Origin of the sequence: Caulobacter sp. SSI4214 (assembly GCF_012184455.1) — a bacterium.
Classification (GTDB): Bacteria; Pseudomonadota; Alphaproteobacteria; order Caulobacterales; family Caulobacteraceae; genus Caulobacter; species Caulobacter vibrioides_E.
Genome location: NZ_SZWJ01000013.1, coordinates 1 through 56,849 on the forward strand (window position 1 = coordinate 1; position 56,849 = coordinate 56,849).

At 66.7% G+C, this 56,849-nt stretch carries 50 protein-coding genes and 1 pseudogene (1 of these 51 running past the window's edge); 24 read left to right on the plus strand and 27 right to left on the minus strand.

The features are described 5' to 3' along the window. From FCU40_RS05815 to eno, 5 genes are all read right to left on the minus strand, one after another. A partial coding sequence (locus FCU40_RS05815) for a biotin/lipoyl-containing protein (protein WP_168073581.1) occupies positions 1-386 on the minus strand: 386 nt, incomplete at its 3' end. 148 nt (positions 387-534) lie between these two features. After that, complete coding sequence (locus tag FCU40_RS05820; RefSeq protein ID WP_168073583.1) at positions 535-1,890, minus strand: pyruvate dehydrogenase complex E1 component subunit beta; 1,356 nt, start codon at positions 1,888-1,890, stop codon at positions 535-537. After that, complete coding sequence (gene pdhA / locus FCU40_RS05825; RefSeq protein WP_168073585.1) at positions 1,887-2,918, minus strand: pyruvate dehydrogenase (acetyl-transferring) E1 component subunit alpha; 1,032 nt, start codon at positions 2,916-2,918, stop codon at positions 1,887-1,889. Before pdhA ends, FCU40_RS05820 begins: the two co-directional genes overlap by 4 nt. 164 nt (positions 2,919-3,082) lie before the next feature. Further along, positions 3,083-3,385, minus strand: a complete 303-nt coding sequence (locus tag FCU40_RS05830; protein WP_004615428.1) for a septum formation initiator family protein — start codon at positions 3,383-3,385, stop codon at positions 3,083-3,085. Positions 3,386-3,737: 352 nt separating this feature from the next. After that, a complete protein-coding gene (eno, locus tag FCU40_RS05835) occupies positions 3,738-5,018 on the minus strand; it encodes a phosphopyruvate hydratase (RefSeq protein ID WP_004615430.1) in 1,281 nt (426 codons plus the stop codon). Positions 5,019-5,132: 114 nt separating this feature from the next. On the opposite strand from eno, the gene FCU40_RS05840 reads away from it, so the two are divergent. Continuing rightward, positions 5,133-5,903 (plus strand): enoyl-CoA hydratase, encoded by a 771-nt coding sequence (locus FCU40_RS05840; RefSeq protein WP_168073587.1) that lies wholly within the window; start codon positions 5,133-5,135, stop codon positions 5,901-5,903. Between the two features lie 2 nt (positions 5,904-5,905). Here FCU40_RS05840 and FCU40_RS05845 read toward each other — a convergent pair whose 3' ends face one another. The 4 genes from FCU40_RS05845 to secG form a co-directional block, all read right to left on the minus strand. Next, entirely contained in the window at positions 5,906-6,919 is a 1,014-nt protein-coding gene (locus FCU40_RS05845) for a retropepsin-like aspartic protease (protein WP_168073589.1), read from the minus strand. A gap of 122 nt (positions 6,920-7,041) precedes the next feature. Further along, complete coding sequence (gene rpmF / locus FCU40_RS05850; protein ID WP_010919589.1) at positions 7,042-7,224, minus strand: 50S ribosomal protein L32; 183 nt, start codon at positions 7,222-7,224, stop codon at positions 7,042-7,044. Between the two features lie 125 nt (positions 7,225-7,349). Next, entirely contained in the window at positions 7,350-9,002 is a 1,653-nt protein-coding gene (locus tag FCU40_RS05855; protein WP_168073591.1) for a CTP synthase, read from the minus strand. 113 nt (positions 9,003-9,115) lie between these two features. Beyond that, positions 9,116-9,661, minus strand: coding sequence for a preprotein translocase subunit SecG (gene secG / locus FCU40_RS05860; protein WP_168073593.1), 546 nt, complete (start codon positions 9,659-9,661; stop codon positions 9,116-9,118). A gap of 141 nt (positions 9,662-9,802) precedes the next feature. Between secG and FCU40_RS05865 the strand changes: the two genes are divergently transcribed. The 7 genes from FCU40_RS05865 (at position 9,803) to recG (ending at position 17,090) form a co-directional block, all read left to right on the plus strand. After that, positions 9,803-10,315: a GNAT family N-acetyltransferase gene (locus tag FCU40_RS05865; protein ID WP_168073595.1), complete on the plus strand. Its 513-nt coding sequence runs from the start codon at positions 9,803-9,805 to the stop codon at positions 10,313-10,315. A 112-nt stretch (positions 10,316-10,427) separates the two neighbouring features. Further along, positions 10,428-12,218, plus strand: coding sequence for a glycosyltransferase family A protein (locus FCU40_RS05870; RefSeq protein WP_004615437.1), 1,791 nt, complete (start codon positions 10,428-10,430; stop codon positions 12,216-12,218). Between the two features lie 107 nt (positions 12,219-12,325). Beyond that, positions 12,326-13,108, plus strand: coding sequence for a cystine ABC transporter substrate-binding protein (tcyJ, locus tag FCU40_RS05875; protein WP_168073597.1), 783 nt, complete (start codon positions 12,326-12,328; stop codon positions 13,106-13,108). Between the two features lie 2 nt (positions 13,109-13,110). Next, positions 13,111-13,770, plus strand: coding sequence for a cystine ABC transporter permease (tcyL, locus tag FCU40_RS05880; RefSeq protein ID WP_004615439.1), 660 nt, complete (start codon positions 13,111-13,113; stop codon positions 13,768-13,770). Further along, positions 13,767-14,507 (plus strand): amino acid ABC transporter ATP-binding protein, encoded by a 741-nt coding sequence (locus FCU40_RS05885; protein ID WP_168073599.1) that lies wholly within the window; start codon positions 13,767-13,769, stop codon positions 14,505-14,507. Before tcyL ends, FCU40_RS05885 begins: the two co-directional genes overlap by 4 nt. 145 nt (positions 14,508-14,652) lie before the next feature. Beyond that, the gene (locus FCU40_RS05890; protein WP_004615441.1) at positions 14,653-14,955 is read left to right on the plus strand and encodes a hypothetical protein; all 303 of its coding nucleotides are present in this window, start codon (positions 14,653-14,655) and stop codon (positions 14,953-14,955) included. A gap of 41 nt (positions 14,956-14,996) precedes the next feature. After that, a complete protein-coding gene (recG, locus tag FCU40_RS05895; RefSeq protein WP_168073601.1) occupies positions 14,997-17,090 on the plus strand; it encodes an ATP-dependent DNA helicase RecG in 2,094 nt (697 codons plus the stop codon). 453 nt (positions 17,091-17,543) lie between these two features. Here the strand turns inward: recG and FCU40_RS05900 are convergent, their stop codons facing one another. Then, a complete protein-coding gene (locus FCU40_RS05900; protein WP_168073603.1) occupies positions 17,544-18,491 on the minus strand; it encodes a DUF808 domain-containing protein in 948 nt (315 codons plus the stop codon). A gap of 83 nt (positions 18,492-18,574) precedes the next feature. Here FCU40_RS05900 and FCU40_RS05905 point away from each other — a divergent pair. Both FCU40_RS05905 and FCU40_RS05910 read left to right on the plus strand, forming a co-directional pair. Further along, a pseudogene (locus FCU40_RS05905) lies at positions 18,575-19,569 on the plus strand (phosphotransferase family protein). Then, positions 19,566-19,937, plus strand: a complete 372-nt coding sequence (locus tag FCU40_RS05910) for a DUF6285 domain-containing protein (RefSeq protein WP_004615448.1) — start codon at positions 19,566-19,568, stop codon at positions 19,935-19,937. Before FCU40_RS05905 ends, FCU40_RS05910 begins: the two are co-directional and overlap by 4 nt. Here the strand turns inward: FCU40_RS05910 and FCU40_RS05915 are convergent. From FCU40_RS05915 to kdsA, 5 genes are all read right to left on the minus strand, one after another. Beyond that, the gene (locus tag FCU40_RS05915; RefSeq protein ID WP_168073607.1) at positions 19,911-21,056 is read right to left on the minus strand and encodes a DUF3089 domain-containing protein; all 1,146 of its coding nucleotides are present in this window, start codon (positions 21,054-21,056) and stop codon (positions 19,911-19,913) included. The two genes, FCU40_RS05910 and FCU40_RS05915, sit on opposite strands and share 27 nt — an antisense overlap. A gap of 43 nt (positions 21,057-21,099) precedes the next feature. Beyond that, positions 21,100-22,236: an acetyl-CoA acetyltransferase gene (locus tag FCU40_RS05920; protein WP_168073609.1), complete on the minus strand. Its 1,137-nt coding sequence runs from the start codon at positions 22,234-22,236 to the stop codon at positions 21,100-21,102. Positions 22,237-22,246: 10 nt separating this feature from the next. After that, entirely contained in the window at positions 22,247-23,713 is a 1,467-nt protein-coding gene (locus FCU40_RS05925; protein WP_168073611.1) for a hydroxymethylglutaryl-CoA synthase family protein, read from the minus strand. A gap of 84 nt (positions 23,714-23,797) precedes the next feature. After that, on the minus strand, positions 23,798-24,799 hold the full coding sequence (gene rfaD / locus FCU40_RS05930; RefSeq protein ID WP_168073613.1) for an ADP-glyceromanno-heptose 6-epimerase: 1,002 nt from the start codon (positions 24,797-24,799) through the stop codon (positions 23,798-23,800). 4 nt (positions 24,800-24,803) lie between these two features. Continuing rightward, positions 24,804-25,685 (minus strand): 3-deoxy-8-phosphooctulonate synthase, encoded by an 882-nt coding sequence (kdsA, locus tag FCU40_RS05935; RefSeq protein ID WP_168073615.1) that lies wholly within the window; start codon positions 25,683-25,685, stop codon positions 24,804-24,806. A 58-nt stretch (positions 25,686-25,743) separates the two neighbouring features. On the opposite strand from kdsA, the gene FCU40_RS05940 reads away from it, so the two are divergent. From FCU40_RS05940 to metC, 5 genes are all read left to right on the plus strand, one after another. Beyond that, on the plus strand, positions 25,744-27,174 hold the full coding sequence (locus tag FCU40_RS05940) for a deoxyribodipyrimidine photo-lyase (protein WP_168073617.1): 1,431 nt from the start codon (positions 25,744-25,746) through the stop codon (positions 27,172-27,174). A 36-nt stretch (positions 27,175-27,210) separates the two neighbouring features. Further along, positions 27,211-28,455, plus strand: coding sequence for a cyclopropane-fatty-acyl-phospholipid synthase family protein (locus FCU40_RS05945; RefSeq protein WP_081612847.1), 1,245 nt, complete (start codon positions 27,211-27,213; stop codon positions 28,453-28,455). A gap of 172 nt (positions 28,456-28,627) precedes the next feature. Beyond that, complete coding sequence (locus tag FCU40_RS05950) at positions 28,628-29,638, plus strand: cysteine synthase A (RefSeq protein WP_168073619.1); 1,011 nt, start codon at positions 28,628-28,630, stop codon at positions 29,636-29,638. A gap of 34 nt (positions 29,639-29,672) precedes the next feature. Then, entirely contained in the window at positions 29,673-30,530 is an 858-nt protein-coding gene (sseA, locus tag FCU40_RS05955; RefSeq protein ID WP_168073629.1) for a 3-mercaptopyruvate sulfurtransferase, read from the plus strand. Between the two features lie 5 nt (positions 30,531-30,535). Then, positions 30,536-31,690, plus strand: a complete 1,155-nt coding sequence (gene metC, locus FCU40_RS05960; protein ID WP_168073631.1) for a cystathionine beta-lyase — start codon at positions 30,536-30,538, stop codon at positions 31,688-31,690. A 42-nt stretch (positions 31,691-31,732) separates the two neighbouring features. On the opposite strand, the gene FCU40_RS05965 is transcribed toward metC, so the two are convergent. Next, a complete protein-coding gene (locus FCU40_RS05965; protein ID WP_168073633.1) occupies positions 31,733-33,064 on the minus strand; it encodes a dicarboxylate/amino acid:cation symporter in 1,332 nt (443 codons plus the stop codon). Positions 33,065-33,304: 240 nt separating this feature from the next. Here FCU40_RS05965 and FCU40_RS05970 point away from each other — a divergent pair, with 240 nt between their 5' ends. The 3 genes from FCU40_RS05970 to FCU40_RS05980 all read left to right on the plus strand — a co-directional run bounded on the left by FCU40_RS05970 (position 33,305) and on the right by FCU40_RS05980 (position 37,716). Beyond that, positions 33,305-35,143, plus strand: coding sequence for an ATP-binding protein (locus tag FCU40_RS05970; protein ID WP_168073635.1), 1,839 nt, complete (start codon positions 33,305-33,307; stop codon positions 35,141-35,143). Next, a complete protein-coding gene (locus tag FCU40_RS05975; protein ID WP_168073637.1) occupies positions 35,143-36,498 on the plus strand; it encodes a sigma-54 dependent transcriptional regulator in 1,356 nt (451 codons plus the stop codon). Before FCU40_RS05970 ends, FCU40_RS05975 begins: the two co-directional genes overlap by 1 nt. Positions 36,499-36,642: 144 nt before the next feature. Beyond that, positions 36,643-37,716 (plus strand): alkene reductase, encoded by a 1,074-nt coding sequence (locus FCU40_RS05980; protein ID WP_168073639.1) that lies wholly within the window; start codon positions 36,643-36,645, stop codon positions 37,714-37,716. 22 nt (positions 37,717-37,738) lie between these two features. Here the strand turns inward: FCU40_RS05980 and FCU40_RS05985 are convergent, their stop codons facing one another. Continuing rightward, positions 37,739-39,382, minus strand: a complete 1,644-nt coding sequence (locus tag FCU40_RS05985; protein WP_168073641.1) for an NAD(P)/FAD-dependent oxidoreductase — start codon at positions 39,380-39,382, stop codon at positions 37,739-37,741. Positions 39,383-39,500: 118 nt separating this feature from the next. Here FCU40_RS05985 and FCU40_RS05990 point away from each other — a divergent pair, with 118 nt between their 5' ends. The 5 genes from FCU40_RS05990 (at position 39,501) to FCU40_RS06010 (ending at position 44,542) form a co-directional block, all read left to right on the plus strand. Further along, the gene (locus FCU40_RS05990; protein ID WP_168073643.1) at positions 39,501-39,923 is read left to right on the plus strand and encodes a DUF2946 family protein; all 423 of its coding nucleotides are present in this window, start codon (positions 39,501-39,503) and stop codon (positions 39,921-39,923) included. Between the two features lie 102 nt (positions 39,924-40,025). Then, positions 40,026-42,071: a TonB-dependent receptor gene (locus FCU40_RS05995; protein ID WP_168073645.1), complete on the plus strand. Its 2,046-nt coding sequence runs from the start codon at positions 40,026-40,028 to the stop codon at positions 42,069-42,071. Between the two features lie 49 nt (positions 42,072-42,120). Beyond that, positions 42,121-43,512 (plus strand): PepSY domain-containing protein, encoded by a 1,392-nt coding sequence (locus FCU40_RS06000; RefSeq protein ID WP_168073647.1) that lies wholly within the window; start codon positions 42,121-42,123, stop codon positions 43,510-43,512. Between the two features lie 2 nt (positions 43,513-43,514). Beyond that, positions 43,515-43,967 (plus strand): copper chaperone PCu(A)C, encoded by a 453-nt coding sequence (locus FCU40_RS06005; protein WP_168073649.1) that lies wholly within the window; start codon positions 43,515-43,517, stop codon positions 43,965-43,967. After that, entirely contained in the window at positions 43,967-44,542 is a 576-nt protein-coding gene (locus tag FCU40_RS06010; protein ID WP_168073651.1) for an SCO family protein, read from the plus strand. The genes FCU40_RS06005 and FCU40_RS06010 overlap by 1 nt, the downstream gene beginning before the upstream one ends. 16 nt (positions 44,543-44,558) lie before the next feature. Here FCU40_RS06010 and FCU40_RS06015 read toward each other — a convergent pair whose 3' ends face one another. From FCU40_RS06015 to cyoA, 7 genes are read right to left on the minus strand one after another with little or no spacing between them, the layout of a single operon-like run. After that, on the minus strand, positions 44,559-45,098 hold the full coding sequence (locus FCU40_RS06015) for a response regulator transcription factor (protein WP_168073653.1): 540 nt from the start codon (positions 45,096-45,098) through the stop codon (positions 44,559-44,561). Then, on the minus strand, positions 45,082-46,437 hold the full coding sequence (locus tag FCU40_RS06020) for an ATP-binding protein (RefSeq protein ID WP_168073655.1): 1,356 nt from the start codon (positions 46,435-46,437) through the stop codon (positions 45,082-45,084). Before FCU40_RS06020 ends, FCU40_RS06015 begins: the two co-directional genes overlap by 17 nt. Next, positions 46,434-47,171: an SURF1 family protein gene (locus tag FCU40_RS06025; protein ID WP_206677299.1), complete on the minus strand. Its 738-nt coding sequence runs from the start codon at positions 47,169-47,171 to the stop codon at positions 46,434-46,436. Before FCU40_RS06025 ends, FCU40_RS06020 begins: the two co-directional genes overlap by 4 nt. After that, a complete protein-coding gene (gene cyoD, locus FCU40_RS06030) occupies positions 47,168-47,554 on the minus strand; it encodes a cytochrome o ubiquinol oxidase subunit IV (RefSeq protein ID WP_004615472.1) in 387 nt (128 codons plus the stop codon). The genes FCU40_RS06025 and cyoD overlap by 4 nt, the downstream gene beginning before the upstream one ends. Then, positions 47,551-48,177 carry a cytochrome o ubiquinol oxidase subunit III gene (gene cyoC, locus FCU40_RS06035; protein WP_168073657.1) on the minus strand — a complete coding sequence of 209 codons (627 nt, stop codon included), beginning with the start codon at positions 48,175-48,177 and terminating at the stop codon, positions 47,551-47,553. Before cyoC ends, cyoD begins: the two co-directional genes overlap by 4 nt. A gap of 2 nt (positions 48,178-48,179) precedes the next feature. After that, positions 48,180-50,177 carry a cytochrome o ubiquinol oxidase subunit I gene (cyoB, locus tag FCU40_RS06040; RefSeq protein WP_168073659.1) on the minus strand — a complete coding sequence of 666 codons (1,998 nt, stop codon included), beginning with the start codon at positions 50,175-50,177 and terminating at the stop codon, positions 48,180-48,182. An 18-nt stretch (positions 50,178-50,195) separates the two neighbouring features. Further along, positions 50,196-51,266, minus strand: coding sequence for a ubiquinol oxidase subunit II (gene cyoA, locus FCU40_RS06045; RefSeq protein ID WP_168073661.1), 1,071 nt, complete (start codon positions 51,264-51,266; stop codon positions 50,196-50,198). Positions 51,267-51,471: 205 nt separating this feature from the next. Between cyoA and FCU40_RS06050 the strand changes: the two genes are divergently transcribed. Next, the gene (locus tag FCU40_RS06050; RefSeq protein WP_004615476.1) at positions 51,472-52,809 is read left to right on the plus strand and encodes an MFS transporter; all 1,338 of its coding nucleotides are present in this window, start codon (positions 51,472-51,474) and stop codon (positions 52,807-52,809) included. Between the two features lie 43 nt (positions 52,810-52,852). On the opposite strand, the gene FCU40_RS06055 is transcribed toward FCU40_RS06050, so the two are convergent. The 3 genes in view from FCU40_RS06055 to FCU40_RS06065 are tightly spaced (at most 35 nt apart) and all read right to left on the minus strand, a layout consistent with a single transcriptional unit that may run on beyond the window. After that, on the minus strand, positions 52,853-54,409 hold the full coding sequence (locus tag FCU40_RS06055; protein ID WP_004615477.1) for a DHA2 family efflux MFS transporter permease subunit: 1,557 nt from the start codon (positions 54,407-54,409) through the stop codon (positions 52,853-52,855). Between the two features lie 25 nt (positions 54,410-54,434). Beyond that, complete coding sequence (locus FCU40_RS06060) at positions 54,435-55,565, minus strand: HlyD family efflux transporter periplasmic adaptor subunit (RefSeq protein ID WP_168073663.1); 1,131 nt, start codon at positions 55,563-55,565, stop codon at positions 54,435-54,437. Positions 55,566-55,600: 35 nt separating this feature from the next. Next, positions 55,601-56,849, minus strand: the 3' portion of a protein-coding gene (locus FCU40_RS06065) for an efflux transporter outer membrane subunit (protein WP_168073665.1). It continues 194 nt past the right edge of the window; the window shows 1,249 of its 1,443 coding nt (coding positions 195-1,443); its start codon lies beyond the right edge, outside the window — the gene reads right to left on this strand; its stop codon occupies positions 55,601-55,603.

Consider the following 56,849-nt stretch of genomic DNA (forward strand, 5'->3'; position numbering starts at 1 on the left):
GCGAAAACGCGCGAGCCGTCAGCGGCGACGGGGGCGGCCGGCGCGGGCGCGGCGGGCGACGGGGCGGCGGGAGCAACCGCAGTCGGAGCCGGCGCGGCGGCGGCCTTGGGCGCTTCGGCCTTCGGGGCCGGCGCGGGGCTCTCGCCCTCGCCCGCCAGCTTGGCGATCAGGGCGTTGACCTTAACGTTCTCGGTCCCGGCCTCGACCAGGATGGCCTCGACCACCCCTTCATCGACGGCCTCGACTTCCATGGTCGCCTTGTCGGTCTCGATTTCGGCGATCACGTCGCCGGCTTTGACCGTGTCGCCGACCTTGACGTGCCACTTGGCGAGGGTTCCCTCCTCCATGGTGGGCGACAGGGCGGGCATCAGGATGTCGATCGACATTGAGCTTATTCCTCAAGCGTTCGGGACGGTGGCGGCCCCTTCGGGCGAGTTCGGGCCGGCGTCCACGATACCCCGCTTCGCGGCGGGATGAATGCATTGGCCGAGAGGTCGCGGCCCTCGCTCGTCGGGAACGAGGACCGCGCCCATCCTAGCGGTAGCTGACCGTCTTCGCCGCCTTCACGATCTTCTCGACCGAAGGCAGCGACAGGGCTTCCAGATTCGCCGCGTAGGGCAGCGGCACGTCTTCCTGGTGAACCCGCAGCGGCGGGGCGTCCAGGTAGTCGAAGCCGTGCTCGGTGATGCGGGCGACGATCTCGGCGCCGACGCCCATCGGGCCCCAGCCTTCCTCGACCGTGACCAGGCGGTTGGTCTTCTTCACGCTTTCCAGGATCGTCGCGTGGTCCATCGGACGGATCGTCCGCAGGTCGACGACCTCCGCCTGAATACCTTCCTTCTCCAGTTCCTCGGCCGCCTTCAGCGCGAAACCGACCATGCGGCTGTAGGCGACCAGGGTCACGTCCGAGCCTTCGCGGCGGACCTTGGCCTTGCCGATCGGCACGACCCAGTCCTCGACGTCCGGAATGTCGAACTCGTGGCCGTACATCATCTCGTGTTCGAGGAAGACGACCGGGTTCGGATCGCGGATCGCGGCCTTCAAGAGGCCCTTGGCGTCGGCGGCGTCATAAGGCGCGATCACCTTCAAGCCCGGGACGTTGCCGTACCAGGCGGCGTAGTCCTGGCTGTGCTGGGCCGCCACGCGCGAGGCCGCGCCGTTCGGACCGCGGAACACGATCGACGATTTGATCTGGCCGCCCGACATGTACAGCGTCTTGGCGGCCGAGTTGATGATCTGGTCGATCGCCTGCATGGCGAAGTTCCAGGTCATGAACTCGACGATCGGCTTCAGCCCGGCCATGGCCGCGCCGACGCCCAGGCCCGCGAAGCCGTGCTCGGTGATGGGGGTGTCGATGACGCGGCGCTCGCCGAACTCCTGAAGCAGTTCACGGCTGACCTTGTAGGCGCCCTGGTACTGGGCGACTTCCTCGCCCATCAGGAACACGCGGTCGTCGCGGCGCATCTCCTCGGCCATGGCGTCGCGCAGGGCGTCGCGCACCGTGATCTTCTTCAGCGGCGCGCCGGCCGGGATTTCCGGATCGGCGAAGGTCGAGGCGGCAGAGATCGGGCCGCCAGCGGCCGGAGGAGCCGTAGCCGAAGCCGGAGCAGCTTCAGCGGCGACGGGAGCGGCAGCCGGAGCCGCGGCTTCGCCCTCGCCTTTCAGACGCGCGATCAGGGTGTTGACCTTGACGTTCTCGCTGCCGGCCGGGACCAGGATGGCCTCGATCACGCCTTCGTCGACGGCCTCGACCTCCATCGTGGCCTTGTCGGTCTCGATCTCGGCGATCACGTCGCCGGCCTTGATGGTGTCGCCTTCCTTGACCAGCCACTTGGCCAGGGTGCCTTCCTCCATGGTCGGAGAAAGGGCGGGCATCAGGATGTCCGTCACTCGGCGGCCTCCAGGTATACGTCGGTGTACAGTTCCGAGGGATCGGGCTCGGGGCTCGTGCGGGCGAATTCGGCGGCCTCGGCGACGATGCGCTTCACCTCCGCGTCGACGCCCTTCAGGTCGTCCTCGGTGACGCCGGCCTTGGCCAGGCGCTCCTTGATGTGGTCGATCGGGTCGCGGGTCGTCTTGACCTCGTCGACCTCTTCCTTGGTGCGATACTTGGCCGGGTCGGACATCGAGTGACCGCGATAGCGATAGGTCTTCATCTCGAGGATGTAGGGGCCTTGGCCGCTGCGCGCGTGTTCGGTGGCGCGGGCGCCGGCTTCGCGCACGGCGATCACGTCCATGCCGTCGACTTCCTCGCCCGGGATCCGGAACGAGACGCCGCGCTTGTGGAACGCGGTTTCCGACGCCGAGCGTTCGACGCTGGTGCCCATGGCGTATTGGTTGTTCTCGATCACGTACACGACCGGCAGCTTCCAGAGCTGGGCCATGTTGAAGCTCTCGTAGACTTGGCCCTGGTTGGCCGCGCCGTCGCCCATATAGGCGTAGGAGACGCCGCCGTTGCCCTTGTAGGCGTTGGCCAGCGCCAGACCGGTGCCGAGCGAGACCTGGGCGCCGACGATGCCGTGACCGCCGTAGAAGCCGGTCTCGACGTCGAACATGTGCATCGAGCCGCCCTTGCCCTTGGACGAGCCGCCGGCGCGGCCGGTCAGTTCGGCCATGACCTCGCGCGGATCCATGCCGGCGGCCAGCATGTGGCCGTGGTCACGGTAGCCGGTGATGATCTGATCGCCCTTGCGCGAGATCGACTGCATCCCGACCGCGATGGCTTCCTGACCGATGTAGAGGTGACAGAAGCCGCCGATCAGGCCCATGCCGTACAACTGACCGGCGCGCTCCTCGAAGCGGCGGATCAGCAGCATGTCCTGATAGAATTTCAGGAGCTCGTCCTTGCCGACGAAGGCATTGACACCGGTTTCCGGCGCCTTCTCCTCGGAGGCATCAGCCTTGCGCGTGCGCGCCATTCAAATCTCCCTGGCCAATCTTCATCGCGGCCTTCGTCCTGAGAGCGTTTCCGCCGATATTTCGTCGGTTCCGCGAAGAAAGCGCCTTCGTTTGCCGTCAAGATCGGCCCGGATCGCAAGATCCTCGAACCGACCCTCAGCCGTTTCCAAGGCTAGATGATCGGTCAGCCAGTACGCTTGACGCGGATCACATAATCTCTCGGGTCGGCATATCCCAGGAGCGAACGCGCGCGTTCCTCCAGAAGATCGGCCGACAGGCTGTCGTTGCGTAATAGACGAGCGCGGGCCTCCAGGTCCATCCTCTCCGCGCGTATCTTCCTGAGTTCCTTCGTTTTTGCTGCGAGGTCCGCATTGCGCTGCGAGATCGACAGAAGGCCCCTGTCACCCGTCAAGGCGTGAAAGGCGAAGTAGAAAATCAGGAAAAAGATCGCCGCGGTCGGCAGGAAGGGTTGCAGTCGGGCGAACATTTGAGCGTCCCAAAGAGGGATTCGTAGGATCGCCGACCCTGCTTAACGCCTTCTAAATCCACGCCTTGAGCAGGGTAATCATCAGGTCGCGAATTAGGCGAATGATGCTTTCAGATGAGATGGTTTCAACCGCATCGAGATGCCGCATCGCCGAAGCCATTTCGCGCCCGCGAACGCGCCTGAGATGGTCTCTTTTGAAACCAACAGCGGGCCTTTAGAAAAATTGTGGGTTAATGACGCGGCGGGCGGACGCGTGGCGCGCGTGAAACCGAGGTCACACCCAGAATCGCGAAAGGCGCGGCCCTCTTTCGAGAACCACGCCTTCGCCATTTCGATAGGTTGATGGGGCGACTTAGCGCCCCTTAAGCGCGGCGCGACCGGCGTATACGCCTTGATCGTCCAACATTTCCTCGATGCGTAGCAGTTGGTTGTACTTGGCCGTGCGGTCCGAGCGGGCCAGCGAACCGGTCTTGATCTGACCGCAGTTCAGGGCGACGGCGAGGTCGGCGATCGTCGAATCCTCGGTCTCGCCAGAGCGGTGGCTCATGACGCTGGTGTAGCCGTGGCGATGCGCCAGCTCGACCGCGTCGATGGTTTCCGACAGCGTGCCGATCTGGTTGACCTTGACCAGGATCGAGTTGGCCAGGCCCTTGTCGAGGCCGATCTGCAGACGCTTGGGGTTGGTCACGAACAGGTCGTCGCCGACCAGCTGGACCTTCTTGCCCAGGGTGTCGGTCAGCAGTTTCCAGCCGTCGAAGTCGTCCTCGGCCATGCCGTCCTCGATCGTCAGGATCGGGAACTTGGCGACGAGGCCGGCCAGGTAGTCGACCATGGCGGCCGGATCCAGCGACTTGCCCTCGCCTTCCAGCTCGTACTTGCCGTTCTTGAAGAACTCGGTCGAGGCGACGTCCAGGCCCAGGACGAAATCGTCGCCAGCCTTGTAGCCGGCCTTCTCCCCAGCCTTGACGATGAAGTCGAGCGCAGCTTCAGCGCTGGCGAGGTTCGGGGCGAAACCGCCTTCGTCGCCGACATTGGTGTTATGGCCCGCGTCCTTAAGAGCCTTCTTCAGGGCGTGGAAGATCTCGGCGCCCATGCGCAGACCTTCGCGGAAGTCCTTGGCGCCCGTCGGCAGGATCATGAATTCCTGGATGTCGATCGGGTTGTCGGCGTGGGCGCCGCCGTTGATGATGTTCATCATCGGGGTTGGCAGCACGCGAGCGTTGACGCCGCCGACATACTTGTAGAGCGGAAGGCCGGCGGACTCGGCGGCGGCCTTGGCGGTGGCCAGCGAGACGCCCAGGATGGCGTTGGCGCCGAGGCGAGCCTTGTTCGGCGTGCCGTCAAGCTCGATCAGCAGGTTGTCGACGCGGCGCTGGTCCTCGGCGTCCACGCCCGACAGGGCGTCGAAGATCTCGCCATTGACCGCGTCGACGGCTTGCTGGACGCCCTTGCCCAGGTAGCGATCCTTGTCGCCATCGCGCTTTTCGTTCGCCTCGTGGGCCCCTGTCGAGGCGCCCGACGGCACCGCGGCGCGACCGAAAGCGCCGTCTTCCAGGACGACGTCGACTTCGACCGTCGGGTTGCCCCGGCTGTCGAGAATTTCGCGGGCGATGATGTCGACGATCTCGGTCATGGACTGCTCCTCAAGGCCAAAAGGCGCGGCAGGCTTTAGCCGCCAAGCGCCGTGGGCGCAACTTGACTTCCCTTCGGGCGGCGGCCTGATCATGGGTCATAAAGGGAGAAGCTCATGCTGGACGTCGAACGACGCGGCCCCGTGGCCATCGTGACCCTCAATCGGCCGGAGGCGATGAACGCGCTCTCAAAGGCCCTGCGCAAGGCGCTGTTCGACGCCATGACCGCCGTGGACGCCGATCCCGACATCGCCGTCGTGATCCTGACCGGCGCCGGCGAGCGCGCGTTCACGGCGGGTCTGGACCTCAAGGAGCTCGGCGGCGATCCCGACGCCATGAGCGCGGCCAACGACCAGGACGCCCGCTCCAACCCCGTCCGCGCGGTCGAAACCTGCCGCAAGCCAGTGATCGGGGCGATCAACGGCGTGGCCATCACGGGCGGCTTCGAACTGGCCCTGGCCTGCGATGTCCTGATCGCCTCGGAAAACGCGCGCTTCGCCGACACCCACGCCCGGGTCGGCATCATGCCCGGTTGGGGCCTGTCTCAGAAGCTCTCGCGCCTGGTCGGCCTCTATCGCGCCAAGGAGCTTTCGCTGACCGGCAACTTCCTCGACGCTCGCACGGCCGCCGACTGGGGCTTGGTCAATCGCGTCGTCCCCGCCGCCGATCTGTTGCCGACCGCGCTGAAGCTGGCGGAGGACATGGCGACGATCCCGGTGGAGACCCTGTCGTTCTACAAGCGCTTGATCGACGACGGCTACGCCCGTTCCTTCGGCGACGGTCTGGCGCTTGAGCACGAGCGCTCCAGCGGCCACAACCGCGAGGTTACGCCCGAGCGCGTCGAGGAACGGCGTCGCCAGGTCATGGCGCGCGGCCGCTCGCAGTAGCGTCAGGCGTTCCAGGCCGCCGGGGCCAAGCCGCCAGCCTGCCCGAGGCGGAACAGCACCCGCCCCGCGCCGAAATCCAGTTCGACGCGAGCGAACAGGCGCAGCACGTCCACGCCGAGCAGCGCCGCCGGCCGATTGTTCAGCGCCCAGACATCGAAGATGTGCAGATCGGCGAAGGCCATGGGAATGTTGGTGATCCGCAGATCGCCCAGCACGATCGATGGCACGACGCGAAATTCGCCCAGCTGCATCTCGCCCCCAGCGGTCAGCAGGCGGGCCGGGCGCGCCTGATCGGGCGAACGCCGTCGACGGGCCGCGATCGCGCGGGCGAGCGCCATGTTGCCGATGCTGACTCCGCCTCCGGAGTCGATGAAGGCCAGAGACCGCGCGCCGGCGATCCTGGAATCCGCCAAGGTCAGCCGGCCAAACTTCTGGTCCGCCAAGATGGAAATCTCGCGCGCCGCGCGGACCATGTCGCGCATCGGCTGACTGCGCCGGACTTCCAGCTGCTTCTTGACGAAATCCATGACGACGTCGCGACCGTCCAAGATATCCACGCCCAGCAAGCCATCGCCCCCTACCCGCTCGTAAGGCAGAACCGGCAAAACGACATCCGACAGTCGAGCATCGCCGGTGCGCAAGGCCGCCACGCGAACGGTCGAGCTGGTCACCGAACCGGCAACACCGTGGACGATGATCTCGGGCCCGGGCCGGAGGGCCATCCGCTCGACAAGGCCTGGAGTGAGGACGCTTCGATCGGCCCCGGTGTCGACGGCGAATTCGAAGGGCCCCTGCCCGTTGATCATGACCGGCACGGTCATGCGGGCGTCCTCGTCAAGCGAGGCGTCCAGAACCAGCAAGGGCTGATCCGCCGTCGCGCCGCCGGACGCGGCCTGGAGCGGGACCTGGCTCGCCGGGACTTGGCTCGGCGGGACCAGCGTGGTCGCGTCCGCCAGCGCGGGTCGCGCGGCGAGTGAAAGACCCAGTCCCGCCGCGATGGTTCGGCGTGTGAGCATGGGCGCACCTCCCTGCCCGGGAGGCTAACATCGTTCTTCGAGCTTGCGACGGAAATACGACGAAAAACGCCGCCCGGCGTAACCAGGCGGCGTTTTCAAGCCGTCGGAGACGAGAAGGAGACTTAGTCTTCCTTCGGCGTCAGGATCTGCTTGCCGTTGTACATGCCGGTCTTCAGGTCGACATGGTGCGGACGGCGCAGCTCGCCGGTGTCCTTGTCCTCGATGAACGAGTTGGCGCCCAGGGCGTGGTGCGACCGGCGCATGTTCCGGCGAGAAGGCGAAGTTTTTCTTTTAGGAACGGCCATCGAAGTGACTCTGCTCGCTGAGCGTGAAAATCGGAAGCGGCGGCCTGGGAACGCCCGAGCCGCCGCGTGAGGGCGCGCTTATGCCCGAATCTCTCCCCACATGCAAGGACCTGGGGAAAAACCGTTTAGACCAAGCGCCCATGCTCCTTAGCCGCCGCGATAAAGCTGGCGAAAAGGGGGTGCGGCGCGAACGGACGGCTCTTCAGTTCGGGGTGATACTGAACGCCGATGAACCAAGGATGGTCGTCCCGCTCGACGATTTCGGGCAATACGCCGTTGGGCGAGCGGCCCGTCAGCTTCAGCCCCGCCTCCTCCATCAGGTGCACGTAGCCGATATTGACCTCGTAGCGGTGACGGTGGCGCTCGCTGATCTCGGTGCCGCCATAGATCTGGGCGACCTTCGATCCCGCCGTCAGCACCGCGTCATAGGCGCCCAGGCGCATGGTGCCGCCCAGATCGTCGTTGGCGCGACGCTGGACCATCTCGTTGCCCTTGATCCACTCGGTCATCAGGCCGACCACCGGGCGATCCGTGGGGCCAAATTCCGAAGAGCTGGCGTCCTTGATCCCGGCGACGTTCCGCAGAGTCTCGATGACGGCCATCTGCATCCCGAAGCAGATGCCGAAATAAGGCACCTTTCGCTCCCGCGCGAACTGAGCCGCGCGGATCTTGCCTTCCGCGCCTCGCTCGCCGAAGCCGCCGGGCACCATGATGGCGTGGGCGTTCTCAAGACGCGCGGCGGCCGCGCCCTCGTCGCCCTCGAACGTCTCGCTTTCGACCCAGTCCAGGTTGACCTTGACCTTGTTGGCCAGGCCGCCGTGGTGCAGGGCCTCGATCAGCGACTTATAGGCGTCCTTCAGAACCGTGTACTTGCCGACCACGGCGATGGTCACCTCGCCATCGGGATGCTGGACGGTCTGATCGATCGTCTTCCAGCGCGACAAGTCCGGAGCGGGCGCGTCGCTCATGCCGAAGACGTCGAGCACCTCGGCGTCCAAGCCCTGCTCGTGATAGTCGATCGGCACCGCGTAGATGGACGAGGAGTCCATCGCCTGGATGACCGCGCTGGGGCGGACATTGCAGAACTGGGCGATCTTGCGCTTTTCCTCGGCCGGGATTTCCTGCTCGCAGCGGCATAGCAAGATGTCGGGCTGGATGCCGATCGAGCGCAGCTCCTTGACCGAGTGCTGGGTCGGCTTGGTCTTCATCTCGCCGGCCGTCTTGATGAACGGCAGCAGCGTCAGATGGACATAGCAGCTCTGCTGGCGCGGCAGGTCCTGGCGCAGCTGGCGAATGGCCTCGAAGAACGGCAGCCCCTCGATGTCGCCGACCGTGCCGCCGATCTCGACCAGCACGAAGTCGACCGGCTTCTTGCCCGTCTCGTCCATGGCCGGCGACAGGACAAAGTCCTTGATCTCGTTGGTGACGTGGGGGATCACCTGGACGGTCGCGCCCAGATAGTCGCCGCGACGCTCCTTCTCGATGATCGTCTTGTAGATCTGGCCCGTCGTGATGTTGTCGGCCTTGGTCGCCGACACGCCGGTGAAGCGCTCGTAGTGGCCCAGATCCAGGTCGGTCTCGGCCCCATCGTCGGTCACGAAGACCTCGCCGTGCTGATACGGGCTCATGGTGCCCGGATCGACGTTCAGATAGGGATCGAGCTTACGGAGACGGACCTTGTAGCCACGCGCTTGAAGCAGCGCGCCGAGCGCCGCCGAGGCCAAACCCTTGCCAAGCGAGGAAACCACGCCGCCGGTGATGAAGATGTACCGCGTCATGGGCGATCAGATTACCCGTGATTCGACGACGCTGGTGAAAAGACCTGCGTTCATCAACAAGATTAAACCCCCGAGGTCGCCCTCGGGGGTCGGTTAGGATCCGTCTTCGACGGTTAGGACTTGGGCTGGCTGGCCGGCGGCGCCGAGACCGTGGGCGGCGCGGCGGCTTCTGCCGGCTTTTCGGCGGTCTTGGACGCCGCGGCGGGCTTCTTTTCGGCCTTCGGAGCCTCGGCCTTCGGAGCCGGCGCCGCGGGCGCGGGCGCATTGATCTGCGGCGTCGGCGCCTGGATGGCGCCCGCCGGGGCGTTGCTCGGAGCGGCCGGCAGCGAGTTCAACGAACCGGGCGTCGGCGCGGCCGGCTGCGGCGCGGCGTTCAGGGTCTTAGCGTCCAGGCCCTGGATGTTGAGGCGATCGGCCACCGATCCGCCGCGATCCATACGACCGGTCAGGATGGTCAGGATCAGGCTGATGATCAGGAATACCGAGAACAGGATCCAGGTGATGCGGGTCAGCAGGTCGCCCGCGCCGCGCGCGGTCATGAAGCTGGACGAACCGCCGCCCATGCCCAGCGCGCCGCCTTCCGACCGCTGCAGCAGCACGACCCCGATCAGGGCCAGGCAGACGACGATGTTGATGGCCAGCAGAACGCCGATGAGCATGACGAATGTGTTCTCGATCCGGGCGCGGGCGAAATGCCGCGCGAAAAACGAAGCGGCCCCTCTACCACTAGAGGCGGCGACGCGCCATAGCTGGGAAGCGTGCCGCCTCACGCAAGTCCTCAAACTCAATCTCCGGACCGCATGATCCTCGAGACCGAACGCCTGATCCTCGCGCCGCTGACGGTCGAAGACGCTCCCCTGATCTATCCGTTTCTCAGCGACGCGGAGGTGATGTCGAACCTGGATCAGGAGCCGATCGAGGATCCCGACGAGGTGGCCAGCCGCGTCGCCGCTCAGGTCGAGGAGATGAACGCCGGCGACGCCGCCTATTGGGCCGTGCGTCACGCTAGCGGCGCGTTCCTGGGCTATTGCGAGTTCATCGATATCGACAAGCGCCACGACCGGGCCGAACTTCGCTTCGTGATCGAACGCGAAAGCTGGGGTCAGGGATTTGGCTCGGAAGCCGTCAGCGCACTCCTCGCTCACGCCGCCAGCGAAGGACTCAAGAGCCTGGTGGCCAGCGTCCACGTCGGCGACAACCGCGCCGAACGGCTGCTGGAAAAGCTGGGCTTCAAGACGGCGGGTTATCTCAAGGGCGCCGTGCACCGCGACGGCGAACGACGCGACCGTCGACTGTACGGCCTGGAGCTTTAAGCGCTTCTCTTTCAGGTGCGGCGATCAGTGTTATCGACCCGGATGGTTAACGATAGCATCCTGCACGCCTCGTCGCCGCCGCGAATCGGCCGCGTCCGGAACGGAGAACCCGATGCGATCGCCCGCCGAGATGGACATCGTCCAGATCGACATCAGCACCAAGTGCCACCTGGCCTGCTCGAACTGCACGCGGCTGATCCCGCACCAGACCCAGCGCTCGGACATGCCGGTCGAGACCTTCGAGCGCGCGGTCAGGAGCATGGAGGGCTGGAACGCCCCCAATAAACTCATCGGCGTCATCGCCGGCGAGCCCACCCTTCACGGCAATTTCGAGCGGATCTCGCGCCGCTTCGCGGAGCTGTGGGGCGGCGAGAACACCAATAACGGCAAGTTCCCGATCAAGGACTTCAACGACTTCGCCACCCAGCGCCTGTTCGACCGCTCGAACGGCCGCGGACTGTGGACCAGTCTCGGCAACGGCTTCTATCGTCACTACGAGACGATCATGGAGGTCTACAGCCACTTCAACACCAACACCCACGAGACCGCGGGCCAGCACCAGGCGCTGCTGATCACCCGCAAGGACTATACCGGCGCGACCGGAATGTCGGACGCCGAATGGGAATACAACCGCGACAACTGCTGGGTGCAGAAACTCTGGTCGGCCACGATCAATGACAAGGGGGCCTATTTCTGCGAGGTCGCCGGCGCGATCGACCGCCTGTATTTCGACGGCAAGCACGCCTGGCCGGTCGAGCACGGCTGGTGGCAGCGCACGCCCAGCGACTTCAAGGACCAGTTGGAGCTCTGCAACTACTGCGCCCTGGCCCAGCCGGGTCCGTCGCAGCTGGACCTGCTGGACCGCGACATCATCTCGGCCGAGCACAAGCAGATCCTGAAGAAGCTGGGCAGCCCGGCGATCCGCAAGCGCGCCTACGAAATGTTCGACCCCGAGCTGCACATGCAGAAGCGCCAGGTCGAGACGCGCGATAACTATGTGGGCGACGCCAGCTCGGGTCGCCGCGTCGGGATCGGTCACAATTCGACCAAGCCGCGCCGGGTGGTCTGCGTGATGACCTCGGTTGGCTACGGCGACGACCTGGCCCTGACCTTGCCGCCCAACATGCGGGAGTTCGACGAAGTCATCGTGGTGACGACCAACGACGACGCGCGCACCCAGGAGGTGGTGGCGGCGAACGGCGCGACCCTGGTGATCTCGGATCGCTGCTTCGAGGACGACCACGCCTTCAACAAGGGCAAGATGCTGAACGACGGCTTGAAGGTGTTGAAGGACGCCGACTGGATCGTCTTCACCGACGCCGACATCATCATGCATGAGGGCTTCTACGAGATCTTCATGTCGCACTCGTGGAATCCCGGGTGCCTCTATTTCACGACCCGGATCGACAGCCAGAAGGTCGAGGGCAAGACCAGCGAGACGACGAACTCTCAGCCGAACGGCTACTTCCAGCTGTTCAACGCCAAGGCCCTGGCCATCCGCGACAGCTGGCCCAACATCGTCAACGAGAACTTCTGCTCGGCTGGCAGCGTCGACAGCTGGTTCTATCAGCAATGGCGCGACGACCAGCTGATCGGCATCACCGACATTCCCGTCCAGCACATCGCCAGCGAACGCCTGGGCGAGAACTGGAACGGCAAGCAGGCCAAGCCCAAGAAGTGGCGGCAGTTCGGCATTCTGACCGTGAACGGCATCACGCCACTGATGCCCGCGACCGAGGTGCCGGAAACCGTGCGCCTGACCGACACCCGCTTTGGCGAGACCCTCACCGTGCATCGCGACGAGATCCCGGCCCACGTCCAGTTCAGTCCGAACGGCGGTCTGATCTTCAAGGGCAAGGACATCGGGCGCATGCACATCCACGTGGCTTACTGGGCCGACTGAAGCCCGCCGGCGAGGCGACATCCGACTTGAGACCGTCATGTTCGGGCTGGCGAACCGCGCGCGCCCGTATAGAAATGAGCGAGAATTTTCCGCCCTAAGGTCTTTCGATGCGATTCCCCGCCCGCCGCGCCGTCCTGACCGGTCTTGGCCTTTCGCTCCTCGCCGCCTGCGCCAAGAAGGCGGAGACCGCCAGCGCCTGGGAGCGGATTAAGGCCTCCGGCGTGCTGCGCATCGCCCTGGAAGGCACCTATCCGCCCTTCAATTTCCAGGGCAAGGACGGCCAACTGACGGGCTTCGAGGTCGATTTCGCCAAGGCGCTTGCCGCCCAACTGGGCTTGAAGCCGAAATTCCAGACCGCGCCTTTCGCCGGCCTGCTGGGCGCGCTGGAATCCGGCCGCGCCGACGTGGTGATCAACCAGATCACCATCACGCCCGAACGCGAGGCCAAATACGATTTTTCCGAGCCCTACACGATCTCGGGCGTCCAGATCATCAAGCTGAAGGACCGGCCTGGCCTGGAAAAGCCCGAGGACCTGGCCGGCAAGAAAGTCGGCGTCGGCCTGGGCACCAACTACGAGCAGTGGGCGCGCGCCAACGTGCCGAGCGCCGACATCCGCACCTATGACGACGATCCCACCAAGTACCAGGACCTGAAGGCCGGCCGCATCGACGCGGTGCTGAACGATCGTCTGGTCGCCGCCGACTTCGTCAAGACCTCGCCGGAATTCATTGCGTCGGGCGCGCCCTTCGCGGCCCAGGGCGCGGGCGTGGCGATGAAGAAGGATCCGGGCCTCAAGGTCGTCATCGACCAAGCCATCGACGCGCTGCGGTCCAGCGGCAAATTGAGCGCGATCTCGCAAAAGTGGTTCGGCCTGGACGTGACCCACTAGGCATGGAGAGCGGTCTCGATCTGCTGCGCCAGTCGGCGCCGTTTCTGCTGAAGGGCGCGGTCTACACCGTTCTGCTCAGCGTGATCGGCATGGGGATTGGCGTCTGTCTCGGCTTCGGCCTGGCCCTGATGCGGCTGTCGCGCTCGCCGCTGCTTCGATGGCCGGCGTCCGCCTATGTCTCGGCCTTTCGCGGCACGCCGCTGCTGGTGCAGCTCTTTCTGATCTACTACGGCTTGCCGCAGTTCGGCATCGAGATGCCGCCGCTCCTGGCCGCCGGCATCGGCTTTTCGCTGAACGTCGGCGCCTATGCCTGCGAGATCCTGCGCAGCGCGATCGACGCCGTCGACAGGGGCCAGTGGGAAGCCGCCAGCGTGCTCGGCATGAGCCGGGGTCAAACCCTACGGCGGATCATCCTGCCCCAAGCGGCTCGCACGGCGGTGGCGCCCTTGTCCAATAGCTTCATCGGCCTCGTGAAGGACACCTCACTGGCCGCCACGATTCAGGTCCCCGAGCTGTTCCGCCAAGCCCAGTTGATCACCGCCCGAACCTACGAGATTTTCGCCATGTATCTGGCGGCCGCCGCCATCTACTGGATCGTCTCGACCGTGCTCGCGGCCCTTCAGGGTCAACTGGAGCGCCGCGCGGCGGAGGGCCGCCGATGAGCGCGATCGAAGCCAAGGGCCCGCGCAAACGCTTCGGCGACACCCCTGTGCTGGCCGGCGTCGACCTGACCGTCAGCCCCGGCGAGGTGGTGGCCGTCATCGGCCCGAGCGGTTCGGGCAAGAGCACCCTGCTGCGCTGCCTCGCGGGGCTTGAGCCGCTGAATGGCGGCGAGCTGACGATCGCGGGCGTCACGGCCGGCGGGAAGGTTCCCCTGGCCAAGGCGCTTAATGGGCGGGTCGGCTTCGTCTTCCAGAACTTCAACCTCTTCCCGCACAAGACCGCGCTTCGGAATGTGATCGAGGGCCCGGTGGTCGTCCGCAAGGCGGATCCGACCCAGGCCGTCGCCCGGGGCCTGCAGCTGTTGGAAAAGGTTGGCCTGGGCGGCCGCGCCGACGCCTACCCGGCCGCTCTGTCCGGCGGCCAGCAGCAGCGTTGCGCGATCGCTCGGGCGCTGGCCATGGATCCCGAAGTCATCCTTTTCGACGAGCCGACCTCCGCCCTCGACCCCGAACTGGTGGGCGAGGTCCTGGCCGTGATCCGCGACCTGGCGGCCGAGAAGCGCACCATGGTGATCGTCACCCATCAGATGGATTTCGCCCGCGACGTGGCCGACCGGACGATCTTCATGGACGGGGGCGTTATCGTCGAGCAAGGCCCGTCGAAACAGCTCTTGGCCTCGCCGCGCGAGGAGCGGACGCGCCGGTTCCTGGCGCGTTCCGGCGTCCTGCGGCCATAGCCAAGCAGCCATAATTTGGCCCACGGCGCGCTTCACCACGAACGCGCGCATTAGGCGAAATCATCCGCTGCTTCCGCGCGCGGATGCGCTATAAACATTTGAATCTCAAGCCCTCCGCCGGGTGGCTTTTAGTGGCGAGGACAGCGTGAAGCCTTATATCGAAGTCAAGGGCGCCTCGGGCGCGGTCTACCGCTACAAGCTGGCCGAAAGCGGCGAACCGGCGACCACGATCGCCGGCAACTACCTCTATGTCGACGCCGGGGGCCAGGTCGTCTACGCGGGCGAAGCCAACAACCTGGTCGACGCTAAGGCGCGCTGGTCGGAAGCCTACGCCCGCCATGGCGCGACCTGGCTCTACACCCGCCTGAACGTCTCGGGCGCGTCGCGGGCGGACGAATATTCCGACATCGTCATCGCCCTGCAGCCGGTGATGAATCAGGCCGACTAAACCGCTGCCGGCTGGGCGCGCTCGGGCTATGGTCGCGGCGAATGCGTCCGGAGATTCTCTTTCCCCTGTTCACCTCGGTATCCACGCTCAAGGGCGTGGGTCCCCGCGTCGCGCCGCTCGTCGAGAAGCTGGCGGGGCCGATCGTGCGCGACGTCCTGTTCACCGCGCCGACGGGCCTGATCCGGCGCGGCCTGACCACGGTCGACCAGGCCGTCGAGGGACAGGTCCAGACCTTCGTGGTCACGATCGACGCGCATCAGCCGCCGCACCGCCTGGGCTATCCTTGGAAGATCCGCGCCTGGGACGGCACGGGCTTCCTCACCCTGATCTGGTTCAAGGGTCACGGACCGCATCTGGAACGCCAGCACCCGAAGGGCGCGCGCCGCGCCGTCAGCGGCAAGGTCGAAAGGCCCGACGGCTACGCCTCCGAACTGCAGATCGCCCATCCGGACTATATCGTCGACGAGGCCAAGGCCGGCGACATTCCCGCGATCGAGACGGTCTACCCCGCCACCCATGGCCTGCCCTCGCGCGCCTTCCGCAAATTCGCGCTGGAGGCCTTGGCCCGCGCCCCCGAGCTGCCCGAATGGCAGGATCCGGCCTGGCGGGAGCGCGAAAGACTGCCTGGCTGGCGCGAGGCCCTGGCGGCCCTGCACGCCCCCGCCAGCGAGGCCGATCTGTCGCCCTTGGCCAGTCCGCGCCGCCGCCTGGCCTATGACGAACTTCTGGCCCATCAGCTCGCCCTGGCCCAGCGCAAGGCCTCGCGACGCGCGACGCCGGGGCCGCGCATTCCGGCGGGCGCGCTTTCAGAAGCCGCCGAGAAGGCCCTGCCCTTCAGATTGACGGGCGCTCAGATCCGAAGCCTCTCCGAGATCCGCGGCGACCTGGCCTCGGGCGAACGGATGAGCCGGTTGCTCCAGGGCGATGTCGGCTCGGGCAAGACCGTGGTGGCCATGCTGGCCATGGCCGACGCGGCCAGCGCCGGCTTCCAGTCAGCCCTGATGGCGCCGACGGAAATCCTGGCCCGCCAGCATTTCGAGACGATCGCCGCGCCGCTAGAGGCCCTGGGCCTGTCGGTGGTGCTGCTGACTGGCCGCGACAAGGGCGCGGGCCGCGCGGCCAAGCTGGCCGGGATAGCGGATGGTTCGCACCACGTGATCGTCGGCACCCACGCCCTCTTTCAGGACGAGGTCGTCTACAACAACCTCGCCTTGACGATCATCGACGAACAGCACCGCTTTGGCGTCAACGAGCGCCGCCGCCTGCAGGACAAGGGCGCCCACGGCGGCGAAGGCGTCCATCTGCTGGCCATGTCGGCCACCCCGATACCGCGCACCCTGGAGCTGACCCTGTTCGGCGACCTGGACGTCTCGCGCATCGACGAAAAGCCGCCGGGCCGCACGCCCGTCGCCACCCGCGCCGCGCCGACGCCGCGGGTCCCCGAGATCGTCGAGCGCCTGCGGGGCGCTATCGCCGGCGGAGCCCAGGCGTTCTGGATCTGCCCGCTCGTCTCGGAGTCCGAAAAGGTCGACCTGCGCGCCGCCGAGGATCGCGCCGCCGATCTCGCCCGGCGCCTGCCCGGCGTCGGCCTGGTGCACGGCCAGATGCCCCCGGCGGAGAAGGACGCGGTGATGCAGCGCTTCGTCGATGGCGAGGTCAGCGTGCTGGTCGCCACCACGGTGGTCGAGGTCGGGGTCAATGTGCCCAACGCCAGCATCATGGTCATCGAACACGCCGATCGCTTCGGCCTGGCCCAACTACACCAGCTGCGCGGTCGGGTCGGTCGAGGGGCGAGAGAGAGCTCTTGCGTCCTGCTCTATGACCCGCCGCTGTCGGACGTGGCCCAGCAACGTCTCGATATCCTGCGCCGCAGCGACGACGGTTTCGAGATCGCCGAAAAGGACCTCGAACTGCGCGGGGGCGGCGACCCGCTGGGGCTCAAGCAAAGCGGCTTCCCGGCCTATCGCCTGGCCGACCCGGCGGCGCACCGCGACCTGATCGCCGTGGCGGCCGACGACGCGCGCCTGATCCTGACCAGGGACCCGAACCTGACCTCGCCACGCGGCCGGGCCTTGCGGATGCTGCAGGAACTGTTCGACTGGAAACCGGCCTCGCCGCTGAACGAGGCGGGTTGAGCAACTCAACTAGGCCTATTAGTCGCGCTAAACTCAGCCCTATCATTTTCAGAAGACTATTTCGGAAAGCTCTTCCAAAGACTGCTGCCGGCCCACAATATTGAAAACAATGCCGCAATAGCGGATAAAACTGCAAAGCCAACCACTAATCTAGCGAGAGCTCGACCAAGGCGTCTATTCGTTGCGCTCCCTTTTGCTCGTTGCGGAACGCTATGTCGTGATTGATCAACCGAGCCAGCTGTGCAGCCGCGAATGATAGCACTCCAACAAGTGCTACCGCTCCCGCGCCTCGGAGAAGCGGCCAAAGCCTTACCTCTTGAGCTGAGGCAGCTAGAATCGAAAATACAATCCCGCCGTTTGATATCCCTAATAGACGCAGTAGCTCTTCCTGCACCCGTGACAGATCTGTCTCTTGCCGGGAAGGTTGATACTCCATCTTACGCCTATTGAGCATCATTCACCTTGCGCTCCACCCTTCTGGTGATGCCATAGGTGCATGATCCCCGCCAAAGCGCCACCGATCGCCAGACCGACGGCCGCCGAGCCCAGCGCGAAGGCCAGCCAGGCGGTCAGGCCGCCCACAACCGGCGCCTGCCCCGCCCAGTGAGACAGCCCCTCGACCCAGACCGGCACGGGAGTCAGGTGAAACTTCTCCAGGCCGTGGACGATGATGCCGCCGCCGACCCATAGCATCGCCGCCGTGCCGATGAGGGTCAGGGCCTCCATTGTCCAGGGCATGGCCTTGACCAGACCGCGCCCGAAGCCGCGCAATCCGCGCGACGTCCCTCGCGAAAGATGCAGGCCGATGTCGTCCATCTTCACGATCAGGGCCACGGCGCCGTAGACCCCCACGGTCAGCAGGACGCCGACAATGACCAGGGCGGCGGCTTGGATCCCGAGCGGTTGGTCGGCGACATCGGCCAGGGCGATGGCCATGATCTCGGCCGACAGGATCAGGTCGGTGCGGATCGCGCCGGAGACCTTCTGCTTTTCGAGCTCCGGCCCGCTCAGGGCTAGCTCTTCCACCGCCTCGCCCTCGGCCTGCGACGTGAAGGCCTCCAGCACCTTCTCGGTCGCCTCGAAGGCCAGATACACCCCGCCGCACATCAGGATCGGCGTCACCGCCCAAGGCGCGAACGCCGACAGCAAGAGCGCGCCCGGCAGCAGGAACAACAGCTTGTTGCGAAGAGAGCCCAGGGCGATCTTCCAGACGATCGGCAGTTCGCGATCGGGCGAGAAGCCCATCGCGTAGCCCGGCGTCACCGCCGTGTCGTCGACCACCACGCCCACCGCCTTGGAGCCCGCCTTGCCGGCGGCCGCGCCGATATCGTCCAGCGAAGCGGCGGCGAGCTTGGTGATGCCCGCGACGTCATCAAGCAGCGCGGCGAGACCGGAAGGCATTCAGAAATCCTGTCGTCGAGGTTGAGCCCGAAGGCCTAAGGGGCGTCGCGGTCCGCGTAAAGTCGCAAGTCGCTTGCCTAACGCTGGGGCAAGGCGGGAAGCTTCGCGCATGACCGTCGTCGCCGCCCTCGACCGCCTTGCGCCGCGCCTGTCGCCGACCGCGACCCGCACGATCAACGCCCGCCGTCTGTCGGGCGGCGCCAGCCTGGAAACCTGGGCTTTCGACCTCGACGACGGCGCGCCGCTGATCCTGCGTCGCCGGACCTCGAGCTCTGCCCTGCGAGAGACGGCCCTGCCGCTCGACCACGAGGCGTCTCTGATCCGGGCGGCCAGCGCCGTCGGCGCGCCGGCGCCCAGCGTCGTCCATGTCTGCGCGCCGGAAGACGATCTGGGCGAGGCCTATGTCATGCGCCGCCTGGAGGGCGAGACCCTGGGACGCCGCATCGTTCGCGACGAGGCCTTCGCGGCCGTTCGTCCCGGCCTGGCTCGACGCTGCGGCGAGGTGCTGGCGCGGATCCATGCCGTTCCCACCGAGGGGTTGCCAGAGCTGGCGACCTCGGATGCGCGTGGCGAACTGGCGCGTTACGAGGCCATCTATCGCGAGTTGGACGCCGAGCGGCCGATCATGGAGGCCGCGTTCCGCTGGCTGGAGGCCGCGGCGCCGTCGCCGCCCGAACGTCCGGTGCTGGTGCACGGCGATTTCCGAAACGGCAATCTGATGATCCACCCCAAGGACGGGCTGGTCGGCGTGCTGGACTGGGAACTCGCGCACCTGGGCGATCCCGCCGAGGACCTGGGCTGGATCTGCGTCAATTCCTGGCGCTTTGGCGAGTGGCGAAAGCCGGTCGGCGGCTTTGGCGACTATGCCGACCTGCTGGCGGGCTACGGGGACAATATTCCGCTTGAGCGCGTCCGGTTCTGGCAGGCCCTGGGCTCCCTGAAATGGGGCGTCATGTGCCTGATGATGTACCAGAGCTTCGCCACCGGCGCGGACCGTTCGGTCGAGCGGGCCATGATTGGCCGACGGGCCAGCGAAACCGAGATCGATCTTGTCGCGCTGATGGAGGCCGCCGCGTGATCCGCCATCCGACCGCCGCCGAGCTGACGACGGCCGTGGCCGCCTTCGACGAGGAGACCGCCGCGCCCGGCGACGCTCGCCATGCCTTCCTGGCCCGCGTCGCCGACAACGCCCGCGCCATTCTGGAGCGCGAGGCCCGCGACGGCGAGCGGATCGAGACCGAGGCGCGGGCGCGGCTCGAAGGCCTGCTGGCGGAGACGGGCGATTTCGCCACGCTGAACGCCAATCTTTGTCAGGCGCTCAGGACCGGAAGGATCGCGCCGCTCGACCCGGCCTTGCTGGCCCACCTACGCGCCACGGCGATCGCTCAGATCGCCATCGATCAGCCGACCTATGGCGGCCTACGGGCTTTGCTCGAGAATAGCTAGCGGACGGCCCGTCGCGGTCGCCACCCGAGCCCGCGCGTCGGCCTCGATGTCGGCGTAGAACAGATTGAACGCGTCGACCTTCCGACGATCGGCCCACGAACCGCTGTCGCGCAGGGCGTTGGACTTGGGTCGACTGGTGCGCAGCAGCCCGTTTTCGCAGACCGCCGAGACTTGACGCTGCAGGAAGGCCGGCCGAGCGCCCCACTCCAGCCCCGTGGCGTTGGCCGCGCCCAGATTCATGCGGGCCGGCGCGCGTTCCAGCGATACGCCGCCCAGCAGCGGATTGAAGCACAGGGGCGTTCGCCCATCCAGATTGTCGAGCTGGTCGTCCCCCTCCCAAACCAACGAGCGGGAGATCAGCTCGTGCACGTCCTGAAAATTGCCTTCCTCTGCCGAGGCCCAAGCGGCTAAGCAGCCGGTCTCCCCCCTCCGCTCGCAAGCGGGAAGCGGCGCGTTAGGCGTGTGTTCGTCGGCCGGCACCACGGTCTCGATCAGATAGGCGACAACCATCAGCTTCTTGAGCTCGGGCCGGGCGGCGATCACTTCACGCGCTAGGCGGTCGGCCAGAAGCCCGCCCTGCTCCACCCCAACCAGAATGAACGGCCGGCCCTGGTTATAGCGCGCCAGATAGGTCTCGAAGGCCTGCCTGACGTCGCCATACGCGAAGCGGCGGGCGTCGCGGGCGTCGTCGCGCAGCGTCAGATAGGTGTAGAGGCTGGCCTGGCGATAGCGCGGAGCGAAGATCCGGCCGATGCGGTCGAAGGGACCAGCGTAGTTGGGCAGCACCACCCGCGAGAGGAACCGCGCGGCCTTGGGCTGGTCGATGGCCCCGTTCCAGTCGCGACCGCCGTCGAAGGTGGTCGGGTGCACGAAGAAGATATCGACGGGACGATCGGCGGGCGCGGCCCCGGCGGGATCCTTGGGCCGCAAAGCCCAAGCGCTGGCCTGATCATAGTCCGGCGCCGGCGGCGGCTGGTAGGTCAGGAACGGAACCTTGGGGTCCAGAGCGTTGCTCAGGATGTCGTAGCGCCAGATGAACGCCGCCGACAGCACCACCGTCAGCACCAGAAGCGCCCCGGCGAAAATCCAGCGCTTGAAGCCTTTGATCCGACTGCCCATGCCCCCTGGGTACACCAAGGTCCAACGGGCTTTAAGCCCTTTCCTAAGCGCCTTCCTGGCCGATGATCGCCACCGAGCAGACATTGCTGGCCGGCGCGCCGCCTAGATTATGGGTCATGCCGAAGACGGGATTGGCCAGTTGCCGCTCCCCGGCGCGCCCTTGGAGCTGCAGGTACATCTCGTACAGCATTCGCAAGCCCGAGGCGCCGATCGGATGGCCGAAGCACTTGAGGCCGCCGTCGATCTGGCACGGCACCCCGCCATCGGCGTCGTAGAACCCGTCCAGCACGTCACGCCAGCCCTGACCTTCCGGCGAGATGAACAGGTCCTCCATCGTCACGAGCTCGGTGATCGAGAAGCAGTCATGCACCTCCATCATCGAGATCTGCTCGCGCGGACGCTCGATGCCCGCCTCCTTGTAGGCCTTGCCGGCGGCGATGCGGGCGGTGTGGAAGTGGCTGCCGTCCCAACCGTTGTACTGGCTCTCATAGCCGTTCGAGACCGACAGCTGCAGCGCCTTGACCGTCACGAGGTCACGTTTGCCAAGGCTCCGAGCGATCTCGGGGGTGGTGACGATAGCGGCCGCGGCGCCGTCCGAGACGCCGCAACAGTCGAAGAGGCCCAACGGCTCGGCGATCAGCGGCGCGTTCAGGGCCTGCTCGGCGGTGATGGGCTTGCGCAGGTGGGCCTTCTTCGACACCCCGTGCTTGGCGCGATAGGCGCTGGCCAGTTGGGCGAAATTGCCGGGCGCCGAGCCGTTCGGCATGATCTGCGGGTTCAGCGTGCCCGGATTGGCGACCGGCAAACCGCCATAGCCGGTGTCCTTCAGCTTCTCGACCCCGACCGCCAGGGCGATGTCGGCCGCCCCGGCCGCCACGGCATAGACCGCGCCGCGAAAAGCCTCCGAGCCCGAGGCGCAGAAGTTCTCGACCCGGGTGACGGCGATATTGGGTAGCCGCAGGGCGATCGACAGGGGCGTGCCGCCCTTGCCCGAACCGATCTCGTCGATGTGCGTCGAGAACCAGGCCGCGTCCAGCTGGGTGGGCTCGACCCCGGCGTCCTGCATGGCCTCCAGATAGGCCTCGACCATCAGGTCATCGGGACCCGCGTCCCAACGCTCGCCGAACTTGGAACAGCCCATCCCGAGGATGGCCACCTTGTCGCGAATACCTCTGGGCATGACGATCTTCCTATTCGGCGGCTTGGGCGTTTCGAGCGGCGATCGCCGCGCGGTCCGGCGCGGCTTTCCAGAAATAGCGGACGAAGCCGCGCTTCTCGTCGACCTCCTTGACGCGGAACACCATCCGCACCGGCAGGCCGGTCTCGACATCGCCTGGCGAGACGTCGGTGATGTCCATCATGATCCGCCCGCCGCCCTCGAAAACGATCATGCCGTAGTGGTTCGGCGGGGCCATGGAAAAGGTCAGATAATCAGCGGAGTAGCTCAGAACGTTCGCGCGGCGCTCGGCGAAGCGATATGGCTCCTGGGTGTCGACGGCGGGACTGTTCGGCGCCACCGAAATCCGAGTGCGCGGAAACTGGACGACGCCGGTCTCGCGGCAACGACCGCCGACCAGCCCCAGGATCATGTCCTCGTTGCGATAAAGCGTGGTCAGGGCCGTCTTGTTGTCCTTCTCGGCCCTCATGCCCTTGTCCCATTCAATCAGGCCATTGAAGGTCAGGAATTTCAGATAGTTAGTTTCGGGTTCTCGATCCGCCAGGGACCCGGTCACGCCGCGCGCGGGACGTCGGCCCTGGCCGGTGGCGCGAAACACCAACGCCTCGGCGCCCTGGCCGAATTGCGCGACGAGTACAACCTCGTTTTCCTTAGCGTCTTCAAGCGCATGGGCCAACATGATCGGACCATGCGCGCAGCCGGCCTCCCCCATGACGGCGGAGAGATTATCGCGGACCGCCTCGGGCCGGATCCCGATCGCCTTGGCCACGGTCGCGGCCATGCCGGAGAAGGTCGATGGGAAGCAGAAATGGTCGACTTGACCGGGACTTAGGCCGGCGACCTCAAGCGCCTTATGGATCGCGGGCGGGACCAGCTTGACGATCCCCTCGTCTCGGATCCAACGCTCCTCCCAATAGTAGTCGAACCCGCCGTCGTCGCCTCGGAAGTGGTCGACGAAATCGTCGGTGACGCTGCCGCGCCCCAGCAATTCGGCCGCGCCGGGCTCATCGGAAATCACGAAGGCCGCCGCGCCGTCGCCGAAGTCCAGTTCCTGGGTCGAGGCCGCGCGGGCCTTGCGGTGCTCGCCGATCGTGACCAGCGACCGGCCGCCCGCCGCCAGGGCCTGGCCCAGGGCCGTGAGCCCGCAGCGCTGCGAGCCGGTGACGTCACTTGCCGCGATCGATTTCTCCAGGGTCAGGGCCGCCGAAATCACGCCCGCGTTCAGGCGGTCGACGAACGGCGCCGTGGTCGAGGCGAAAAAGAGGCTTTCGATATGGCTACGGTCATCGTCCGGGCCGAGCGCGTCGCGCGCCGCCTCCACCGCCATGGTCAGGGCGTCCTCGTCCCAGTTGGCCATGGACCGCTCGCCCTTGCCCTTGGCCTTCAGGTTCGGCGCGACCCAGGCATTGGCCTCGGTCACCGCCTTGCGGCTCAGACGCAGACGCGGCGCATACGCGCCCCAGGCGGCGATGCCGGCCATGACATACTCCCTGACGTCGAGGTTCGCGCCCCGATCTTCGGTCAGCCTACGCCAGCGAACGCCCTCGGCAACCGTGCCCTGACGTCAGCGGAAGGGATCGTCGGTGTTCAAGTAGCCGGCGACATAGTCGGCGACACCGTCCTCGAGCGACGTCATGGGCGCGTTATAGCCGGCGGCCCGCAGACGGCTCATGTCGGCCTGGGTGTAGTATTGGTACTTTCCGCGCAGCGCTTCGGGCATGTCGATATAGCTGATGTCCGGCGCGCGTCCGGCGGCCTGGAAGGTGGCCGCGGCCAGATCGCGGAACGAACGCGCGTGGCCAGAGCCCAGATTGAACACCCCGTTGACCGCCGAGCTGTTCGCCAGCCAGGCGATGACGTCGACCACGTCGCGGACATAGACGAAGTCGCGCAGTTGGCCGCCGTCCTCGTAGTCCGGATGATGCGACTTGAAGAGCTTGACGCCCTCGCCCGCGGCGATGCGCGGCCAGATCTGGGCCACGACCGACTTCATGCCGCCCTTGTGCCCCTCGTTGGGACCATAGACGTTGAAGAACTTTAGCCCGGCCCATTGCGCGGGCGCGTGGCCGCGATGGGCCTCGCGCGCCGCATAGATGTCGAACAGCGCCTTGGACCAGCCATAGGCGTTCAGCGGTCGCAAGGCCCGCAAGCTCTCCAGGTCGTCCTTGCCCTCGAAACCCTGGGTTCCGTCGCCATAGGTCGCGGCCGACGAGGCGTAAATCAACCGCTTGCCGTGCCGGGCGCACCAGTCCCACAGGTCGCGGGACAGCACGAAGTTGGACTGCACGATCTTGTCGGCGTCCTGCTCGGTGGTCGAGGAAACAGCGCCCATGTGGACGACCAGCTCGACCTCGACGCCGCGCCTAGCCAGCCAGTCGTTGAGCTGTTCGGGCGCGACGAAATCGGCGATGGGATGCTTGGCGATGTTTCGCCACTTGCCGCTGGCGGCGTCGCGCAGACGGTCGCAGACCACCACGTCCAGAGCCGGGTCCTCGCAGAGGCGGGCCACGACGTTCGAGCCGATGAAGCCCGCGCCGCCGGTGACGAGAACGATGCGTCGGGTCATGCCCCTAGTTCGCCCCTTCGCGGAAGGCGGCCTTGGTCAGGGCGTCGTATTTCATCAGGTTGGACACCAGGGCCTCGAATTGGCTCATCGGCACCATGTTGGGACCGTCGGACGGGGCGTGGTCCGGATCCGGATGGGTCTCGATGAACACGCAGGCGACGCCGACGGCCACGGCCGCCCGGGCCAGGGTCGGAACGAACTCCCGCTGCCCGCCCGATGAGGCGCCCTGGCCGCCGGGCTGCTGGACGCTGTGGGTGGCGTCGAAGACCACCGGACAGCCGATCTGGCGCATGATCGGCAACGACCGCATGTCGCTGACCAGGGTGTTGTAGCCGAACGAGACCCCGCGCTCGCAGGCCATGACATTGGGATTACCGGCGCCCGTCACCTTGGCGACGACGTTCTTCATGTCCCACGGGGCGAGGAACTGGCCCTTCTTGATGTTGATCGCCCGACCGGTCCGCGCGGCGGCGACCAGCAGGTCGGTCTGGCGGCAGAGGAAGGCCGGAATCTGGATGACGTCGACCGCGTCGGCCACGATCGGGCAATGGCTGGTCTCATGCACGTCGGTCAGGGTCGGCAGGCCCGTCGTCTCGCGGATCTCCTGGAAGATCGGCAAACTGTCCTTCAGGCCGATGCCGCGCTGGGCCGCGCCCGAGGTGCGATTGGCCTTGTCGTAGGAGGTCTTGTAGATCAGCCCGACGCCCAGGCGCTCGGCCATTTCTTTCAGCGCGTGCGCCGTCTCCAGCGCGTGCTGGCGGCTTTCCATCTGGCAGGGGCCGGCGATGATCGACAGCGACTCGCCGTTCCCGACGCGAACGGCTGCGCCGTTGGGGGTCTTGATCTCGACGACGGCGTTCGGGGCGACGGCTTGCGGCTGATCCAAGGCGAGTATTCCAGCGTATTAGGATTTCAGGCGCCCAAGAGGTGCTCCCTCGGGCTGGGTGGTGCAAGTGCCGAACGATCGTGACGACCATGGGGCCATCCTCGTCTGGTTCCGCAACGACCTGCGCATAGCCGACAATCCCGCCCTGCGCCATGCCGCCGACAGCGGCCGGCCGGTGATCTGCCTCTACATTCTCGACGAGACGCCCGGCGTCCGCCCGATGGGCGCGGCGTCGCTCTGGTGGCTGAACAAGTCTCTCAAGTCGCTGGACGAAAGCCTTGAGAAGCTTGGCAATAAACTCGTGCTCCGCAGGGGTGTCGCCGCCGAGATTTTGGACGAGGTGCTGCGACAGACCGGCGCGACCGGGGTGTTGTGGAACCGCCTCTATGACAAGGCGTCGACGGATCGCGACATGGCGATCAAGACCCGTCTAAGGGCGGCTGGGATCGACTGCCAAAGCTTCAACGCGAGCTTGCTGACCGAGCCTTGGGAGATCAAGAACGGCGCGGGACAGCCCTACAAGGTCTTCACGCCCTATTGGCGGGCGGCACGCGAACACCTGACCGACGTCGTCGTCGAAGACGCGCCAAAGTCCCTGAAATCGCTCGGGCATCTTCCTTCCAGCGAAAGCCTGGCGGACTGGCGGCTGCACCCGACCAAGCCCGACTGGTCAAAGGGTTTCGACCTCTGGACGCCCGGCGAAGCGGGCGCCTTGGCGCGCCTGGACGACTTCCTGTCGGGCCCCGTCAGCGGCTATGGCGAGAAGCGCGACTTCCCCGACGTCGAGGCGACATCCCGCCTTTCCCCGCACCTGCATTTTGGCGAGATCGGACCAAGGCAGGTCTGGCTGGCCGCGCGCGAGGCCCAAGCCCCCCGCGGAGAGATCGACAAGTTCCTGTCCGAGTTGGGCTGGCGGGAATTCAACCACGCCATCCTGTTTCACTGGCCCGACCTGCCCGCCCGGAATTTCAAGCCGGAGTTCGACGGCTTTCCCTGGGCTCGTGACGACGCCGCCTTCGAGGCCTGGACCCGAGGCCAGACCGGCTACCCCATCGTCGACGCCGGGATGCGCGAACTGTGGACCACCGGGTTCATGCACAACCGTGTGCGCATGATCGTCGCCTCGTTCCTGATCAAGCATCTGCTGATCGACTGGCGCGAGGGCGAGGCCTGGTTCTGGGACACGCTGGTCGACGCCGATTTGGCGAACAACGCCGGCAACTGGCAGTGGGTGGCGGGCAGCGGCGCCGACGCCTCGCCCTACTTCCGGATCTTCAACCCCATCGCGCAGGGCGAGAAGTTCGATCCGCTTGGGACCTATGTCCGACGTTGGGTTCCGGAACTCGCCGGCGTTCCAGACGATGTTATCCACAAGCCATGGACCCGGCCGTTGCATCTGCCGGCCGCGGCGAAACGTCTCTATTCAAGACCGATCGTCGAGCACGACCACGCCCGGGCCAGGGCCTTGGAGGCCTATCACAGCCTCTAGCCGGCGGGCTTTACGAACCGGTCGTTAACAGCGTTAATAAACGCGCAACCGGATGCGAGACCGACCTTGGACACCGCGCTCTGGAACGACCCCGACCTGACGGCCGCCCCGGCCGCCTTCCGCGCCGCGCTTCGCGTCGCGGCGACGAACTGGGAGTTCGGCTCCGTCACCTTCATCCTGCCGACGGGCAAGCCGTTGACCGTCACCGGCCGGCAAGCTGGGCCCGAAGCGCTCATCAAGATCCATGATTACAACTTCATTCGCCGCGCGTTCTCTTCGGGCGACATCGGCTTCGCGGAAGGCTTCGTGGCCGGCGAGTGGGAGACTCCCGACCTCTCCGCGGTGCTGAGCGCCTTCTCGCTGAACTTCGACAAGCTCTCGGCGCTGGTGGACGGCAATCCGTTCATGCGGATTTTCAACGCGCTCTACCATTTCTTTCATCGCAACAGCCGCGCGGGGTCCAAGAAGAACATCCACGCCCACTACGACCTGGGCAACGCCTTCTATTCGCGGTGGCTGGACCCGACGATGACCTATTCGTCGGCGCTGTACGAACGGCCGAACCAGCCCCTGCCCGAGGCCCAGAAGGCGAAATACGCGGCCCTGGCGCGGACCATAGACCTCGCGCCGGGCAAGCACGTGCTGGAGATCGGCTGCGGCTGGGGCGGTTTCGCCGAGTTCGCGGCCAAGGAGGTGGGGGCCCAGGTCACCGGCATCACCATCTCCCAGGCCCAGTATGAATTCGCCAAAAAGCGCCTGTTTGACCAGGGCTTGGCCGAGAAAGCCGATATTCGCCTGGTCGACTATCGCGACGTCGAAGGCCGGTTCGACGCAGTGGCCTCGATCGAGATGTTCGAGGCCGTGGGCGAGGAATATTGGCCCGCCTATTTCAGCAAGATCCGTGAGGTCCTGCACCCCGGCGGCCGCGCCGGCTTGCAGATCATCACCATCCGCGACGAGCTCTTCAGCCACTACCGCGAACGGACGGACTTTATTCAGCGCTACATCTTCCCGGGCGGCATGTTGCCCAGCGAGGCGCGCCTGAAGGAAGAGACCGAGCGGGCGGGTCTGGAATGGAGCGATCTCAAGCGCTTCGGCCAGAATTATGCCGACACCCTGGCCGAATGGGGTCGGCGCTTCGAGGCCGCTTGGAGCGAGATCCGCAAGGACGGATTCGACGAGCGCTTCCGGCGCCTTTGGCGGTTCTATCTCAGCTACTGCGAGGCCGGGTTCCGAACCGAGCGAACCAACGTGATCCAGCTGGGCCTGAGCCGGGGCTGATACAGAGCCTAGGAGCTCAGCGTCCAGAATGGGGATTGTGGATAGCGCGCGATCCCCATGAGGTGGCTCGGGATTTGTCGCGGAGTTGACGCGCCTTCAGGAAATCTGGGTTGCCTCGGCGCCGCGCCGCACGATCTACCAATCCTCCAGACGCCCCGCTCGAAGGCCCGCCATGACCGTCACCGCCCGCGTCCTCCCGACTGTTCTGGACGCCATCGGCAACACGCCGCTGATCCGCCTGCGGCGCGCCAGCGAGGCCACGGGCTGCGAGATCCTGGGCAAGGCCGAGTTCATGAACCCGGGGCAGTCGATCAAGGACCGCGCGGCCCTCGGCATTATCCGCGACGCCGAGGCCAAGGGCCTGCTGAAGCCCGGCGGGCGCATCGTCGAGGGCACGGCGGGCAATACCGGCATAGGCCTGGCCATGGTCGCCTCGGCCCTGGGCTACAGGACCACCATCGTCATTCCGCGCACTCAGAGCCAGGAAAAGAAGGACGCCATCCGCCTGCTTGGCGCCCAGCTGATCGAGGTGGACGCCGTTCCTTACTCCAATCCGGACAATTACGTCCGCTATTCCGGACGCTTGGCGGAAGAACTCGCCGAAACCGAGCCGAATGGCGTGATCTGGGCGAACCAGTTCGACAATGTCGCCAACCGCGAGGCTCACTACCGCACCACCGGCCCGGAAATCTTCGAGCAGACAAGCGGCAAGGTCGACGCCTTCATCTGCGCGGTCGGCTCGGGCGGCACCCTGGCCGGCGTCGCCCAGGCGCTGCGCGAGCGCAAGCCCGGCGTGACGATCGGCTTGGCCGACCCGCACGGCGCGGCGCTGTACAGCTGGTACAAGGACGGCCAGCTGATGTCCGAAGGGAGCTCGATCAGCGAGGGCATCGGCCAGGGGCGCGTCACGGCCAATCTCGAGGGCCTGACCGTCGACGTTCCGCTGCGCGTCTCGGACGAGGACATGCTCGAGGTTCTGTTCGACCTGGTCCAGCACGAGGGCCTGTGCCTGGGCGGCTCGGCCGGCATCAATGTCGCGGGCGCCGTCCGCCTAGCCCGGGAACTGGGTCCTGGCCACACCATCGTGACCGTGCTGTGCGATCACGGCTCGCGCTATCAGTCCAAGCTCTTCAATCCCGTATTCCTCAAGGAAAAGGGTCTCCCCGTCCCGCCTTGGATGTAAGGTTCGCGCGACTCCGATTCCGAAAGGCGCCGCCATGAGCACTCCGTCTGATCCGCTGGTCTCGACCGCCTGGCTGGCCGACCATCTCGACGCGCCGGACGTGCGCGTGGTCGACGCCTCGTGGCACATGCCGGCCGCCCAACGCCATCCCGCCAAGGAATTCCTGGCCGCCCACATTCCCGGCGCGGTGTTCTTCGACATCGACGAGATCGCCGACGAGACCAGCGACCTGCCGCACATGATCCCGACGGCGGCCAAGTTCGCCTCGCGGGTCAGGAAGCTGGGCCTGGGCGACGGCTCGCGCATCGTGGTCTACGACAGCTTGGGCATCCTGCCCGCCGCCCGCGTCTGGTGGCACTTCCGCGCCATGGGCCACGAGGACGTGGTGGTGCTGGACGGCGGCCTGCCCAAATGGATCGCCGAGGGGCGCCCGGTCGAGGATGGCCCAGCCGCGCCGCAGGAGCGCCATTTCACCCCGCGCTGGCAGGCCGACATTTACCGCTCGGTCGATCAGATGCGCGACATCGTCGCCAGCGGCCGCGAACAGATCATCGACGCGCGCGCCGCGGGCCGTTTCGAGGGCAAGGATCCCGAACCCCGAGCCGGCCTGCGCGGCGGCCACATGCCCGGGGCCCGCAACATCCCGCTATCGGCCATACTGGCCTCGGACAACACGATGCTGCCGGCCGACCAGCTGAAGATCGTGTTCGAAAAGGCCGGCGTCGATATCGACAAGCCGATCGTCTCGACCTGCGGCTCGGGCATCACCGCCTCGGTCGTGGCCCTGGCCCTGGCGCGCCTGGGCAAGCCGCGCTCGGCGGTCTACGATGGCTCGTGGACCGAATGGGGCGGCCTCTCGGACACGCCGGTCGCGACCGGTCCGGCGGCCTGACCGCCATGAATGAAGAGACTCGCCTGATCCACGCGGCCGCCGAGCCGACGTCCATGCCCCGCGTGGTCAACCCGCCGATCCAGCGCGGCTCGACCGTGCTGCTGCCCAACGCCGCCGCGCTCTATGACGACGACCAGATCACCTATGGCATCACGGGGCTGGCGTCGCCCGCCGCCCTGCAGCGCGCCCTGGCCGAGATGGAGGGCGCATCGGACGTGACGCTCTATCCGTCGGGCCTCGCGGCGATCACTGGGGCTCTTCTGGCGGTGCTGAAAGCCGGCGACGAGATCCTCGTAGTCGACAGCGCCTACAAGCCGACGCGCCGCTTCTGCGATCGGGTTCTGGCCCGCTTCGGCGTCTCGACCACCTATTACGACCCGGCTCTGACGACCGAGGGCCTGATGCACCTCGTCACGCCGAGGACGCGGCTGATCCTGCTGGAGACGCCCGGCTCCCTGACGTTTGAGATGCAGGACGTGCCGGCCATCGCCGCGGCGGCCAAGGCGCGCGGCGTGCTGACCCTGATCGACAACACCTGGGCGGCGGGCCTCTATTTCAAGCCGCTGGCGCACGGCGTGACCCTCAGCGTCCAGGCCCTGACCAAATATGTCGGCGGCCATTCGGACTGCTTCATGGGCTCGGTCGCGACCACGGACCCGGCGGTCGCCAGCCAACTGGGCGACGCCATGTGGGATCTCGGTTGGTCGGTTTCGGCCGACGACGCCTACACCATGCTGCGCGGCCTACGCACCCTGTCGACCCGACTGCCGCGTCACCATCAGAACGGTCTCGCCGTGGCGCGCTGGCTCCAGGATAGGCCAGAAGTGGATCGGGTGCTGCACCCCGCCCTGCCTGACGACCCAGGCCATGCGCTATGGTCGCGAGACTTCACCGGCGCCTGCGGCCTGTTCGGCGTTGTGCTGAAGCCAAGCTCTCAACGCGCGGTGTACGCCTTCCTCGACGCGCTCAAGCTGTTCGGCCTGGGTTTCTCCTGGGGCGGCTACGAAAGCCTCGCCATCCATTGCGATCCGCAATTGAAGCATCGCGCCATTCCCGTCGACCTCGGAGGCCCCCTGCTCCGGCTGCATGTCGGCCTGGAGGCGGTCGAGGACCTTCAGGCCGACCTGGAGCGGGGTCTCGCGGCCTGGCGATCCGCTTAGAGGCTGTCCGCTTTAGCCGCTCACACTTAAACCTAACGCGCTCTAAACACTGGCCGCATCCGGAATGGAGTCTCCGGGCGACCGCGGCGCCTTGCCGGGATCGAGGGCTTCCTTGAGGGCGGCGGCGTCCAGGCCGCGCTCCCAGCGGGAGACCACGATCGCCGCGACGGCGTTGCCCATGAAGTTGGTCAGGGCCCGGCACTCCGACATGAAACGGTCGACGCCGAGGATCAGGGCCATCCCCGCCACGGGAACCGACGGCACCACCGACAGGGTCGCCGCCAGGGTGATGAAACCGGCCCCGGTGACGCCCGCCGCGCCCTTGCTGCTCAGCATGGCCACGCCCAGGAGCAGGGCCTGCTGCTCCAGCGACAGCGGCACGCCCGTGGCCTGCGCGATGAACAGCGCGGCCAGGGTCATGTAGATATTGGTCCCATCCAGATTGAACGAGTAGCCCAGCGGCACCACCAGACCGACGACGGACTTCGGGCAGCCGGCCTTTTCCAGCTTCTCGATCAGGCTGGGCAGCGCCGCTTCCGACGAGCTGGTGCCCAGCACCAGGAGCAGTTCCGCCTTAAGGTAGCGGATCAGACCGAAGATGGAGAAGCCGTTGGCGATGCCGACCGCGCCCAGCACGACGATCACGAACAGCAGCGAGGTCAGGTAAAAGGCGCCGACCAGCAGAGCCAGATTGGCGATGGCGCCGACCCCATACTTGCCGATGGTGAAGGCGAAAGCCCCGAAAGCGCCGATCGGCGCGGCCTTCATGACGATGTGCACGAACTTGAAGAAGGTCTGGGCGATGATCTCAAGGAAGTCGACGACGGGCTTCGCCGGGTCGCCGACCAGGGTCAGGGACAGACCAAACAGCAGCGAGATCAGCAGCACCTGCAGGATCTCGCCCTCGGCGAAGGCGCCCATGAAGGTGTCCGGAATGATGTTCATCAGGAAGCCGACGACCGTCTGATCGTGGGCCTTGGCGGCGTACTGCGCGACCTTGCCGGCCTTGAGCGTGGCTGGGTCGATGTTCATGCCGGCGCCGGGCTGGACGACGTTGGCCACGATCAGGCCGACGATCAGCGCCAAGGTCGAAAAGACCAGGAAATAGGCCAGGGCCTTGAGGGCCACTCGGCCGACCTTATCGAGGTCGCGCATCCCAGCCACGCCCGTGACGACCGTCAGGAAGATCACGGGGGCGATGACCATCTTCACCAGCTTGATGAAGGCGTCGCCCAACGGCTTAAGCGCTTGCCCCAGATCCGGCTGGAAGTGGCCGATCAGCCCTCCCAGCAGGATCGCGAGCAGCACCTGGAAATAGAGGTGTCGATAAAAGGGCTTCGGCCGCTCCGGCGCGCCCTGATGGATAGTCTGCACGGTCGACTCCTGGACCGGCCGTTCGGCCGCGTTTCCTCCGCGCCCCTTGTCGAGACGCCTCGATAGACGATCCTCGCAGGAAGGACGCCGCGCAAGCGGTATCGGAAAAAGCCAAATCCCTCTGATTTTTCTGGACTTCCATACGTCCGGCTATCTTGGCTCAAGGCCCCTTAGGGCGAAAAACCCTACCGTAGCGATCCGACTTGTGCGAAATTTCGCGCAATCCACAAGAGCATTTGAATGACTTCTGAAGTCTTGCCGGATCATGGAGGCCCAACCGTCCAGCGCTGGATCATCTTCGGCCTGGTCAGCCTTGTGCTGCTGGCGGGCGCGATCGGCTTCGCGGACTCACTGGCCGGAAGGCGGGCCGCCGAGGATCTCGCGCGTCAGGCCCAGGCGTCCGCCACCCTGCACGCGGCGGTGCTGCGCAGCGAACTGGCCAAGCATCGGACCCTGCCTTTCGTGCTGGCTCAGGACCCCGATGTCGCCCGGACCCTGCGCTCGACAGAACCGCGTGGCGTCGACGTCCTGAACCGCAAGCTGGAGAGCCTTAGCGGCGGAACGCGGGCGGCGGTGATCTATGTCGTGAACGCCAAGGGCATGACGATCGCCGCGAGCAACTGGCGCCAGCCGACCAGCTTCGTCGGTTCCGACTATAGCTTCCGGCCTTATTTCCGAGAGGCCATGACCGACGGAACGGCCGAGCTTTTCGCGTTGGGCACCGTCAGCCGCCGACCGGGCCTTTTCATGTCGCGTCGCGTCGAAGGGCCCGACGGACCGCTGGGGGTGGTCGTCGTCAAGGTAGAGTTCGAGTCTCTGGAAGCCGAATGGTCGGCGTCCGAGCCCGCCTTCGCCGCGGATTCCCAGGGCGTGATCCTGGTCACCTCGATCCCCGCCTGGCGGTTTCGGACCTTGCATCCGCTGCCGCTGGCCGACCAAGACCAACTGCGCGCCGAACACCGCTTTGGCGACGCGCCTTTCACCTTGCTAGACGCCAGACCCGCCTTGGCGCCGAGTCGCGTCCCCACGCTGACCGAGATCGAGCCGCCCGGCCAGCCGAAGCGACGCTATATGGCCGCTAGCGCCAGCTTGGCGACTTCGGGGTGGACCATCTACACCCTCACGCCCGTCGGTTCGGCTTTGCGAGCGGCCAAGACCGGCGCGCGCGCGATCGCTCTGATGATAGGGCTCGCGCTCTGCGCCGGCGCCGCGACGATCCTGCGGTGGCGAAGCCAGGGCGCCGTTCGCGCCGCCCGCCAGGACGCCGCGCGCCGGGAGCTGGAGACCCGCGTCCAGGAGCGCACCGCCGAACTCAGCGCCGCGAACCAGCGCCTGACGGTCGAGATGGAAGAACGGCGCCGCGCCGAAGCGCATGTTCACCTGATGCGGGACGAACTGATCCAATCCAACAAGCTGGCCACCCTGGGCCAGATCGCGGCGGGCGTGGCGCACGAGATCAACCAGCCGGTCGCGGCCATCCGCGCCTATGCCGACAACGCCGCGATCTTCCTGAGACGCGGCGACGACAAGACGGTCAAGGCCAATCTAGGGCTGATCGCCGGTCTGACCGACCGCATCGGCCGGATCACCGACGAGTTGCGCGCCTTCGCCCGCAAGTCGAACTCCCCGCCTGCCCCGGTTTTGCTGCGCGATGCGATCGACGGCGCGCTGCTGCTGCTCGACCCGCGCCTGCGCCAACAGGGGGTGCGTGTTGTTCGAAACGAGGCCGATGAAGCCGCCCAGGTGATGGCAGAGCGCTTCCGCCTGGAGCAGGTGTTGGTCAACCTTCTGCAGAACGCTCTTGAGGCCCTCGAGAACCGGCCCGATCCGGAAATCCGCATAGCGGTCTCGGTCAAGCGGGCGTGGGTTCGCGTCGCGGTGGCCGACAACGGCCCAGGCGTCGCCGCGGAAGCCGCCGAGACCCTGTTCACGCCGTTCGCGACCACAAAGCCGCGAGGTCTGGGCCTGGGCCTGGTCATCAGCCGCGATATCGTCGCGGCGTTCGGCGGCGAGCTTAGCCTGGAGCCCGCGCCGCGCGGCGCGTGTTTCGTCCTGTCCCTGCCCAAGGCGCATTCGTGATGCCCGCTTCCGCCCATCCGCTTTCCGTGAATCAGGTCGCTTTCATCGACGACGACGAGGCCTTGCGCGAAGCCAATATCCAGGCGCTGCGCTTGGCGGGCTTCGAGGTTCTGGCCTTCGCCTCGGCCGAGGCGGCGCTGGCCGCCCTGCCCGACGGCTTCGCCGGCGTGGTGGTCAGCGACATCCGGATGCCGCGCATGGACGGTCGCCAGTTGTTTGTTCGCCTGAAGGCGCGGGACGAGGACCTCCCCGTCATCCTGATCACCGGCCACGCCGACGTTTCCGAGGCGGTCGAGGCCATGCGGGACGGCGTCTACGACTTCGTCGCCAAGCCCTACGCGCCCGATCGCCTGGTCAGCAGCGTGCGTCGCGCCCTGGAGAAGCGCCGGCTCGTCCTGGAAAATCGCCAGTTGCGAACCATCGCCGACGAGGCGCGCGACGACTGGCCCCTGATCGGCCAGACGCCCGTCATGGAGCGCCTGCGCGCCACGCTGCGCCAGCTCGCCTCGGCCGATGTCGATGTGCTGCTGGAGGGCGAGACTGGCGTCGGCAAGGAGCTGGCGGCCCGCGCCCTCCACGCCTGGGGACGCCGTCGCGATCGCGAGTTCGTCGCGGTCGACTGCGCCGCCTTGCCCGTTCAGGCGCTGGACAGCGAGCTCTTCGGCCATGAACTGGGGGCCTTCAACGGCGCGGTGCGTCAGCGTGTCGGGCGCATCCAGCAAGCGGATCGCGGCACGCTGTTCCTCGACGAGATCGAAACCCTCGCGCCCGACGCCCAGGGCAAGTTCCTCCGCGTGCTCGAGGAGCGCGAGATCACGCCGCTGGGCTCCAACCGCGCCCATACGCTGGACCTCCGTGTCGTCGCCGCCGCCAAGGGCGATCTGGCCGAGGCCGTGGCGGCGGGAGCGTTCCGTCAGGACCTCTTCCACCGTCTGGACGTCGTGCGTATTCGCATCCCGCCCCTGCGCGAAAGGCGCGAGGACGTTCCGCTGCTGTTCGCCCACTTCCTGGCGCGGGCCTGCGAGCGGCTAAACGGGCCGCAGCCCTCGATCGACGACCGCGTGCGCTGGCGTTTGCACAATCACGACTGGCCCGGCAATGTTCGAGAGCTGGGTCACTACGCCCAGCGCGTGGCTCTCGGCCTCGCCGACCCAGCGCCGCCCTCAATCGCCGAACAACCCTCGCTGCCCGAGCGGGTGGCGACCTACGAGGCGCGTGTGATCGAGGAGGTTCTGGCCGGTTGTGGCGGCGACGTCCGCTCGGCGCTGAAGGTCCTGCGCATTCCCCGCAAGACCTTCTATGACAAGGTCGCTCGCCACGGACTCGACCTCGACAAACACCGACGGCCCCGCTGAGGCGGCCAAGCCAGATTTTCCGATTTAGGCCCCGGGCTTTTAGATGAAATAGAACGAGTTACGGTTGCGATTGGGCAGGTCGGCCCCAGATAGCCGCGTAGACGCCGACGGAGGGTCGGCGCCGTTGTTCGACGGACATCCTTCATGCCTAACCTGTTCGACTCGCTGCGCATCGGCGACCTGACCTTGGCCAATCGCGTGGTCATGGCGCCCCTGACGCGTCTGCGCGCCGGTCCGACCCACACGCCCAACGCCCTGATGGCCGAGTACTACGGCCAGCGCGCCTCGGCCGGGCTGATCATTTCCGAAGGCGTGCCGGTCACGCCGCAAGGCGTCGGCTACGCGGGCGTTCCGGGCATCTGGTCCAAGGATCAAGCCGAGGCCTGGAAGCAGGTGACCAAGGCCGTCCACGACAAGGGCGGCCGCATCTTCATGCAGATCTGGCACGTCGGCCGCATTTCCGATCCCTCGCTGCTGAATGGCGAAGCCCCGGTCGGGCCCAGCGCGATCGCGGCCAAGGGCCACGTCAGCCTGCTGCGCCCCGAACGCCCCTATCCGACGCCGCGCGCCCTGACCACCGAGGAGGTCGCCGGCGTCGTGGAAGCCTTCCGCCAGGGCGCGGAGAACGCCCAGGCCGCCGGCTTCGACGGCGTGCAACTGCACGGCGCCAACGGCTATCTGCTCGACCAGTTTCTGCAGGACGGGTCCAACCAGCGCACCGACCAGTACGGCGGCTCGATCGAGAACCGCGCCCGCCTGCTGCTGGAAGCCACGGACGCGGCCATTTCCGTCTGGGGCGCCGACCGCGTCGGCGTCCACCTGGCGCCGCGCGCGGATAGCCACTCGATGGGCGACAGCGACCTGCCGGCCACCTTCGGCTATGTCGCCAAGGCGCTGGGCGAGCGCAAGATCGGCTTCGTTTCCGCCCGCGAATATGAGGCCGCCGATAGCCTGGGTCCGCGACTGAAGGCGGCCTTCGGCGGCGTCTACATCGCCAACGAGAAGTTCGACCTCGCCAGCGCCAACGCCGCGCTGGACGCCGGAAAGGCCGACGCTATCGCGTTCGGCAAGGCCTTCATCGCCAATCCGGACCTGGTCGAGCGCCTGAAGACGGGCGCGCCTCTGAACGCGCCGGTTCCGGCCACCTTCTACGGCCCTGGCGCCGAAGGCTATACGGACTATCCGACGCTGGCCCAGGCCGCCATTCCGGCCGAATAAGCGCGAAGCCCCGCGATGGCCGTCAGGCCGTCGCGGGGATCAGCCCCTCGGCCACATAGGCCAGGGCGACAGCCTCGGCCACCTTGATCCCGTCGACCGCGGCCGAAAGAATGCCGCCGGCGTAGCCCGCGCCTTCGCCGGCTGGATAGAGCCCGGCGGTGTTCACGCTCTGGAAGTCCTTGCCGCGCGTGATCCGCACCGGCGAAGACGTGCGGGTCTCGACGCCGGTCAGCAGGACGTCGGGATGGTCGTAGCCGGGGATCTGGCGCCCGAAGACCGGCAGCGCCTCGCGCATGGCCTCGATCACGAAGTCCGGCAGGCAGGTCGACAGATCCGTCAGCGTCACGCCCGGCTTGTAGGAGGGGGTGACCTCGCCCAGCGCCGACGAGGGTCGTCCAGCCAAGAAGTCGCCGACCTTCTGGCCCGGCGCCCGGTAGCTGGACCCGCCCGCCACATAGGCCAGGCTCTCCCACTTGCGCTGGAACGCGACGCCCGCCAGCGGGTGGCCCGGATAGTCGCGCTCCGGATCGATGCCGACCACGAAGCCGGAATTGGCGTTCCGTTCGTTGCGCGAATATTGGCTCATGCCGTTGGTGACGACGCGCTCGGGCTCGGAAGTCGCCGCCACCACCGTGCCGCCCGGACACATGCAGAAGCTATAGACAGTGCGGCCATTCGCGCAGTGGTGCGACAGGCTGTAGTCCGCCGCGCCCAGATCGGGGTGGCCGGCGCAGTCGCCGAACCGCGCCCTGTCCATCCAGGACTGAGGATGCTCGATCCGCACGCCGATCGAGAAGGGCTTGGCCTCGATATGGACGCCGCGATCGTACAGGGTCTGGAAGGTGTCGCGCGCGCTGTGGCCCAGGGCCATGACCACGTGGGTCGTGGGCAGGTAGTCACCACCGGCGATATGCAGGCCCTTCAACCGGCGCGAACCGTCCGCGCCGACCTCGATATCGAAGTCCTCGACCTTGTTTCGCCAGCGATACTCGCCGCCCAGGCTCTCGATGAGCGCCCGCATCTGCTCGACCATGTGCACCAGTCGGAAGGTGCCGATGTGCGGGTGGGCCTCGGTCAGGATCTCCTCGGGCGCGCCGGCCTTGACGAACTCCTCCAGAACCTTGCGTCCCAGGAAGCGCGGGTCCTTGATCTGGCTATAGAGCTTGCCGTCCGAGAAGGTCCCCGCCCCGCCCTCGCCGAACTGCACGTTGGACTCGGGATTCAACTCCCCGCGCCGCCACAGGCCCCAGGTGTCCTTGGTCCGCTCGCGCACGACCTTGCCCCGGTCGACGATGATGGGCTTAAGGCCCATCTGAGCCAGGATCAGACCGGCGAACAATCCGCAGGGGCCAGCGCCGATGACCACGGGGCGCGGACCGTCGAAGCCCTCGGGCGCCTTGGCGACCAGCTTGTAGGACGTGTCCGGCCTAACGCGCACGTGGTGGTCGCCAGCGAACCGCGCCAGCACGGCGGCCTCGTCGCGCAGGCTCACATCGACGGTGTAGACCATCAGGATCGCCGACTTGCGGCGCGCGTCGTGGGCGCGGCGGGCGATCTCGAAGCCCTCGAGATCGTCGGCCTTGATCCCCAGGCGCTCGATAATCGCGGGCTTCATCGCTTCCGGCGGGTGGCCGAGCGGCAGCTTCAGTTCCGAAATACGCAGCATGGCGCGGGTCTTAGCGGGAACGACGGCGTCGCGCCATCCGGGCGCGACCTTCCACGAAGGGCGGCATGGACCGATTGTCCCGAAGACAAGCGCGAGCGACTGCGCTAAAGCGGCCGACGTGACTCGCTTGACCGCTACCGCAAGACTGCTTGCGCGCGACGCCTTCCTGGTGCTCGCGACCCTGGCGATCGCGCTGAAGATCATGATCCCGGCAGGCTACATGCCGGGCATGGAGCCTCGAAATGGCCTGCCGTTCGCCCTGGTGCTCTGCACCGGCGACGGCGCCAGGATGGTCGAGCCCGGCCAAAGCCTGGCCGGGCACAAGGGCGACAGCCAAGACAAGAAGGCCGCTCACGACGGCGGCTGCCCCTTCGCCTGCCAGGGCGCGGCCGCTCCGCCGCCCACGGTCACCGCGACCGACGCCGTACAGCTTGTCGCCTATCTGGCGCCGCCGACTCCTCTGGAACGCGCGGTCGCTCCCGGCCGAGGCCTGGCCGCGCCTCCGCCGCCCCCGACTGGTCCTCCCGTCCTCCTGATCTGACCGCCGGTCGCTCGCGACCGGTCCCAACATCGCGCGCGCGACCTGATCGCCGCGCGCCGCAGATCATGCACGGCCGCCGCGCGCGGTCGAAGGACTCAGACCATGAAATCTCTCCTGCTGGCCTCGTCGGCCGCCCTTTTTCTCGCCCCGGTCGCCGCCTGGGCCAATCCGGATCCTGACCAAAACCAGGTCTCCTCGGTCATTGTCACCGCCCGCCCCAACGCCGAGGACCCGCCCGTGGTGGCGGCCGCGCGCAAGCGGCTCTCCGAAACCCCGGGCGCCGTGTCGGTGATCTCACAAGAATCCTACATCAACCGCGAGGCCCTGGCCCTGGACGACATGCTGCGCGACGCGCCGGGCGTCTATGCGCAGCGCAAGTGGGGCGGCGACGTTCGCATCTCGATCCGAGGCTCGGGGATCGGCAACGCCAACCACAACCGGGGCCTGCTGCTGGCCCAGGACGGCGTGCCGCTGAACGAGGCCGACGGCTATGGCGACAGTCAGATCGCCGATCCGCTCAACACCCGCTACGCCGAGGTCTATCGCGGCGGCAACGCCCTGCGCTTCGGCGGCGCTCTGCTGGGCGGCGCGATCAACATGGTCACGCCGACGGGCAAGGACGCGGGCTTCTCCAACCAGTTCCGACTCGATGGCGGCTCGTTCGGCATGATCCGGGAGCATGTCGCCATCGCCCGCCAAATCGGCGACTGGGACATCTACGCCGCTGGCACGAACCAGACCAGCCAGGGCTGGCGCTCGCAGAGCCAGCAGAACATCCAGTTCGGCAGCCTCAACATCGGCCGAGCCTTCGGCCAGGACCGCGAGGTGCGGTTCATCGTTAACGGTTCGAACATCAATCAGGAAATCCCCGGCGCGCTGACGCTGGACCAGTTCAACGCCAACCCGCGCCAGACCCCCGCCGGCAACTTGGCCGGCGACCAGGGCCGCAACCAGCGCGGCGTGCGCGGCTCGCTGGCGACGACCTGGCGGCTGAACGACGACCTGGTGTTCCAAGGCTCGCTGTACGCCGTCTGGAAAGATCTGGACCACCCGATCTTCCAGGTCATCGACCAGAAGAGCCGCAACTACGGCGCCTTTGGCCGGTTCGACTGGGACGGCCGCGTCGGCGACCTGAAGGCCGACGCCTTCTTCGGCGCCTGGTATCGGCAGGGCGATCTGGACTCCCACTTCTATATCAACAATCGCGGGGGACGCGGGGCGCTGCAGTCGGTCTCCTACCAGAACGCCAAGGCCATCGATGTCTTCGGCGAAGGCCGGGTGTTCGTCAGCGACCACATCGCCGTGGTGGGCGGCGCGACCTGGGGCCAAGCCGAGCGCGACTATGTCAGCGTCGCCGTTCCCGGGGTGAAGAGCACCTTCAACCTAACCGCCTCCAAGACCTATGACTGGCTTTCGCCCCGCATCGGCCTGTTGTGGCAGGACGACGCGGGAAACCAGGTCTTCGCCAATCTGACGCGGTCGGTCGAACCGCCCAATTTCGGCTCGATGTCGCCCACCAATATCGGCTTCGCGCCCGTCAAGGCCCAGAAAGCTTGGACCGGCGAGGTCGGCGCGCGCGGCCATCGGGGTCCGTTCACCTACGACCTGACGCTCTATCGCGCCAACCTGAAGGGCGAGATGCTGCAATACGCGGTCAGTTCGTCGATTCCGGCCTCGACCTTCAACGCAGACAAGACCATCCACCAAGGGATCGAGGCGGCGCTGGACTGGGCGGTGGCCCCGCGTTGGCGGGTTCGTCAGAGCTGGACCTATTCCGACTTCCACTTCGACGGCGACGCGGTCTACCGCGACAACCGACTACCGATCGTGCCCAAGAACTTCTACCGCTCGGAAGTGCGCTACGACGACCCGCGCGGCTGGTTCGTCGCGCCGTCGGTCGAGTGGTCGGCGACGGATCAGTGGATCGATTACAGCAACACCAAGACCGCGCCATCCTACGCGATCCTCAACCTCAACGCGGGATGGAAGGTCACGCCCGAGGTCTCGCTGTTCCTCGACGCCCGCAACCTGGCCGACAAGGCCTATGTCTCCAACACCCAGGCCGCCATCACCTGGACTGCTGCGACCGCCACCTTGTGGCCGGGCGACGGGCGTTCGGTGTTCGGCGGCGTGACCGTCTCGTTCTAATCCGTGGCGCGGCGGCCCCTAGGTCGCCGCGCCCATCGGGAAGATAACGATGAGCGAAATTCCAAGCTCCGAGGTCAGGACTCCGGCCGGCGAAGTGTATCGCGCCTTCTGGCGCTGGCACTTCTACGCGGGCCTTCTCGTTCTGCCCATTCTGATGCTGATGGCCCTGACCGGAGGCGTCTATCTGTTCAAGACCGAGCTCACGGCGATCATCCATCGTCCGCTGGTGGTCGTGGCCGATCGTACCGCGCGGGCGCCGCCCTCCGCCTGGATCGCCAGCGCCGAAGCTGGAGCCGGCGCCAAGGCCACCCAACTCATCATCCCGTCTCGGGGCGACCGCTCCGTGCAGGTGTTGGTCGGCGACAAGGCGCATCAAAGGACAGCCTATGTCGACCCGCACGACGGCGCTTATCTGGGGGTCACCACGCCCGGCGGCCTCATGGGCGTGATCAAACGCGTGCACAGCCTCGACATCGCCGGTCCCGTGATGAATGGCCTCGTCGAAGTCGTCGCGGGTTGGGCCATCGTGCTGGTCGCCACCGGCGTCTTCCTGTGGTGGCCGCGCGGCCAGAACGGCGGCGTGGTGACGGTGCGGGGCGGACCGGCCAGGCGCCTCTTCTGGCGCGACCTGCACGCGGTGACGGGCGCCTTCGCGGGGATCGTCATCGTTTTCCTGGCGGCGACCGGAATGCCGTGGTCGATCTTCTGGGGCAAGGAAGTGCGGCAATTGACCACCGAAGCCGGTTGGGGCCGCCCCAAACCGCCGATCGCCGAGCGGCATCACCCCGTCAAATCCGTCGAGCGTGACGGCGTCCCCTGGGCCCTGGGCGCCCACGCGCCGCCGGACACGTCCAGCCCGTCGCCCATGCCCGGGATGAGCGCGAACGAACATGCCCGCATGATGCAGGCCAAGGTCCTGGGCGTCGACGACATCGTCGCCAAGGCTCGGGCTGACGGTCTGACCGACGGCTTCACCCTCACCCTGCCCCAGGCGCCGGGCGGAACGTGGACGGCGTCCTATATGCCCGACCATGTCGAGCGGACGCGGACCCTCTATCTGGATGGCCGCGACGGCCACGTCCTGGACGATATCGGCTATCGTCGGTTCGGCCCGGCGGCCAAGGCCATCGAGTGGAGCATCTCCGTCCACCAGGGGCAGGAGTTCGGCCTGGTCAACAAGCTCGTCATGCTGGCGGGCTGCGTCGCCATCTGGCTTCTCGGCGGCTCGGCCCTGGTTATGTGGTGGAAGCGTCGCCCAAAAGGGCGCCTCGCCGCACCGCCCCGCCCCACTCGCCCCGGCGCCTATGCCGGCTTGTTGGCCATCGTGCTGCCCCTCGCCGTTCTCTATCCCCTTGTCGGAGCTTCGCTCATCACGGTGCTGCTCCTCGATCTCATTTACCGTCGGCTGACCTCGTCGCCGCTCTTCAAGACCGGAGCCTGAACATGAAGACCCTCTCTCTCATCGTCCTCGCCGCCCTGCTGACGGCGTCCACGGCCCAGGCGGCGGCGCCCGTCGTGACCGCGACCGAGGCCTGGTGCCGCCCGGCGCCCGCCGGAGCCCTCGCCGGGGGATGCTACGTCACCCTGACCGCCAGCGCCGACGATCGCTTGGTCACGGTCGAAACCACGGCCGCCGATCACGGCGAAATTCACTCGATGTCCATGGACGGCGGCGTCATGCGAATGCGCAAGCTTGACGGTTTGCCCCTGCCGGCGGGCAAGGCCGTGGCCCTGAAGCCGGGCGGCGAGCACCTGATGCTGATTTCGCCCAAGGTAGCCTTTAAGGACGGCGCCAAGATCCCGATGGTCTTGAAGTTCCAGAAGGCCGCGCCGGTGAAGGTCGAGGCCACGGTGCGTATGCCGTCCATGCCATCCATGCCCGGCATGAACCGCTGATGCGCCGGATGCTGATCGCGACGGGCCTGGCGGTCTTGGCCGCCATGCCCCTGGCCGCCTGTCATCCCAAGGACGAGGCCGGGCGCTCGTTGCTCCAGGTCGGCGGGCCGTTCAACCTGATCGACCAGGACGGCAAACCGGTCAGCGAGAAGTCGCTGCTGGGAAAACCCACGGCGATATTCTTCGGCTTCACCTATTGCCCGGAGGTCTGTCCGACGACGATGGCGGACCTGACGTCGTGGCTGAAAACCTTGGGGCCCGACGCCGACAAGCTGAACGTCGTCTTCGTCTCGGTGGACCCCGAGCGGGACACGCCACGGCAACTTAAGACCTATCTGTCGAACTTCGATCCCCGCATCAGAGGTTTCACGGGAACGCCAGCGGCCGTCGCCAAGGCCGCCAAGGAATACAGGATCTACTATCAGAAGGTCCCGCAGGACGGCGGCGGGTACACGATCGATCATTCCTCGGCGATCTATCTGTTCGACGCCAAGGGACAGTTCGTTGGGCCGATCGGCTACCAGTCGCCGGCCGATCGGGCGGTCGCGCAGCTGCGCGACCTGATCAAGAGCTGAGGTCTGGAGCGCCGGATCAGCTGATCCGGCGCTTCTCCAGCTTGCGCGCCAGGGTGCGGCGATGCATCCCCAGCCGCCGCGCCGTTTCCGAGATATTGAAGTCGGTCTCGACCAAGGTCTGGTGGATCCGCTCCCACTCCAGGTTCTTGATCGAGGTGGCGCGCTCGCCGATCGTGGCGTCGACGTCGCCGTCGCGCTTATGGAACGCCGCTTCGATGTCGTCGGTGTTCGAAGGCTTGGCCAGGTAGTGACGCGCGCCCAGCTTGATGGCCTCGACGGCGGTGGCGATGCTGGCGAACCCCGTCAGAACCACGATCAGCATGTCCGGGTCACGCTGGGCCAAGGCCCGCACGCAGGCCAAGCCGGACTCGCCGGCCAGCTTCAGATCGACCACGGCGTAGCGCGGCGCGAAGGTCTCCAGCGCCGTCAGAGCCTCATCCAGGCCGCGCACATGCACGACCTCGTAATCGCGGCGCTCGAACGACCGCTTCAAGGTGGCGGCGAACTTCTCGTCATCCTCGACGATGATCAGCTTGCGGTCAGGCATCGCGGCCATCCTCGATCTCCAGGGCCGCCAACGGCAGGGTCAGAACGACGCGCGCGCCGCCTTCGGCTCGGTTCTCGGCTCGCGCCGCGCCGCCCAGCTTGCGCAGAACATTGACGACCAGGAAGAGGCCCAAGCCGCCTCCGGCCCGCCCCTTGGTGGAGTTGTAAGGCGCGCCAAAGTTTTCCAGGGTCTCATCGGTAAAGCCCGGGCCGTCGTCGTCCACCTCGATCCGCAACCAGCCCTCGCTGGCCCCGACCCAGAGCCTCACCGCGCCGGGCGAGGCCTCCAAGGCGTTGTCGAGGACGTTATGGATCACCTGCTTGAGGGTGGATTCCGCCGCGATGGGCGTCTTGGCGACGAGGTCGGTTTCATAGACCAGCGCCTGATCGCCGCGCGTCGCTCGCCACTCGCCCGCGACCTCGTCCATGAAGGCGCGCAGGGTGCTGACGCGGACCTCGCCGCCGCGCGCCTCGCCCGCCGACATCAGAACGCCGGTGACGATCGACTTGCAGCGCCGGACCTCGCCGCGCATGTCCTCCAGCTCCTGGGCCAGCTCCGGGTTGCCCGCGAAGATGGGCATTCGCCGCCAGTCGCCCAGGATCACGTCCAGGGTCGCCAGGGGCGTGCCCAGCTCGTGCGCCGCGCCAGACGCCAGGAGGCCCATGCGGACGATGTGGGTCTCCTCGGCCGCCCGCTGCCGAAGTTCGGCCAGCCGCGCGTCGTGTCGGCGCAGGTTGGCGTTGATCCGCCCGACGAAGGTGACCAGCAACAGGGCGTCGAGCACGATGCCCAGCAACATGCCCATCAGGAAGAGGTCGAAAAACGCCTGATCGCTGAGCCCAGAGGCGATGATCGGCCGGTTGAAGCTCAGCAGCATCACGAAGCAGAACGTGGTCAGCGCCACGATCGCCCAGGTCGCCCACGCCTCCAGCAGCACCGCGCCGAGGATCACGTGCAGCAGGTATAGGGTCGTGAATGGGTTGGTGGCGCCACCGCTGAAATAGAGCTGAGCGGTCAGAGCCAGAGCATCGAGGGCCAAGGCCGCGAACAGGTCATACGGTCCCAGCGGGGCGTCGCGCTTTAGCCGCAGCAGACTGAACAGGTTCAACGCCACCAGGCCCGCCAGCACCAGCATCATCGCCGCCAGCGGCACCTTGAAGCCGAGGCTGAAATGAACCGCCAGGATGGTGACGACCTGGCCCAGCACCGCGATCCAGCGCAGGTGGATCAGCTGCAGCATGTTCTGGCGGGCGATGGCGTCGGCCGGACCGTTGGCGTTTTCGGCCGCGCGCGCGCCCGAAAGCCATCCCGAGACGCCGGAGATCACCATGCTGGCCGTCGGCGTCATGCCCGTCGCGTCTCCCGCCTCGCCTCTCGCCACACGTAGACGCCCGCGCCGCCGGTCAGCAAGGCCAGGCCAAACCAGGTCAGCACGTAGACCAGATGACTGTTAGGGAACCGCACCACCGTCAACCCGCCCAGCGGCCAGCCGCCTGGATTGGGCGCGCCATCGGCGTCCACGAAATACGGCGCGACTTCGGAAAGACCCTTCGCGGTCGCGATGGCCTGCACATCACGGGAATACCAGCGGCCCTCTCTCGGCCGGTTCGCGCGCAGGAACCCGCCATGGGGCTCGCTCAAGCGCAGCAGTCCGATGACGGAGACGGGCCCCTTCACCTGACCGGCCGCCCGGGTGCTGGCCAGCCTGAGGTCGCCCGGAACAAAGCCTCGGTTCACCAGGACCGTGAAACCTTGGTCGACCCGCAACGGCGTCATGACCCAAAAGCCCGCGCCCTTCTCGGTTACGGCCTGGACGAGAGTCTCGCGGGCATGATCATAAACGCCGGTCAGCGCCACGCGGCGGTAGGCGTCGGCTTGGCCGGAGATCCCGGCCCAGGTCGCCGGCCCCGGCGCGGGAACGGGCGCGGCGTGAATACGCCGCTCGACGCTCGCGATCAGATCGAGCTTCCAGGCCCGGCGCTGAACCTGCCAGGCGCTCAAGCTCAGGAACAGCACGGTGAGGACGGCGCAGAGGCTGATGAAGAGGATAGCCCCGGCGGCGCCGCTCGCGGACCGCCTCAAGGCATCTGCTGCATGTCGTGAGCGGTCACCGGCATCATGTGGGTATTGAGGTTGTGCATCACCCAGAGCGATCCGCTCAGCGTGATCACGACCAGGATCAGGGTGAACATCAGGGCCAGCAGGGTCCATCCGCCTTCCGAACGCGAGTTCATGTGCAGGAAATAGATCATGTGGACCAGCACCTGGATCACCGCCAGCCCCATCACCGCCACGGCGGTCATCTGAGCGGTCGGCAACACATGGCCCATGACCAGCCAGAACGGGATGGCCGTCAGGATCACCGCCAGGACGAAGCCGATGACATAGTCCTTCAGGCTGCCGTGACCGGCGTCGTGGCCGTGACCTTCGTGCGCGCCGGGGGCGTGAGTGTCGGCGGCGGTCATTTCAGGACTCCCAGCAGATAGACGAACGAGAAGACGCCGATCCAGATGACGTCGAGGAAGTGCCAGAACATCGACAGGCACATCAGACGGCGACGCATGGCCTCGTCGAGCCCGCGCTGGCCGACCTGGACCATCAGGGTGACCAGCCAGATGATGCCGAAGGTCACGTGCAGGCCGTGCGTGCCGACCAGCGTGAAGAACGACGACAGGAAGGCGCTGCGCTGCGGCCCCGCGCCCTCGTGGATCAGGTGGGCGAACTCGGTCAGCTCCAGCGTCAGGAAGCCGGCCCCGAACAGGCCCGTGATCGCCAGCCAGACCAGGGTCGGCGTCTTGCGGCCCGCCTGGGCGGACAGCATGGCGAAGCCGTAGGTGATGGACGAGAACAGCAACAGCCCGGTGTTCACCGCCACGACCGGCAGCTCGAACAGGTCCGCGCCCGACGGGCCGGCCGCGTAGTTGCGCCCCAGCACCGCATAGGCCGCGAACAGCACGGCGAAGATCAGGCAGTCGCTCATCAGGTAGATCCAGAACCCCAGCAGGGTCCCGTTCTCCGGATGGTGCTCTTCGGTCATGTGGAACCGATCGGCGTCGGCCGCGGTCAGGGTTTGAGCGTGAGAGGCCATGGTCAGGCGAGGCTCCGCAGGGCCTGGGTGCGCTCGTCCTCGACGCGGACGACCTCCTCGGCCGGGATGTAGTAGTCACGTTTGAAGTTGAAGGTGTGGACGATCGTCGAGCCGATCAGCGCCACGAACGACAGCGCCGCCAGCCACCAGATGTGCCAGATCATCGCGAAGCCCAGCACCGTGCTGATCCCGGCCAGCACCACGCCGGCGCCGGTGTTGGCGGGCATGTGGATCGGGATGAAGCCGCTGGTCGGACGCTCATAGCCCCGTTGCTTCATGTCCCACCAGGCGTCGATCTGATGGATAACCGGCGTGAAGGCGAAGTTGTAGGCCGGCGGCGGCGACGAGGTCGCCCATTCCAGGGTGCGGCCGCCCCACGGATCGCCGGTCACGTCGCGCAGCGCCTCGCGATCGCGGATGCTGACGATGATCTGGACCAGGAACGCCAGGATGCCGAACAGAATGATCACGGCGCCGATGGCGGCGATCACGAACCAGATCTGCAGCGATGGGTCCTCGAAGTGGTTCAGGCGACGGGTTACGCCCATCAGGCCCAGCACGTAGAGCGGCGCGAAGGCGACCCAGAAGCCGACCAGCCAGCACCAGAACGAGACCTTGCCCCAGAACGAATTGAGCCTGAAGCCAAAGGCCTTGGGGAACCAGTAGTTAATGCCGGCGAACATGCCGAACACCACGCCGCCGATGATCACGTTATGGAAGTGCGCGATCAGGAACAGGCTGTTGTGCAGAACGAAATCGGCGGGCGGAACGGCCAGCAGCACGCCGGTCATGCCCCCGATCACGAAGGTGACCATGAAGCCGACCGTCCAGAGCATGGGCGTCTCGAAGCGGATCCGGCCGCGGTACATCGTGAACAGCCAATTGAAGATCTTCGCGCCCGTCGGGATCGAGATGATCATCGTGGTGATCCCGAAGAACGAGTTCACGCTGGCGCCCGAGCCCATCGTGAAGAAGTGGTGCAGCCACACCAGGTACGACAGGATGGTGATGACCACGGTGGCGTAGACCATCGAGCTGTAGCCGAACAAACGCTTGCCGCAGAAGGTAGACACCACTTCCGAGAAAACGCCGAAGGCCGGCAGGATCAGGATGTAGACTTCCGGGTGGCCCCAGATCCAGATCAGGTTCACGTACATCATCGGGTTGCCGCCGAAGTCGTTCGTGAAGAAGTTCGTGTAGAGGTAACGGTCCGCCGTCAGCAGGGCCAGGGTGGCGGTCAGGATCGGGAAGGTCGCGACGATCAGCACGTTCGTGCACAGCGACGTCCAGGTGAAGACCGGCATCTTCATCAGGCTGAGGCCCGGCGCGCGCATCTTGATGATCGTGACGATCAGGTTGATCCCCGACAGCGTGGTGCCCACGCCCGCCACCTGCAGCGCCCAGATGTAGTAGTCGACCCCGACGTCGGGACTGTAGGCCAGGTTCGAGAGCGGCGGGTAGGCCAGCCAGCCCGTGCGGGCGAACTCGCCGACGAACAGCGACAGCATCACCGTCACCGCGCCGCCGACCGTCATCCAGAAGCTGAAGTTGTTCAGGAACGGAAAGGCCACGTCGCGCGCGCCGATCTGCAGCGGCACGACCAGGTTCATCAGGCCCGTCACCAGCGGCATCGCCACGAAGAAGATCATGATCACGCCGTGGGCCGTGAAGATCTGGTCATAGTGGTGAGGCGGCAGGTAGCCGGCGTGATCGCCGAACGCGATCGCCTGCTGCGCCCGCATCATCAGCGCGTCGGCGAAGCCGCGCAACAGCATGACGATCGCCAGGATGATGTACATCACCCCGATCTTTTTGTGATCCACGCTGGTCAGCCACTCGCGCCAGAGATAACCCCAGGCCTTGTAGTAGGTCAGCAAGCCCAGCACCGCGACGCCGCCCAGGGCGACGACCGCGAAGGTGGCGAGCAGGATCGGCTCGTGGAACGGAATGGCGTCCCAGGTGAGACGGCCGAAGAGGAATTTGACGAGATCCGGGGACATTGAGGTCTCTAGGCTGAATCAGCGGGCGACAGACGCGGTCGTGGCTTTGGGCGGGGCGCAGAGCGCGGCGACGAACGCGCGCAGACCGCCCTCCCCGCGCCGGACGCGCTTGTCGTATTCCAGGGTGGTGACGTTGTAGACGCCGGCCATGCCGAGGCCGCCGGCCGCGTCGATGCGCATCATGTCGTGCTGACACATCTTGCCAGGCTCGACACAGCGATTGACGGTCGCGTCGAACAGGTCGCGATCGACCGATGCGAAGCGCTGCACGGGGGTCTTCTGGCTCGGCTTTTCCAAGACGAGATAGACCGAACGGTTCAGCTCGCCCTTGCCGCCGCGGACGTCCCGCGCCCATTGCTGGAAGTCGGCCTGGCTCAGGCCATGGAACTTGAAGCGCATGTCCGAGAAGCCCGCGCCGCTGTAATTGGCCGAGAAGCCCTCGTACTCGCCGGGCTTGTTGATCACGGCGTGCAGCTGGGTCCGCATCCCGGGCATGGCGTAGATCTGGCCGGCCAGGGCGGGAACGTAGAACGAGTTCATCACCGACGAGCTGGTCAGGTCGAAATCGATCGGCGTGTCGACCGGCGCGGCCAGTTCATTGACCGTGGCGATTCCCAGCTCCGGATAGATGAACAGCCATTTCCAATCGAGGGCGACGACCTGGACCTTCAAAGGCTTCGTAGCGGCGGCTCGGCCGGGCGCGATGCGGTCCAGCGGTCGATAGGGGTCCAACAGATGCGTGCTGGTCCAGGTCACCGCGCCCAGGATGGTGATGATCACCAGCGGCGCGGCCCAGATCACGATCTCCAGCCGCGTCGAATGGTGCCAATCGGGATCGTACTTCGCCGCTTCGTTCGAGCGACGGTACTTCCACGCGAACAGCAGCGTGAGAATGATCACCGGCACGATGATCAGCAGCATCAGCACGGTGGCGATGATGATCAGGTCGCGCTGCTGCGCCGCGATATCCCCGGAGGGGTTCATCACGACCATCTTGCAGCCGCCGAGGGCCAGCAGGAGCGGCGCGACGGCGATTTTCTTCAACGCTTGCATGGGGGAGTAACGATCGGGCGGGTGGTTAGGACGCATGGCCGGCCGCGATAATGGATGGCGCCGCGCCGCGACATTGGACGGTTTGTCCTAGGTCAAAAAATGCCGCCCGCGGCGCGCCGGAGCCGAACACCGTTCAAGACGTTTGCCAGACCCGTCCGTTTGGTCTCATGCTGCGCCTTATAACGCCGAAAAGGCGACGGGACCGACGGGACGGAACGGCAGGAAAAGGCGCGTAACGCATATGGCTCAGCAATTCGTAATCCCCACGTCGTCGGGTCTCGAGCGCGACGCCCGAAGACTCCACGCCGACCACAAGGGGGTCCGCCCCGGTGAGATCGCCATCGGTGTGGTGATTGGTCGCACCTCCGAGTTCTTCGACTTCTTCGTCTACGCGATCGCCTCGGTGCTGGTGTTTCCCCAGCTGTTCTTCCCATTCGTCGATCGACTGACGGGCGTTCTGCTGTCCTTCGGCGTCTTCGCCCTGGCCTTTATCGCCCGTCCCATCGGCTCGGCGATCTTCGGCATGATCGACCGCCGCCACGGCCGAGGCGTGAAGCTGACCATCGCCCTGTTCCTGCTGGGCGGCTCGACCGCCGCCATCAGCTTCTTGCCTGGCTACGCCGCGGTTGGACCACTGGCCATCTGGGCCCTGGCGGCCTGCCGCGTCGGACAAGGCCTGGCGCTGGCCGGCGCCTGGGACGGCCTGGCGTCGCTGCTGGCGCTGAACGCGCCGGAGAACAAGCGCGGCTGGTACGCCATGATCCCGCAACTGGGCGCGCCGTTCGGCTTCATGCTGGCCAGCGGCCTCTTCGCCTATTTCGTCGCGAGCCTGGGGGCCAAGGACTTTCTGGACTGGGGCTGGCGCTATCCGTTCTTCGCGGCCTTCGCCATCAACGTGGTGGCGCTGTTCGCCCGCCTGCGCATCGTGGCCACCGACGAGTTCGGCGCCCTGTTCGAGCGTCGCGAACTACGCCCTGCCCGCTTGACCAACCTGATCCGCCACGAGGGCGGCAACGTGATCATCGGCGCTTTCGCCCCGCTGGCCACCTTCGCCATGTTCCATCTGGTGACGGTGTTCCCGCTGTCGTGGGTGACGCTGCACCAGCCCGACGAAGCCCTAACCTTCCTGCGGATCGAGCTGGTTGGCGCTCTGGTGGGCGTCGTCTCCATCATGATCTCGGGCTGGATCGCCGATCGAATCAATCGCCAGAACCAACTGGCCCTCTCGGCCATTCTGATCGGCGGCTTCAGCCTTCTCGCGCCGCGCCTGATGGACGCCGGAAGCGGCGGCCGCACGGCCTATGTGCTGATCGGTTTCGCGATCCTGGGCCTGTCCTTCGGTCAAGCCGCCGGCGCGGTCAGCTCGCGGTTCTCCAAGCGCTTCCGCTATTCGGGCGCGGCCCTGACCTCGGACCTGTCGTGGCTGATCGGCGCGGGCTTCGCCCCGTTGGCGGCCCTCAGCCTGGCCAGCTTCTGGGGCCTTCCAGCCGTTGGTCTCTATCTGGCCTCTGGCGCGGTCGCCACGTTGGTCGCCCTGACCATCGATCGGCAGAAGCGCCTGCGCGCCCAAAAGATCTAAAAGCCCATGGCGAGCGCGGCGCGACCGCGCTCGCCAATCAGGATCAGTCGGCCGCGGCGTGCGCCCCGCCGCCGCTCATCGCCCGCTTGGTCAGCCAGATCAGCGGGATCAGGATCACGCAGAGCCAAGCCGAGACGCGGAAGAAGTCCAGCGCCGCCAACAAATAGGCCTGGTTGATCACCTGCTGAGTGACCGCCCCAACCGCCTGCAAATGGCTCATCCCGGTCGCCTGCAGCTTGCCGACCGCGTCGATCCACGCCGGGCTGCCCGAACTCATCGTTTCGGCCAGGCGCGTCTGGTGCACGGACTCGCCCCGATCCCAGATCGTCGTCGCCAACGAAGCGGCGAAGCTGCCGGCGGTGATCCGCGAGAAGTTCGACAACCCCGAGGCCTGCGGCGTCTGCTGCGGCGGAATGCCGTTCAGCGAAATGGTCACCATCGAGATGAAGAAGGTGCTCATCGCCACGCCTTGCACCAGCATCGGCATGACCAGCGCCCAGAAATTGGCGTCCGGCGTGTAGCCCGAGCGCATGTAGAACGAGAGAGCGAACGCGGCGAGAGACAGCGTCGCCATCCAGCGGGCGTCCACCTTGCCCATCAGACGGGCCATGAACGGGGTCAGGAACACCGCCACCACGCCGCTGGGCGCGGCCACCAGACCGGCCCAGGTCGCGATGTAGCCCATCCGCGTCTGCAGCCACAGCGGCAGCAAGAGATTGTTGCCGAAGAACACCGCGTAGCCCAGGCAGAAGGCGATCGTGCCGATCACGAAGTTGCTGGAGCGGAACAGCGACAGGTCGACGATCGGGTTCTTCTCGTTCACTTCCCAGATGACCCAGGCGATGAAGAAGATGATCGCCAGGATCAGCTCCACGACGATGGCCGGCGACGAGAACCAGTCGGCCTCCTTGCCGGTATCCAGCATGACCTGCAGCGCGCCGACCCAGATCAGCAGCAGCATGAAGCCGGTGCGATCGATCGGCAGCTTGCGGGTCGGGGTCTCGCGGCTGGCCATGTTCCGCCAGCAGATGACCGCGCAAAGGATGCCGACGGGGACGTTGATCAGGAAGATCCACGGCCAGGAGATGTTGTCGGAGATGTAGCCGCCCAGGATCGGACCACAGATCGGGGCGACCAGCGTAGTCATCGACCAGATCGCCAGGGCCGTGCCCCGCTTGTTGGGCGGGAAGATCATGATCAGTAGGGCTTGCGACCCGGGGATCATGGGTCCCGACACCGCCCCTTGCAGGATGCGGAAGAAGATCAGCGACTCCAGGTTCCAGGAGACGCCGCACAAGAACGAGGCGATCGTGAACAGGATCACCGAGGCCACGAAGGTCTTGACCACGCCATAGCGGCCCATCAGCCAGCCCGTCAGCGGCACCGAAACGCCGTTGGCGACGGCGAAGGCGGTGATCACCCAGGTGCCCTGGCTGGAGCTGACGCCCAGATTGCCGGCGATGGTGGGGATCGAGACGTTGGCGATGGTGCTGTCCAGCACCTGCATGAAGGTGCCCAGCGCCAAGGCGATCGAGGTGACAGCCAGCAGTCCGCCCGCCATGGGCGGCGGACCTGAGGCTTGAGAGGGATCGGACGCCATGGGACGTCTCCTTGCGAACGCTGGATTACTTCGCGACGTCGATCTTGGCCTTCATCGACAGGCCCACGCGGAGGGGGTGCTTGGCGAGATCGGCCGGGTCCAGGGTGATGCGGACGGGAACGCGCTGCACGACCTTGATCCAGTTTCCCGAGGCGTTCTGGGCCGGGATCAGCGAGAAGGCCGAACCGCTGCCGCCGGCCAGGCCCTTGACCTTGCCGTGGAACTTCACGCCGCCGCCGTAGAGGTCGGAGGTCAGGACGACCGGCTGGCCGGGGACCACCTTCTTCAGCTGCACTTCCTTGAAGTTGGCGTCGACATAGGCCTCGCGGACCGGCACAACGGCCATCATCGGCGCGCCGACCGCCACCTGCTGGCCGACCTGCACAGACTTGCGAGCCACCACGCCATCGACCGGCGCGCGCACCACGGTGCGGGCCAGGCTCAGGCGAGCCGCCTCAAGGCGCGCCCGCGCGGCCAGGACTTCGGGGTTCTCACCAACGGAAGCGCCAGAGATCAGCACAGTGTTGGCTTCGCGCGAACCCAGGGCGGCGTCGCGGCTGGCTAGGGCCTGGGCGCGGACCGCTTGGGCGGCGTTCAGCGCGGCCTGGGCGTTGGCGAAGCGGTTCTGGGCGGCGGTCAGCTCGTCGCCCGACACGGCGCCCTGCGACACCAGGGCCTGGCGACGCGAGAGGTCCACGCGGGCGCGCTCGACGTCGGCTTTCGCGGCGGTGATCTGAGCGTCGGCGCGGGTCACATCGGCCTGACGGGCCTCGAACTGCCCCGCCAGGGCCGTATCGGAGGCGAAATAGCCCTTCACCTTGCGCTCGGCCTGACCCAAGGCGGCCTCGGCCTGGGCGACGGCGATGCGGGCGTCGGCGTCGTCGATGATCACCAGAGGATCGCCGGCCTTCACGGCCTGGGTTTCAGAGACGAAGATCTTGGCCACCGGGCCGGGCGACAGGGCCGTGACCTGGGCGGTCTCGGCGCCGACATAGGCGTCGTCGGTCTCGACATAGTGGCTGTCGAAGGCCAGCCACCAGGCGCCATAGCCGACGACGCCTATGGCGACGGCCCCGCCCAGCAGGGTCAGTTGCTGGCGGCGCTTGGCGTTGGAAGCGACCTGCGTCGCGGGAGCGGGCTGAGCGGGATCGGACATGTTCGTAAGTCCTAGAGTGCGAATGTCGGGAGGGTTCAGGCGCCGGTGAAACCGCCGCCGAGGGCGCGGATCAGGGCGATGTCGAGGGCGAAGGCGCGGCTTTCCAGATCGGCGACCACCCGGCGCTGGGCCAGCACCGACTGCTCGGCCAGCAGCACCGACTGATAGGTCGACAGCTGGCCTTCGTAACGCAGGCGAGCGATGCGGTAGGCGTTCTCGTTGGCCGTCAAGGCGGCGCGGGCGTCGGCCAGCCGGCTGGTCAACGCCTTTTGGCTGGCGGCGACGTCGGCGACCTCGCGCAAGGCTTGGGTCAGGGCGCCGTCATAGCTGGCGACAGCCGCGTCGCGATCGGCCTCCGCGCCGCGCAGCCCGGCGCGCAGACGACCGCCCTCGAAGATCGGCAGGCGCAGGGCCGGCCCGACCTGGCCGATGTCCGAACCGCTGGCGAACAACTTGTCGAGATAGAGCGACTGATAGCCGATGAAGCCCGTCAGGTTGATGTCGGGATAGAACGCCGCCTTGGCCTGCCTGGTCCGCGAGGTCGCGGCCTCGGCGCGCCACTTGGCGGCCACGACGTCGGGACGTCGGCCGATCAGATTGGCTGGCAGGTTCTCGGGCAGGCCGAAGGGCTTCAGCGTGGCGGCGGCCGGACGGACGATGGCCAGGCCGCGATCCGGCCCCGCGCCGACCAAGGCGGCCAACGCGTTGCGGGTCAGGGCGATCTGCTCGTCGAGCGCGGAGAGCTCCGCTTTCGAGGCCGGCGGACCGGCGGCCGCCTGCTCGCTTTCGGCCTTGGTGTCCAGTCCGTTGGCGACGCGCTTGGCCACCAGGTCGCTGGTTTCCTGGCGGAGGCGCACGGCCTGTTCGGCGACGTCGCGCTGGGCGTAAAGGCGCGAAAGCTCGGCATAGGTCGAGGCGACGGCGGTCGAGAGGGTGAGCCTAGCCTGGGCGGCGTCGGCCTCGGCGGCCTTGACCTCCGACGTGGCGGCGGCGATGGCGGCGCGGTTCTTGCCGAAGAAGTCCAGCTCCCAACTCGCGTCCAGCGCCAGGCGGCCGTAGCTGTTGTAGCCCTGGGGCACGAATTGCGCCGGAATGCCGAGATTATAGCTCTGCTTGGCCTCGTTGGCGTCGGCGCTGGCGCCGATGCGCGGCAGGTCGGCGGCCTTGGCCTGGCTCACCAGGCTCTGGGCGCGACGCAGACGCGCCTCGGCGGCCGCCAGCGTCGGCGAGCCTTTGAGGGCTTCATCCTCGAGAGCGTTCAGCTGGGCGTCGCCGTAGCCTTTC

Excerpts from the sequence above, each read along its gene's own strand:
- pdhA (WP_168073585.1), bottom strand. The coding sequence starts at position 2,918 with ATGGCGCGCACGCGCAAGGCTGATGCCTCCGAGGAGAAGGCGCCGGAA.
- FCU40_RS05830 (WP_004615428.1), bottom strand. The coding sequence starts at position 3,385 with ATGTTCGCCCGACTGCAACCCTTCCTGCCGACCGCGGCGATCTTTTTC.
- eno (WP_004615430.1), bottom strand. The coding sequence starts at position 5,018 with ATGACCGAGATCGTCGACATCATCGCCCGCGAAATTCTCGACAGCCGG.
- FCU40_RS05840 (WP_168073587.1), top strand. The coding sequence starts at position 5,133 with ATGCTGGACGTCGAACGACGCGGCCCCGTGGCCATCGTGACCCTCAAT.
- FCU40_RS05845 (WP_168073589.1), bottom strand. The coding sequence starts at position 6,919 with ATGCTCACACGCCGAACCATCGCGGCGGGACTGGGTCTTTCACTCGCC.
- rpmF (WP_010919589.1), bottom strand. The coding sequence starts at position 7,224 with ATGGCCGTTCCTAAAAGAAAAACTTCGCCTTCTCGCCGGAACATGCGC.
- FCU40_RS05855 (WP_168073591.1), bottom strand. The coding sequence starts at position 9,002 with ATGACGCGGTACATCTTCATCACCGGCGGCGTGGTTTCCTCGCTTGGC.
- secG (WP_168073593.1), bottom strand. The coding sequence starts at position 9,661 with ATGCTCATCGGCGTTCTGCTGGCCATCAACATCGTCGTCTGCCTGGCC.
- FCU40_RS05865 (WP_168073595.1), top strand. The coding sequence starts at position 9,803 with ATGATCCTCGAGACCGAACGCCTGATCCTCGCGCCGCTGACGGTCGAA.
- FCU40_RS05870 (WP_004615437.1), top strand. The coding sequence starts at position 10,428 with ATGCGATCGCCCGCCGAGATGGACATCGTCCAGATCGACATCAGCACC.
- tcyJ (WP_168073597.1), top strand. The coding sequence starts at position 12,326 with ATGCGATTCCCCGCCCGCCGCGCCGTCCTGACCGGTCTTGGCCTTTCG.
- tcyL (WP_004615439.1), top strand. The coding sequence starts at position 13,111 with ATGGAGAGCGGTCTCGATCTGCTGCGCCAGTCGGCGCCGTTTCTGCTG.
- FCU40_RS05885 (WP_168073599.1), top strand. The coding sequence starts at position 13,767 with ATGAGCGCGATCGAAGCCAAGGGCCCGCGCAAACGCTTCGGCGACACC.
- recG (WP_168073601.1), top strand. The coding sequence starts at position 14,997 with ATGCGTCCGGAGATTCTCTTTCCCCTGTTCACCTCGGTATCCACGCTC.
- FCU40_RS05900 (WP_168073603.1), bottom strand. The coding sequence starts at position 18,491 with ATGCCTTCCGGTCTCGCCGCGCTGCTTGATGACGTCGCGGGCATCACC.
- FCU40_RS05915 (WP_168073607.1), bottom strand. The coding sequence starts at position 21,056 with ATGGGCAGTCGGATCAAAGGCTTCAAGCGCTGGATTTTCGCCGGGGCG.
- FCU40_RS05920 (WP_168073609.1), bottom strand. The coding sequence starts at position 22,236 with ATGCCCAGAGGTATTCGCGACAAGGTGGCCATCCTCGGGATGGGCTGT.
- FCU40_RS05925 (WP_168073611.1), bottom strand. The coding sequence starts at position 23,713 with ATGGCCGGCATCGCCGCCTGGGGCGCGTATGCGCCGCGTCTGCGTCTG.
- rfaD (WP_168073613.1), bottom strand. The coding sequence starts at position 24,799 with ATGACCCGACGCATCGTTCTCGTCACCGGCGGCGCGGGCTTCATCGGC.
- FCU40_RS05950 (WP_168073619.1), top strand. The coding sequence starts at position 28,628 with ATGACCGTCACCGCCCGCGTCCTCCCGACTGTTCTGGACGCCATCGGC.
- sseA (WP_168073629.1), top strand. The coding sequence starts at position 29,673 with ATGAGCACTCCGTCTGATCCGCTGGTCTCGACCGCCTGGCTGGCCGAC.
- metC (WP_168073631.1), top strand. The coding sequence starts at position 30,536 with ATGAATGAAGAGACTCGCCTGATCCACGCGGCCGCCGAGCCGACGTCC.
- FCU40_RS05970 (WP_168073635.1), top strand. The coding sequence starts at position 33,305 with ATGACTTCTGAAGTCTTGCCGGATCATGGAGGCCCAACCGTCCAGCGC.
- FCU40_RS05975 (WP_168073637.1), top strand. The coding sequence starts at position 35,143 with ATGCCCGCTTCCGCCCATCCGCTTTCCGTGAATCAGGTCGCTTTCATC.
- FCU40_RS05980 (WP_168073639.1), top strand. The coding sequence starts at position 36,643 with ATGCCTAACCTGTTCGACTCGCTGCGCATCGGCGACCTGACCTTGGCC.
- FCU40_RS05985 (WP_168073641.1), bottom strand. The coding sequence starts at position 39,382 with ATGCTGCGTATTTCGGAACTGAAGCTGCCGCTCGGCCACCCGCCGGAA.
- FCU40_RS05995 (WP_168073645.1), top strand. The coding sequence starts at position 40,026 with ATGAAATCTCTCCTGCTGGCCTCGTCGGCCGCCCTTTTTCTCGCCCCG.
- FCU40_RS06000 (WP_168073647.1), top strand. The coding sequence starts at position 42,121 with ATGAGCGAAATTCCAAGCTCCGAGGTCAGGACTCCGGCCGGCGAAGTG.
- FCU40_RS06005 (WP_168073649.1), top strand. The coding sequence starts at position 43,515 with ATGAAGACCCTCTCTCTCATCGTCCTCGCCGCCCTGCTGACGGCGTCC.
- FCU40_RS06010 (WP_168073651.1), top strand. The coding sequence starts at position 43,967 with ATGCGCCGGATGCTGATCGCGACGGGCCTGGCGGTCTTGGCCGCCATG.
- FCU40_RS06015 (WP_168073653.1), bottom strand. The coding sequence starts at position 45,098 with ATGGCCGCGATGCCTGACCGCAAGCTGATCATCGTCGAGGATGACGAG.
- FCU40_RS06020 (WP_168073655.1), bottom strand. The coding sequence starts at position 46,437 with ATGACGCCGACGGCCAGCATGGTGATCTCCGGCGTCTCGGGATGGCTT.
- cyoD (WP_004615472.1), bottom strand. The coding sequence starts at position 47,554 with ATGACCGCCGCCGACACTCACGCCCCCGGCGCGCACGAAGGTCACGGC.
- cyoC (WP_168073657.1), bottom strand. The coding sequence starts at position 48,177 with ATGGCCTCTCACGCTCAAACCCTGACCGCGGCCGACGCCGATCGGTTC.
- cyoB (WP_168073659.1), bottom strand. The coding sequence starts at position 50,177 with ATGTCCCCGGATCTCGTCAAATTCCTCTTCGGCCGTCTCACCTGGGAC.
- cyoA (WP_168073661.1), bottom strand. The coding sequence starts at position 51,266 with ATGCGTCCTAACCACCCGCCCGATCGTTACTCCCCCATGCAAGCGTTG.
- FCU40_RS06050 (WP_004615476.1), top strand. The coding sequence starts at position 51,472 with ATGGCTCAGCAATTCGTAATCCCCACGTCGTCGGGTCTCGAGCGCGAC.
- FCU40_RS06055 (WP_004615477.1), bottom strand. The coding sequence starts at position 54,409 with ATGGCGTCCGATCCCTCTCAAGCCTCAGGTCCGCCGCCCATGGCGGGC.
- FCU40_RS06060 (WP_168073663.1), bottom strand. The coding sequence starts at position 55,565 with ATGTCCGATCCCGCTCAGCCCGCTCCCGCGACGCAGGTCGCTTCCAAC.